Origin of the sequence: Gordonia metallireducens (assembly GCF_021245825.1) — a bacterium.
GTDB classification, from domain to species: domain Bacteria; phylum Actinomycetota; class Actinomycetes; order Mycobacteriales; family Mycobacteriaceae; genus Gordonia; species Gordonia namibiensis.
The window spans coordinates 55455-113125 of record NZ_JAJQJP010000050.1 but is presented as its reverse complement, the minus strand read 5'-3'; the positions used below and the strand labels follow the sequence as shown (position 1 = coordinate 113125).

Genomic DNA, 57671 nt, shown 5'->3' with positions numbered 1-57671 from the left:
ACTGGTCGGGATCGGCAACCGATCGCGAGGCGGGGCTCGGGACAGGAACCATCGCCGATCTGGTGGAGAAGGTCGAGCCGTCGTTCATGCACGCCACCGCGGTGATCGACGGTGACCGCACCATCGACTACCGCGAGCTCACCGACCGCACCAATGCGCTTGCGCGACAGCTGATCAGCCTGGGCGTCGGTCCTGACGTGCCCGTGGCGATCTCGCTGCCGCGCTCGATGGAGATGGTGATCGCCTCGCACGCCGTGATCGCCGCCGGCGGTCATTTCGTCCCCGTGTCCGTCGACGCACCCGCCGAGCGGGTCCGCTACATTCTCGACGCAACCGGTGCCGACGTACTCGTGGTCTCGGCGCATGCGCGTGAGGCCGCCGACCGCGTCGAGCCGGGAAGCGTGACGATCGTCGAGGTGGACGGTTCGGCGCCCCTCACCGGCGACGCGTCGACCATCACCGATGCCGACCGCACCGCCTCGCTCCACGCCGACCACGCGATGTACACCATCTTCACCTCGGGTTCGACGGGTAAGCCGAAGGGCGTCACCGTGTCTCACCGTGCGGCGATGGCGATGTTGCATGCCGATCACCTCGACCACGAATTCACCCCGGCCGACGTGATCCTGGCGGTGCTCGACTTCACCTTCGACCCGTCGGTGCTCGACCTGTTCCGTCCGGTCATCAGTCAGGGCACGCTCGTCATCGTCGGACAAGGTCAGCAACGCGACCCATGGGCGTTGCGGGACTACGTCATCCGGCATCGCGTCACCTCGATCATGATGGTGCCGTCCATGCTCTCGCTGGTGCTCGGCGAGCTGTCCGACGACGACTTCGCGGCGATGCGATCGGTGCGGACCGTGCAGCTCGGCGGCGAGGCGCTGCCTCCCGCCCTCGCCGACGCCATGCACCGGGTGTGGCCACAGGCCACCCTCCACAACCAGTACGGGCCCACCGAGACCGTCATCTACTCGACGATCGCCGAGGTCGGATCGGGACTGTCGACGGTGCCCATCGGCGCCCCGACCCCGCATGCCACCGCCCAGATCCTCGACTCGCGACTGCATCCGGTGCCGGTCGGCGTACCCGGCGAGCTGTACCTCGGCGGTATTCAGATAGCCCGCGGGTACATCGGCCGCCCGGGTCTGACCGCCGAACGATTCGTCGCGGACCCGAGCGGACCAGCCGGATCGCGCATGTACCGGACCGGCGACATAGTGCGTTGGCGCGCCGACGGTCAGATCGAATACCTCGGACGTGTCGACTTCCAGGTCAAACTCCGTGGCCAGCGAATCGAACTCGGCGAGATCGAGTCGGTGATCGCATCCACGCCAGGTGTCCGCGAGGTCGTCGTCACAGTCCTCGAGACCCCAACCGGCGCACAGAGTCTCGTCGCCTATGTCACCGCCGACGCCGACGTCACGGTGACCGCACTGCGTGACCACGCCGCCGAGCGGCTGCTCCCGTTCATGCGCCCGGGCGTGTGGACGCTGCTCGACGATATGCCGGTCAACGCGGCCGGCAAGGTCGATCGGGAGCGCTTGCCCGCACCGGATTTCGGCGGAGTCGACGTCGTCGCACCGGTCGGTGCCGACGAAGAAGCGGTCGCCGCGGTCTTCGCCGACATCCTCGGCATCGAGCAGGTCAGCGTCACCGAGTCCTTCTTCGATCTCGGCGGTACGTCCCTCAACGCGGCCCGATTGGCAGCGCGCGTGTCGGCTGCACTGGATGCCGAAGTCCGTGTCCGGGACGTGTTCGACGCGCCTTCCGTCCGTGAACTGGTCGAGGCCGTCGCGGGACGCAGCCCTGCGCTGCCGCCGATCGTTGCCGTCGAACCGCGGCCCGACCGGGTGCCGTTGTCGTTCGCGCAGCAGCGGATGTGGTTCATCAACCGGTTCGAACCTGGCAATGCCACATACAACCTGCCGAACGTACTGCGACTGTCCGGACCTCTGGACGTGTCCGCACTCCGAGCCGCCTTCATCGACCTCGCGATGCGACACGAGGTGCTTCGGACCACGTTCCCCGCCGTCGACGGTGTGCCATACCAGGAGGTCGCCGACGCTCAGGAGGTGGCCGCCCGCTTCGACTGGGGCACCGCGGAGTCGATGGCAGACATCCAGGCCGCGGTCACCACCGAGTTCGACCTCGCCGTCGACTGGCCGATCCGGGTCCGGCTGTGGCCGGTGGGTACCGACGAGCATGTGCTCGCGATCGTGATCCATCACATCGCTGCCGACGGTGAGTCCCTGCGTCCGCTGATCTCCGATCTGGCGGCCGCGTATAGTGCTCGACACGAGGGCTTCGCGCCTGAATTCGCGCCGCTCGGAGTGCAATTCGCGGATTTCGCGATCTGGCAGCACGAGGTCCTCGGTTCACCCGACGATGCCGGGTCGGTCATCGGCAAGCAACTCGGATACTGGCGCGAGGCACTCGCCGGGATGCCCGACGTGCTCGAACTGCCCTACGACCGGCCGCGGCCCAGAGTCGCCTCCGGCCGGGGCGGGGCCACTGCGTTCACCATCCCGGAGAATCTGGCCCGCCGCATCGGCGACGTCGCCACCCGCACCGGTGCGACGCCGTTCATGGTGCTCGACGCCGCGCTGGCAACGCTGCTCGCGCGGATGTCGGCGACCGATGACGTCGCCATCGCCACCCCGGTTGCCGGCCGCGGCCGGCCCGAACTCGACCCGCTGATCGGCATGTTCGTCAACACGCTGGTCCTGCGGTCGAAGATCGACCTCGGTGAGTCCTTCGTCGATGTCGTCTCCCGGACCCGCACCACCGCGCTGGGGGCCTTCGAGAACGCCGACGTCCCGTTCGAGACCGTGGTGGACGCGGTGAACCCGGTGCGCAGCGAGGCTTTCGCGCCGCTGGCCCAGGTGATGCTCACCCTCGACCCGGGTGGAGCCGCGCGGTCGACCGGTTTTCCGGTGGGTGACCTGGTGTTCTCCGGTGTCGAGATCGACAGCCGGCCGGCGCAGGTGGATCTGACGTTCATGGTCAATTCGGCGCCCACCGGTGACTGGCAGGGCGCGGTCGTATTCGCCGTCGATCTGTTCGACGAGTCGACGGTGCACACCCTGGCCACCCGCTTCGTCACGCTGCTCGATGAGCTCACCGACGACGTGCACGTGCCGGTCGGAGACGTCTCGATCCTCGGGGCCGACGAGGCAGCGGTGATCACCGCAGGGCAGCAGGGCCTCACCAGGCCGTTGCCGACCGAGGACCTGGCGTCCGCGCTCGCCGCCAGTGTCGCCGCGTACCCCGGTCGCGAAGCGCTCGTGTTCCGGGACCGGAGTGTCACCTACAGCGAACTGGGCGCACGGGTGAACACCTTGGCCCGGCAGCTGATCGCTGCCGGTGTCGGCCCGGATGTCGCTGTGGCCGTGTGCATCCCACGGTCGGTGGAGCTGCTGGTCGCGATTCATGCGATCGTCACCGCCGGCGGACAGTACGTTCCCGTCGACACCGCCGCACCGGTCGACCGAGCCGAGTACATGGTCGAGACGTCAGGTGCGACCGTCGCACTGGTACATGCCGGACTGCCCGTCCCCGAGCCGATCTCCGGGCTCGGCGACAAGGTCAGGGTCATCGCGGTCGACGCGTCGGCTCCGATCGAGGGTTCTGTCGCGCCGCTCACCGACACCGAACGGCGTGGTCGACTGCGTCCACAGCATGCCGCGTACACGATCTTCACCTCCGGTTCGACCGGTCGGCCCAAGGGGGTGACCTTGCCGCACGACGCCGTCGTCAACCGGTTGCGTTGGGGTCTGGACGAATTGCCCATCGGTGCCGACGACATGGTGGTCCTCAAGACGCCCTACACCTTCGACTGCTCGGTCGCGGAACTGTTCGGTCCGCTGATGCAGGGTTCGCGGCTGCTGATCGCCGAACCCGACGGCCATCTCAACCCGCCGTACCTGGCCGATCTGATCGCCGACACCGGCGCGACGATGGTTCACTTCGTGCCGTCGATGCTGTCGGTGTTCCTCGAGCTCGCCGGTCCGGAACGGTTGGCGCGGCTCGACTGTCTGCGGATCGTCTCGACGACGGGCGAAGCCCTACCGCCGGCAGTGGCCGCCGAAACCCGTGCCGCGATACCGGATGCGTTGTTGTACAACCTGTACGGTCCGACCGAAGCCGCCGTCGAGATCACCTATCAGCAGCTCGATGAAATCGGTGACACCGTTCCCATCGGTGTGCCGGTGTGGAATTCGACGGCCTACGTACTCGACGGACGCCTGAACCAGGTGCCGGCCGGGGTGCCCGGCGAGCTCTACGTCGGCGGTGTCCAGTTGGCGCGTGGCTACGCCGCACGACCCGATCTCACCGCTGATCGTTTTCTCGCGGATCCGTTCGGCGAGCCCGGCGCGCGGATGTACCGCACCGGTGACCTGGTGCGCCGCAACGCTTCCGGTGAGCTGGAGTACCTGGGCCGAACGGACTTCCAGGTGAAGCTCCGCGGCCAGCGGATCGAGCTCGGTGAGATCGAGGCCGCGATCGCACAGGCGCCCGGCGTCGTGCACACCGCGGTGACCGTCGCTCAGGCCCCGGACGGTGGCGAACACCTCGTTGCCTATGTGTCCGGCGCACCCGGCGAGACGGTTGATGTCGATGCGATCAAGGCCACCATCGCGACACCGCTGCCCGAGTACATGCGCCCGACGGTGTGGATGGTGCTGGACGAGATCCCGCTCAACAACGCGGGCAAGCTCGATCGGAAGTCCTTGCCCGCGCCCGAGTTCACCTCGAGTGAGTATGTGGCGCCGGAAACGGACGACGAGGCACGGGTCGCGGAGGTCTTCGCGGAGGTGCTCGGTGTCGACCGGATCGGCGTCACCGACAGCTTCTTCGACATGGGTGGCAACTCGCTCTCGGCAATGCGACTGGCCTCGCGGGCGGGGGTGGCCCTCGGTGCGGACATCTCGGTCCGCGACGTCTTCGACGCGCCCAGCGTCCGTGAACTGGTTGCCGCAGCCGCTACCGGAGGACGCGGCCTGCCGCCGATCGTCGCGGTCGAGCCGCGGCCCGAAACCGTTCCACTGTCCTTCGCACAGCAGCGGATGTGGTTCATCAACCAGTTCGACTGGAAGTCACCGGCATACAACATCCCGGCAGTCTTGCGACTGACCGGACCGTTGGACATCGGTGCGCTGCGTAAGGCCGTGGAAGACGTCGTCGTGCGGCACGAATCCCTGCGCACCACTTTCCCCTCGATCGAGGGGCGGCCGGTGCAGCGCATTCATCCCGCCGCAGACGTTGCCGACCGACTGGACTGGGCCGAGGCCCCTGACCAGGCCGCTCTCGAGCGGGACGTGGCCACCGGGTTCGAGGTCACCAAGCAGTGGCCGATACGCGCGCGGTGGTTGCGCATCTCTGACCATGAGTACCTGTTCGCGCTGGTTGTGCACCACATCGCCGCCGACGGCGAGTCGGTCACCCCGCTGGTGACCGATCTGGTGGGCGCCTACGTCGCGCGGAGTGCCGATGCGGTGCCCGAGTTCGCGCCTATGCCGGTGCAGTACGCCGATTACGCGCTCTGGCAACACGAGGTCCTCGGTTCGCCCGATGACCCGACCACGGTCCTCGGGTCACAACTGGCGTACTGGCGTGAGCGTCTGGCCGGACTGCCGGATGTTGTCGACCTGCCCGCCGACCGGCCGCGTCCGGCGACCGCGTCGGGTGTCGGCGCCACCGTCGACGTGCAGATCCCGGCCGGCGTCGCCGACCGGATCTCGGTCGTCGCGCAGGACAACAGGGTGACCGACTTCATGGTCGTCCACGCCGCGTTGGCGACGCTTGTCGCGAGGCTCTCCGGGACCGACGACATCGCGATCGGCACGCCGATCGCCGGCCGCGGACAGGAAGAACTCGAGCGGGTCGTCGGCATGTTCGTCAACACGCTCGTGCTGCGGACGCAGGTCTCGCCTGCGAAGTCGTTCGGCGAGGTGCTGTCGCAGGTCAAGGCCGTCGACGTCGAGGCATTCGCGCACGCCGACGTGCCGTTCGAGACCGTCGTCGACGCGCTCAAACCGGCACGGTCAGGCGCGTTCGCGCCCCTCAGTCAGGTCTGGCTCACGTTCGATCAGGCAGCCGGCGGTGTTCCCGGTGCCGGCGATCTGCCCTCCGGATCGGTGGGTGATCTCGTGATCGCTCCGTTGCCGCTCCCGGCCACGCCGGCCAAGGTCGACCTCCTGGTGAGCGTCGCGGCGGCGCCGGAAGCCGGTGAGCCGTGGCGCGCCACGCTCACCTATGCCACCGACTTGTTCGACGAGTCGACGGCAGAGCGGTTCGGTGACTGGCTGGTCGAACTGCTCGACGCCTTGACGACCCGAACCGACGTGCCGGTCGGTGATGCCCTGTTCCTCGACGACGCTGCGATCAGCCGACTGACGTCCGTCTCCGGTGGTCGTGGTGCGCAACCCGAGCTGCTCGCCGAGACCTTCGAGCGTGCTGCTCGTTCCTGGCCTCAGGCGGTGGCCGTCGTCGACGCGACCGGCAAGTCGCTCACCTACGAGGAACTGGACGCGCGGTCGAATCGATTGGCGCGCTGGCTCGTCGGCCGCGGCATCGGTCCGGAATCCCTGGTGGCCCTGGCGATCGCGCGATCGGTGGAGCTGCTCACCGCCATCTGGGCGGTCGCCAAGACCGGCGGCGGCTACGTGCCGATCGACCCCGACTATCCGGCCGAGCGGGTCGCGAACATGGTCGAGGACTCCGGCGCCGTGCTCGGCCTCTCGACCGACGCCGCCGGGCCGCTGCCCGACGAGGGATTCGAGTGGCATCGTCTCGCCGGCCTGGACCTCGCGGCCTTCACCGCGGCGCCGTTGACGGACGCCGAACGTCTCGCCCCGGCTCGCATCGACAACACGGCGTACGTCATCTACACCTCGGGTTCGACCGGCCGGCCGAAGGGCGTGTCCGTCAGCCACTCCGGCCTCGCCAACTTCGCGCGCGAGGAGATGCGGCGCGGGTCGGTGTCCGGCCCGGCTCGGGTGCTGGGTTTCGCGTCGCCGAGCTTCGACGCCTCGGTCCTCGAGTATCTGCTCGCCACCGCGAGTGGAGGACTCATCGCCTACCGCCCCGGCGACGCCGTGGGTGGAGAAGCGCTGCAGCAGTTCATGATCGAGCACGGTGTGACCCACACATTCCTGACGCCGACGGTCCTGTCGACGCTTGATCCCGCAGCACTCGAAACCCTCGAGCTCGTCTACGTCGGTGGTGAGGCGGTTCCGCAGGCGCTCAAGGACGAGTGGTCGACGGTCCGACGGATCCAGAACCTGTACGGACCCACCGAGACCACCATCGGCATCACCATCAGTGAGCCGATGAAGCCGGGTGACCCGGTCCTGCTCGGCGGACCGCTGGCGGGCCTCGGTCTGCAGGTCCTCGACAGTCGCCTGCATCCGGTCCCCGTCGGGGTTCCCGGCGAGTTGTACGTCACCGGCCTGCCGCTCTCGCGCGGTTATCTGAACCGGCCCGGACTGACCGCTGAACGGTTCGTCGTCGATCCGTTCGGGCACAACGGTTCCCGGATGTACCGCACCGGCGACGTGGTGCGCTGGCAGCGGTCCGCCGACGGTGCACTCTCACTCGCCTATTCGGGACGTACCGACGACCAGGTCAAACTGCGCGGTCTCCGGATCGAACTCGGTGAGATCGAATCCGCACTCACCGCGCACCCCGCGGTCGACTCCGCGGTCGTCATCGGCGTGGGCGGCGCGGTCGCGTCGTCCCTGGCCGCCTACGTGGTGACCACCGGGGACGTCGCCGACGAAGAGCTCCGCGAGTTCATCGGCCGGCGACTCCCGTCCTTCATGGTCCCGGCAACCCTGACGCGTCTCGATGCGTTGCCCATGACGCCCGTCGGCAAGCTCGACAAGGCCGCCCTGCCCGAGCCGGTGGTGGTGACCGCAGACCACGTCGAACCCGAAACGAAGAACGAAAGGGTCATCGCGGAGGTCTTCGCCGAAATCCTGGGTATCGAACGCGTGTCGGCAACCGAGTCGTTCTTCGACCTCGGTGGAAACTCGCTGTCGGCGACCCAGGTCGTGGCGCGGGTGCACGACCATGGCCTTCCGCTCGAACTCCGTTGGCTGTTCAGCGATCCCACCGTCCGTGAGTTGGCCCGACGCATCGACGAGGGCGGTGCACGCGGGAACGACGTGCTGATTACCCTGCGCGGCGACGGCGCCCGGCCGCCGCTGTTCTGTGTGCATCCGGCCGGCGGCCTCGCCTGGTTCTACGGTGGTTTCGCGCCGTACATCTCCGATCGGCCGATCTACGGCCTGCAGGATCCTCACGTCGTCAACGGTGAGGACTCTGCGACCGACGCGCACGAACTCGCCGCGCGTTATGTCGAGGAGATCCGCCGGGTGCAGCCCGAAGGCCCGTACCACCTGCTCGGGTGGTCGATCGGCGGGATCATCGCTCATGCGATGGCCACACGCCTGCAGGCGGTCGGTGAACGCGTCGCCTACCTCGGCATCATGGATACCACACCGGCGGTCGACGGGGAGGTCCCCGCAGCGGTCGTCGAGGAGGAGTCCGCGACGAACCCGGACCACGCCGCCGACATCCTGGGCGGCTGGCGCGATCTGTTCGATCTCGACGACGCGGTGAAGGCGGAGAGTGCGGAAGAGGTCGCCGACATCGTGCGGACGCAGATCGCCGGGATGGGTTTGCTCGCCGAGGACGTCGTCGACCGCGTGATGGACAGCTTCGCCGTGTCCGCGGACATGCTGTTGGCCTACCGCCCGCAGCAGTACGTCGGCTCGGTCCAGGTCTTCACCGCGACGAATGACAAGGAGAACCCGGCCGCGATCCCCGAGGGGTGGCGAGAACATGTGTCCGGAACCATCGACAACACCGACGTCCCGACTCATCACCTGGGCATGACCGATGCCGCCTCGCTCGCCATCATCGGGCCGAGGGTGGAGCAGGCGCTGTCCGCCACAGGTGAACAGAGTGGCGATTCGCCCGACAAACCTTTGTGACCTATTGCCGGACAGGACGATCGGACCGAGGACAACAGGAAAGAGGAGACACGCATGACCAACCCCTTCGACGACGAGAACGGCCGCTTCTTCGTGCTGGTCAACGAAGAGAACCAGCACTCGCTGTGGCCGACCTTCGCCGACATCCCGGCGGGCTGGACCAAGGTGTTCGGAGAGGACAGCCGTGAGGCCTGCCTCAAGTACGTCGAGGAGAACTGGACGGACCTGCGTCCGAAAAGTCTGATCGACGCCATGAACGCCGATTCGGCCGGTTCCGACTCGTGACCCCCGTGACCTGAGGCCGTTCCGCCGGGAGATGCGACACAAGGCCGAGGAGTATCTGCTCGACCAGCTGGGGACCTACGAGGACGCCGGTCTCTATGGCGCGGTGGTGAAGGCGGAGGCCAACGTGCGGAATTCCGTCGCGCTGACCAGCACCCGATCGGCCCGGTGATTCGCCGGACCGATCGGGCCGAACATCACCTACTCCCGCGGCGGGCTTCGTACCCGGAATGTCGCTCGTCCGTGTGCACCTTCGGTGTTCGTGGTGGACGCGGCGCCGCAATGCCTACCATTGAGTTTGTCCATGTTCTGAACCGACCTCGGTTGGTTCCCAACGATAGGTACCACGATGACGAATCCATTCGACGACGAGGACGGCCGTTTCTACGTACTCGTCAACGACGAGAACCAGCACTCGCTGTGGCCGACCTTCGCCGACATCCCGGCGGGCTGGACCAAGGTGTTCGGCGAGGACAGCCGCGCCGCGTGCCTGGAGTACGTCGAACAGAATTGGACCGACCTCCGGCCGAAGAGCCTCATCGAGGCGATGGCGGCAGACGAAGCGGGCGAAACCGCCGACTGACTGACGTGAACACCGGGTGGTTCGCTGAGCCCGAGCGAGCGTGACCCGACCTGACGGTCTGTTCCACCGACCTTCCGAGGAGCTTCGCCCATGAAACTCAGCGTCGTCGTGCCGGCCTACAACGAGGAGCACGAACTCGGTGCGTGCCTGGACCATCTCCTGGCTCAGACGCTCCCGATCGACGAGGTCATCGTCGTGGACAACTGCTCGACCGATCGGACCGGGGAAATCGCGCGTGATTATGCGCGACAGCACCCCGGGGTCCGGGCGCTGACCGAGGAACGGCGCGGGGTCGCCTGGGCGCGTGACAAGGGGTTCGACAACGCGACCGGGGACATCATCGGTCGAGTCGACGCGGACGCGCGGGCGCGCCGAGACTGGTCGAGCGTCGTGATGCGCTTCTTCACCGATGAGTCGAATGCCGAGTGGGATGTCATCGGCGGATTTCCCCTTATGGCCGACGCTCCCGGCTGGCGCAAGCAGGAGGAAAAGCTCGAGAAGCTGGCCGCCGACAAGGGTGGCCGGGAGACGAACGGCGTCATCGGGCAATGCTTTGCCATGCGTCGCTCCTGCTGGGAAGCCATTCGGGGATTCCTCCTGTCAGAGCGTCACGACATCCACGAGGATCACGACATGTCCGCAGCCGTCCGTCAGTCGGGTAGGCGGCTGTGGCTGAGTTACGGTCTCATCGTCGAGGGCTCGTCGCGGCGCTTCCGGGTGCCGCCGTGGCGGAATGTCGGATACGCCCTGGGAGGGTCTCGGGCCGCGTGGGCGCGACGTGACTGGAAGGTGTTCGCGCAACAGACCTTCCTCGTGCTGCCGTTCGCCTCTGTCTACCTCTGTGTCCTGTGGGTGAGATTGCGGGGATGGGATCCTGAGACGGAACGATGGAGTGCGAGACGTTTGTGGGACGAGCGACGAGAGGCCGTCCGGGTATCACCCGTTCTCGAGTGAACCCATGGAGGCCGACAAGGCCGCCGGATCCTGATCCGGTTTGTCCGGAATCGACCTACCGGAATATCGGGACGATTCCGCGCGAATAACAACTTAACGAAACAAGAGTGATGAACTGCCGTAACTGGCGTCGCAGCAGTAACATGGAGTCACATTCTCCACGCAGAACCGCTTGTGGAATGTGCCACAGATGCTGAAGCAAGAGTCCCCATATTTCGTGGGGTAGGGCACACTGTGTTGAAGGGCCGCAACGTACCAATGTCTGGGGAGGCAGGGACGCCGCGGTCACGCCATTATGGGCGGGGGGGAAGGTAGTCACTCATGAACGATCTAGTGCACGACATCCAGGATCGTGGCGCGATAACGCCGAAGCTGACCGCAGTTCGGTTGGGCGACAAGGCACTCACCTACGGTGAGCTCGCACATCGAATCGACGAATACGATCATGTGTGTTCCGCGCATGGCATGTCTCAGGCCGCGGCGTTCTACGCCGCCCTGATGAACTGCCTGCCGACGCTGGGCGAAGTCCAGCCGCTGGAGGCGCGAATGCAGGTCATCGGCGAGGTCGAGGCGTGGCTCGGGCGCGGGCGCGGGGCGGTTGCGCCGGCGCGCACACATCTTCGCGCGGTGAGCTAGCCGCCGAACTCAATACTCTGACTCGAGACCTGCCCGGTACATCCGGGCAGGTCTCGACGTCTTTGTGAGGACACTGGATTCGCCGAGAAAGCAATCGTCGGAGGGTCAGAGACCGAAGACCAACGCCAAGAGCAGCAGAATCGGCCCGCCGACGACGACGCTGCCGACACCGCACACGATTCCGGTGACGGCCCGGCCGGTTCCCTTGCGGTTCATCGGTGCCCGGTTGACCTGCTTGATGCCGACGATCCCCGAGACGATGGCGACCATGCCGAGGATCGCGCCGAGTCCGAGGGCGAGGGTCATGGGAACCGCGATCAGACCAGTGGTCAGCGCCAGCGATGCGGCGGGTGCGACCGTACGCCGCGCCGCGGGCGGCGAATACGGCAACGGCCGGACGATCGGGGCCGGCTGTGAACCGACGAGGGGCACCGGCCGGCCGTCCGAGAGCCGAGCGGGTGCGGACGAAGTGGAGCCGAGAACGGGACTCTGCTCGACGGAGTTCTGCAGGCCCCAGAAGTCGCCCACCGGTGGGAGGGCGGCGTGATCTTCCGGCGCCGGGCGGAGACGGGTCTCGACACGCGTGGCGGGTCGTGGGGCGGGACCAGGTGTCGAGTGTCCGGCAGGAGGTGTGGCCTCTACTGCGGCGTCCGGCACGACCGGGAGTGAATTGTCGTCGAGATCGTTGACCGCGGGCCATCGCTCATGACGTTCGGTGATCGCCGGTGAGAACGGCTGGGTGGGAATGTCGACGCGCACGGCACCTCCTCGCTCGCCGGCTCGCGGGACGGGCCGTACCCGGGCGAGTCTAACCGGCGACGAGGAGGTGCCGGCCGGTGTCAGTGGTCGGTCGCCATCCCGGCGAGCTGGGTCACGGCGTCGGCGCTGAGCTTCCAGCCACCGTCGGCGTCGACGTAGGTGAGCTTGATGTCGACCGGCGCCGGGGCATGCGGGCTGGCGACGGCCACCGTGGCGACGGCCTTCTTGTCGCCGTCCTTCGAGACGTCCTTCACGGTGTAGACCTCGGGGGTGTAACCGGCGGCCGACGAACCCTTTGCGAAGGCGATGACCGCGGCCTTGGTGGCAGGGTCCGAGGTGTCGACGACCGTGTCGATCTCATCGGCAGGGGTTGCCGGGTCGACGGCCTTGCGCAGGATGTCCTGGGCCTTCGAGTCGCTGAGGCCGGTGACCTCGTCGATCGCGTCGCCGGCGGCGGTGGAGACCTCGGATGCGGCGGTCTCGACTGCGGTCGACACCTTGCTCGTGGCCTCGTCCACGTCCTCGGAGGAGCAGGCGGTGGCGACGAACAGCGCGGACCCGGCCAGGGCGATGGCGGCGACGGACTTCCGGATCTTCATTGATTCCCCTTCATGCGACGCCTCCGCGGTCGGTACCGCGGAGTAGTAAGCCAACACTAACCCAGCGATTGGGCGGAATTAATCGGACCGCGGTCCGGTTATGGTGTTCGAGGCTGCGAGGGCAGCGCGATCGGCACGCAACGGAAGGCGCGACATGCAGTTCGGAATCTTCAGTGTCAGCGACATCACGACGGACCCCACCACGGGCCGGACGCCCACCGAGAACGAACGGATCAAGGCGATCGTCGAGATCGCCAAGAAGGCCGAGGACATCGGCCTCGACGTGTTCGCCCTCGGTGAGCACCACAACGAGCCGTTCTTCTCGTCCTCGCCGACGACGACCCTCGCCTACATCGCGGCGCAGACGGAACGACTGCAGCTCAGTACCGCGACCACGCTCATCACCACCAACGACCCGGTGAAGATCGCCGAGGACTTCGCCATGCTGCAGCACCTCGCCGACGGGCGCGTCGACCTGATGCTCGGGCGCGGGAACACCGGACCGGTCTATCCGTGGTTCGGCCAGGATATCCGGCAGGGCATCCCGCTCGCGATCGAGAACTACCACCTCCTTCACCGGCTGTGGACCGAGGACGTGGTCGACTGGGAGGGAAAGTTCAGGACGCCCCTCACGTCGTTCACCTCGACCCCGCGCCCGCTCGACGGCGTGGCCCCGTTCGTGTGGCATGGGTCGATCCGTAGTCCGGAGATCGCCGAGCAGGCCGCGTACTACGGCGACGGTTTCTTCGCCAACAACATCTTCTGGCCCAAGGAGCACTTCCAGCGGCTGATCGCCTTCTACCGGGAGCGCTACGAGCACCACGGCCATGGCAAGGCCCACCAGGCCATCGTCGGCCTGGGCGGCCAGTTCTTCATCCGGCCGCGGTCCCAGGATGCGGTGCGGGAGTTCCGGCCGTACTTCGACAACGCGCCCGTCTACGGTCACGGCCCGTCGCTGGAGGACTTCACCTCCCAGACGCCGCTGACGGTGGGCAGCCCGGCCGAATTCGTCGACAAGACACTGTCGTTCCGCGAGAGTTTCGGGGACTACCAGCGACAGTTGTTCCTCGTCGACCATGCGGGACTGCCGTTGAAGGTCGTCCTCGAGCAGCTCGACCTGCTCGGCGAGGTCCTGCCCGAGCTACGCGAGGGGTTCGCTCAGGGCAGGCCCGCCGACGTCCCGGACGCGCCGACCCACGCCTCGCAGGTGGCCGCCCGCCGCGAGGCCGAGAAGATCGAGGTGCGGTCATGAACGGGGGTGCGGTGCGCCTCGTGGCGGTGAACGGCGGGCTCTCCGAACCGTCGTCGACGCGGATGTTGATCGACCGGATGACGGCGGCGGTGACCGACGCCCTCGGCGAGCGGGAGGTCGCCGTCGAGGTCGATGTGATCGACCTGCGCGGTCTGGCCGTCGACCTCGGCCGCGCCATGACCGTCGGGTTCGCCTCCGGACAGGCCCGCGCCGCTCTCGACGCCGTGGAATCCGCGGCCGCGTTGATCGTGGCGTCCCCGGTCTTCAACGCCTCCTACAGCGGACTGTTCAAGATGTTCTTCGACCTGGTCGACGTGGACGCGATGGTCGGCAAACCCGTGCTCGTCGCCGCCGCCGGCGGTAGCCCGCGGCACTCCATGGTCCTCGATCACGCGCTGCGCCCGCTGTTCTCCTACCTGCGAACCGTGGTCGTGCCGACCGGGGTCTACGCCGCATCGGAGGACTGGGCAGGCGCCGAGTCGGCCGGCGGTCTGAGCCGTCGAATCGACCGTGCGGCAAACGAACTCGCGGGACTCGTCGAGCCACGAGCCACGAGTCGCCCCGCGTCGAACACCCGGACCCGGGCCGACGACGTGCGACACGACGCGCGCGGTACGGGGCCCGACGTGCGGCAGCAGGCGATCGAGGCGGCGGGCATCGCCAACTTCGCCCGGTTGCTCGGCCCTTCGTGATGGCCCTCCCCGGGAGCGGGGCTCGGCGTCAGGCGCGGCCCGGAGTGTTCTTCCGGGGACGTAGCCGAGAGTGCGGCAAAGCGGGTGCGGGCAGGTGCTGGATGTCTCCGTCGTATCCCTGTACCTGTCCGAACCGTTCGCTCTGGGCCATCCACTCCTCGCGGAATCCGACGATCTCCTCGTGCGTGCGGCCGATGAAGTTCCACCACATCACGATGTCCTCGCCGAACGGGGTGCCGCCGAGCAGGATCACACGGGCGGAGTCGTCGGAGACGTTGGTCAGCGTCAGTCGCGACGCTCCCACCCCGACGTAACCGAGTTCGGTGCGCTGGAGGGGGGCGGCGCCGGTGTCGGCCACCTCGATCGTCCCGGCGTCGACGAGGATGCCGTGTTCGAAGGTGGGATCGACGTCGAGGTCGGCGGTCGCGCCGGGCGCGAAGTCGAGCTGGGCGCCGAGCAGCGGCGTGAACGTGTGCACCGGCGACCGGGTGCCGAGCAGCTCGCCGAGGAACACCTTGGCCGTGACCCCGTCGAGCACGACGTCGTCCGGGCGGTGGTGGGCGAAGTCCCGCGGGGTGTCGACGGCATCGGCAGGAAGCGCGGTCCACAGTTGCACGCCGTGCAGGACCGTGGTCTCCGGCGTCGACACCTCGGTGTGGGCGATGCCGTGTCCTGCGGTCATCAGGTTGATCTCGCCGGGGCGGACCATCGCGTGGTTGCCCATCGTGTCGCGATGTTCGACCTCGCCGGTGAACAACCAGCTGACCGTCTGCAGGCCGGTGTGCGGATGCGGCGGCACGTCCATCCCGCCGGAACTCGCCACGTCGTCGGGTCCGTAGTGGTCGACGAAGCACCACGCGCCGATGAGCGACCGTGAGCGTTGGGGGAGCGTCCGGTGAACGGTCATCGCGCGCGGGCCGCCGAGGGGTACGTCGCGTGCGGTGAGGACTTCCAGACGAAGGTGCCCGGACCCGGTCGCACTCTCGGCGTCGGTGCGGCATTCGACCTCGGCCGGCTGGGCCTCGAGATTGCTCATGGCGATCATTCTCCCCGGCGTCGGGACCCCGGTGTCCGGAACCGAGACTCAGACGACGGTCGGGTTCTCGAATCGCATGGTGATCTTCTCCACCGAGCTGGTCATCAACGCATGCCGGCCGAGTCGCAGGGAGCGGAGTTCGGCGGCGATGGGGTGGTCGCCGAGTGTGAGGCTCGCTCCGCCGAGGCGGGTCCGGGTCCCGCTCACCGATGTCAGCCGCCAGGGGGTGAGCCGGGTGACGCCGTCGAGCTGGGAATAGGCGTGCAGGACGGTGTCGGCGGTCGTGTCCGGGACCTTGATTCCCGGTTTGATCCGCAGATCCGCGACGAGCGAACCGTCGGCCTCGAGCCGGCCGCGTCGAACCGACGAGGTGTGGTCGACGTCGAACTCGGCCAGCGTCTTCGGGAAGCCCCAGATCCCGCGCCCGGCCGCGAGGGTGAAGTCGCCGTCGACCGGGAGGCGGTGCACGAGGGCACGCGCGTCGCCCTTCCCGAGGGAGCGGAGCGCGCGGAGCGGCGAGGTCGGGGGTTGCGACGGGTCGTCGACGAGGAAACAGACGCCGAACTCGTTGTAGGGCCCGAGGTCGCCGTCCACATAGTCGACGAAGACCAGCATGCACATCGCGCGGCCCGGTCGGATGCGCAGCGGGCGCAGGGTGCCGGGGCGTGCGGACTCGCTGTCGATCGCACGCTGGACCGCGGCCGCGTCGGCGGTGAAACCCGCGACGAAACACTGCGCGTGCCGGATCTCGACGGGCATCGTCACCGTGGTGCCGAGGATGTCGTGGGACGAGGGTGCGGTCACCGGTACTCCTTCTACTGATCTGCGTGGTGTCTTGCGACACGGTTCGACGCAAGACTAGAACGTGTTCTAGTCTTGCATGATCAGGCCGTGGAGACGTCGGAGAAGGCGGATGTCCTCCATACTGTGGACACGGGAAGCGACAAAACGAGACGGATCGTCGCAGGTCCGCCCTGGAAAGCGCCCGGTGTCCGACTTGTCGTATACGGTTCGCCTCGTGTGCGGCCGGGCCACGCTGTGTAATTGCTGAGAGACGTGTGCAGGCCGCCCGGTGAGCCGACGAAAGGGGGCGTCGTCGATGCCCGAGGGTAACGTCGCATCGCCGCACCGAAAGGGTGCCGCACCGAGCCAGGTGCCGACGACGAGGTGCGCACGGTGACGAACGACGTGGCGGCGGTGGACCGTGCCATCCGGGTGGGGATGGTCGACGATCACCGCTCGCCGATCTGGGGGATCGAGCGGGTGCTCGACCCGGTCGACGACATCTCGCTGGCCTGCTCGGCGTCCACGGTCGCCGGCGTGCTCGCCGGGATGCCACTCGATGTCGTGCTGCTTGATCTGCGCCTCGACGACGGCACCACGCCCAGGGAGAACGTCAACACGCTCTCCGCGGCCGGTGTCGCCACGGTCGTGTACACATCCGGCGAGCATCCGGCACTCCTGCGTTCGGCGGCCCGCGCGGGCGCGCTCGGGGTGGTACTGAAGTCGGCGGAGGAGTCCGTCATCATCGACGCCATCCGGGCGGCTGCCGAGGGGCGGGCGGTCCTCACCACCGAGTGGGCCGCTGCCATCGACGGCGACCCGGAACTGGCCGCGGTCGACCTCTCGCCGCAGCTGCAGAAGGTGCTGGCCCTGTACGCGTCGGGGGAGACCTCGGCTCGCGTGGGTGCGGCTCTCGGTGTGTCCGCCGAGACGGTGAACGAGTACCTCAAACGCATTCGTCAGAAGTATGCAGACGCCGGCAGGCCGACCCGGACAAAGGTCGACCTGTTCAAGCGTGCGGTGGAGGACGGCTGGCTCCCGGTGCCCCAGCGGCACCGGAGTCGTGGTGCGTCGGATCGTCGGCAATAGGCCGATCCGGATCGGGCCCAGGGACTGCCCAGTTCGGAATCAGTAGGCAAAAAAGGGGAACGGTGGGGAATCAGTGGTCGATCGGCGCCGGAACGGTAGAAGTCCCCATTTCTGGGTCTACCGGGCGACCGACAGCGGCACTACCTTCAGACCATTGGGAATGACGCGTGGAGCGTGCGGCGGCGGGGGACGTGGGCGATGCGCCAGATAAATAGGGGATGGACCAGTGACGGCCACTTCAGAGTTCTACCGAACCGCACAGTCCCGGGGGGCCGTGGACCAGCGTCGTGTCGGCTCGCCGGAAACGATGCTCCACAACGGCATCACCCGGCTTTCCGACTACCGCCCGGCCGCTGACCGTGCACCGGCGGCGCTGCCGCGGCCGAGCCTGTCCGACCGTGAGGTCGAGGTTCTGCTCGCCTGGCTCGCCGCCGAGTCGAAGGAAGAGGCGGCCGCCCGACTCTTCATCTCGGCGTCGACCGTGAGCACCCACCTTGCACGAATCCGTGCGAAGTACACCGCGGTGGGCCGCCCGGCCCCGACGAAGACGCACCTCTTCGCGCGAGCCCTCCAAGACGGATACACCAGCCTCGATCGCTGGTGAACCACTGACGCGCGACCTGCGGTGATCCCGGGAACGGGGTTCAGCGCAGGTCGCGCGCCAGCTTGGGCCAGGTCGCGTACAGGTCGTCCTGCCAGTAGCCCCACGAGTGGGTGCCGGTCGGCCGGAGGTTCACCTGCACGGGAAGCCCGAGCGAGCGCATCCGCTGCACCATCTGACGGGTACAGATGTCGATGGCGACCTCGATGCCGCCACCGACCACGGCCTGATTGACCAGATCGAAGGCGCTGCCGTCGATACTCGGGTCCCCGAGCTGCTCATGGGAACCGGGCAGCCCGGTTCCGCTGGTCATGTAGACCTTGGTTCCCCGCAGCTTCTCGGCGTTGAGGTAAGGGTCGTTCGCACGCCACCCGGGTCCGTTCAGCGGACCCCACATGTTGACCATGTTCGCGCCACCACGATCCTCGACGACCATCCGGATGTACTGCTGTCCGACCGGATCACTGGTCCGGGCGCATCCGCTGAACGCGGCGACGGACCGGTACAGTCCCGGGGCGGCGATGGCCAGGTTGAGTACCGAGGTCCCCGCCATCGAGATACCCGCGAGGGCGTTGGCGCCGGTGGTCGGGAACTCGGCGTCGATGATCGGCGGGAGTTCCTCGGTCAGGAACGTCTGCCATTTGTTGCGGCCGAGGACCGGGTCGTCACGCTGCCAGTCCGTGTAATACGAGAAGGCGCCGCCGATCGGCGTCACCACGTAGGCGTTCTTGTCGGCGAAGTACTTCTTGTACGTGGTCCGCGCGTCCCACGTCGCCGAGTCCTCGCCGCCGCCTGCGCCGTTCAACAGGTACAGGACCGGTGCCGGTCGCGACCGGTCGCGGGGCGTCAGGACGGTCACCGCGACCGACCGGTCCATCGCCGCGGAGTGCACCAGCAGCGTTGTCTGCTGAGGGTCGTCGGCATAGCGGTCGATGACCCGCGATCCGGGTGCTGCGCCGGCAGGTGGCGCGGATACGAAACCGAGGGCGGCGAGCAGTGCCGCCACCGTCATCAGGACCGTCCAGAACCGTCCGCCGTTCACGCCCACCGCGCCCCACCTGTCTTCTGTGTTTTCCCACCTCTGCCCACGCAGAACGCGTCGGATGGCGAGGTGGCCCCGTCGTCAGTGTAGGCACCGTTCACCGGCGGGCTCGGCGATACCGGTTCGGCTCAGAGCGGGACCTGAGCCAGGATCGGCGTGGTCGGCTGCGGGGAACCGCCCGTGGGCTCGATGGTCACCGCCAGCACCTGGGCGTCGCCGAGATCGTCGACGACGACGGGTTCGGTGTCGCCGCCGGGGATCAGGCCGGCCGGAACCGGATTCTCCGCTCCGCCCACCAGCCAGAGCTGGAAGGTGCTGTCCGGTGAGAGCGGACGGCTCAGATCCCGGATCAGGGTCACCGCGCGGCCGGCGGTCGCGGAGGTGATGACGGTGATCGTGCCGCGGTCGTCCGCGAGAGGTTCGGCGGTCAAGGTCGCATCACCGGCGGCGAGGACCGTGAGGACGTCCCGTTGCGTCTCGCCGACCGCTGTCGTGGCAGGCGAGGGTTCCGGTGCCGTGGTGCGGCCGATCAGGACGCCGGCGCCGAGGGCGACGACGACGGTCGCCGCGGCGGCGGCGAGCACAGCCGTCGTCCGGCGTGGGCTCTGTCGGCGTCCGCCGATGGGCACGGGCTGGGTGGTCGGCGCCTCCGAGGCGCCGTCGGCGGCTGCCTCGTCGAAGACATGGGTCAGCACCCGGTGCCGAAGATCAGAGGGCGCCTCCAGGGCGTACGTGCTCGCGAATCCGGCCATGGCGGTGTGGATCTCGACGATCCGGGACTCATAGGCCGACCGCGCGTCCGGCGAGAGCGCGGCGAGTTCCCGCTCCGCGCGGAGGGTCTCCTCCGGGGTCAGAGCGGAAACGGCGTACAGCTCGATGTGGTCGTCGAGCCAGGCGGACATTCGGTCGTCGGGCTCGGTGTCGGTGGTTGTCATGGTCAGGTCAGGCATCCTCCTGCGTCCTCAGGCACTGTTTCAGGCGGCGAAGGCCGTCTCTGATGCGGGACTTGACGGTGGGCAAGGGGGTTTCGGTCTGCTGCGCGACCTCCGGGTAGGTCAGGCCGCCGAAGTAGGACATCTCGATTGAGCTCCGTTGCAGTTCGGTCAGCTCGCCGAGGCATGTGCGTAGCGTACGCGCCTCGTCGGCGTGGACAGCCACCTCGAGCGGAATGTTGCGTGGGGTCTCCACCGAGGCCGCACCATAGTCCGACATCCGGTCCTGCTGCAGCTGTTCGCTGCGTACGCGATCGACGGCGCGACGATGGGCGATGGTCATCATCCAGGTGAGGACCGACCCGCGGGCGGCGTGGTACTGATCCGCCTTCTGCCAGTACTGCAGGTAGGCCTCCTGCACGATCTCCTCGGCGTATTCGCGGTCGCGGACCACGCGGAACGCGAGTCCGTAGATGCGCGAACTCGTCAGGTCGTACAGCCGCGTGAACGCCGCACGGTCCCCGGTGGAAGCCGATGCGAGAAGATCGCGCAACAAACGAGATTCGTGTCCACGTCCGTGGTCCGCATCGGGGGTCGCGCTGCCGTCATCCGATGTCACTTCATCACGGTAACCGGAATGGTCGGAACTTCTCCGGTGATCGGCGATCACCGGTTCGCTGACCGTCGGTAAAGGACAAGGGACACAGGGACGCACACGGCCAGGATGACCAACGACGAGCCCACTGCATACCCCACGGCATGGTCGGCCACCCACCCCGTCGCGGCCGGGAACATCGGTGGTGCCTCGTTCCCGAACAACTGCCGGCAGGCGGTCGCGACGGCGGTCACCGGGTTCCACTCCGCGATGGTGCGCAGGGGGCCGGGGAGGCTCTGGGCAGAGATGAACGCGCTCGACAGGAACGTCACCGGGAACATCCAGAGAAAGCCGATACTCTGTGCCGCTTCGACATTCGGTGCCGCCAGACCGGTCACGGCACCGACCCAGGCCATCGCGATGGCGAAGAGCCCGATGATGCCGAAGGCGATGGCGGCGTCGGCGGCGCTGCCGTAGACCCGCCAACCGATGGCCAGTCCGCAGGCGACCATGACCGCCAGTCCGACGGCGCCCAGGAGCATGTCCGAGGTGACCCGGCCGCTGATGACGCCCAGTCGGGACATCGGTAGCGAGCGGAGGCGGTCGATGATCCCGTCCGAGGTGTCGTTCGCCAGGCCGACGGTGGTGAAGGCGGCATTGAACACGACGGTCTGCGTGAAGATCCCCGCCATCAGGAACTCGCGGTAAGAACCGCCGCCGAAGGTCGCGCCGAAGACATAGGCGAAGAGGAAGACGAACATCAGCGGCTGGATCGTCGCGCTGATGAGGAGCGTCGGTATGCGTTTGACGGTCAGCAGGTTTCGCTCGACCAGTACTGCGGTGTCAGTGAACACGGGCTCGCTCCGATCGGCTGGGCGGAATGTCGGTTACGTCGGTGAAGCTGTCGTCTGTTCCGGCGACAAACTCGGCGAAACCGTTGACCGTCTTGCCGTCGATGTCCGGTTCGGGCGCCGTGACATCCGACTCGCTTGGCGTGTCGGCGATCTCGTCGACCGGAGGAGCTTCCGAGCCGGAACGGTCGGTCAGTGTCAGGAAGACGTCGTCGAGGGTGGGTGTCGACACGGATGCGTCGACGACCTCGATGCCGGCGCTCGACAGCGCCCGGACCGCCGCGACGGCACTGCGGGTGCCCGCGTCGACGGGGACCGACCAGCGCGCCGAGTCGGTGGCGGCATCACCGTCCGGTCCGAGGCGTTCTGCCGGTCCGACTCCGATGTCGGCGAGGGATGCCGACACCTGTGCCTCGGCGCCGTCCGTATGGGGGACAACGACTTCGACGGTGAGTATCGATCCACCGGTGGCTGACTTCAGCTCCGCCGCGCTGCCCTGGGCCCGGATCGTGCCGTGGTCGATGACGGTGATCTCGTCGGCGAGGGCGTCGGCCTCCTCGAGGTACTGCGTCGTGAGCAGAACTGTCGCGCCGGAGCTGACCTGCTCGGCGATGACCTCCCACATCTGGCGTCGTCCACGCGGGTCGAGTCCGGTCGTCGGCTCGTCGAGGATCACCAGTGAGGGGCGGTTGATGAGGGCGCCGGCGAGGTCCAGACGACGACGCATGCCGCCCGAGTAGGTCCGCATCGGTCGGTCGGCGGCGTCCTCGAGGTTCAGCTCCGCGATCAGTTCGCGGGCACGCTCGGATGCCACCGAACGTGGTTGCCCGTACAACTGGCCGACCATGCGCAGGTTCTCGAAACCGGTCAGGTTCCCGTCCACGGCGGCGTACTGGCCGGACACCCCGACGATCTTCCGGACCGCGCCGGGATCGGCGATGGCATCGACGCCGTCGACGATGACCGAGCCCTCGTCCGGGGTCATCAGGGTCGCCACCGCGCGGACGGTGGTCGTCTTGCCCGCGCCGTTGGGGCCGAGCAGGGCATGCACCGTTCCGGTGGGGACCGAGAGATCCAGTCCGTTCAGGGCATGGACCCGCGGACCGCGGCCGAACAATCCGGTGCGGAAGGTCTTCTGCAGCCCGCGGAGCTCCAGCGCGTACGGTGACGCCCCACGGCCCGGTGATTCGTCAGCGATACTGTGTCGCCCCACGGGTGGCCTCGCTTCCTTCGTCCTGTGCACTCTCCATCGTCCGGATCAGGCTGGCGGGCCGCATGTCTCGCCAGTTCTGTTCGACGTACTCGAGGCATTCGTCGTGGCCGGACGGGCCGAAGACGGTCCGCCAGCCGTCGGGGACGGGTGCGAACTCCGGCCACAGCGAGTGTTGGTTCTCGTGATTGACGAGCACGCGGAAGACTCCGTCGGTGTCGTCGAAGGGATTGGTCATCACTTCTCCTGTCGTGTGGCGGCCGCCGGTGACCCCGGCGATACACCGATGGCATGTACCCAGTCGGACACGTGCTCGGGCAACATCATTCGTGCATGGGTGCTGTGCGCCTCGATCTCGACGACCCGTCCGGTCACCTTCGAGTGCCAGGCGTCGACGGCGGGTGCGCCGGGCTGGGGATCGACGGTGGCGGTGACGAAGGTCAGGTCGCCGTCGTAGACACGCGGCCGCCACCTCTCCGCCAGCGGGGAGGCGTGGCGGAACACCTCGTGGACCTTGCCCAGGGCCTCCCGGGTCAGGCCACCGAGCGCTCCGCCCACCGAGGAGATGATGCGGTGCGCGTCGGCGACGGTGAGTTCTTCTGTCCCGGAGAGCTCTTCGCTGCCGAGTTCGAGGCCGAACTCGCGCATCAGGTCGGTGATCGACGCCTCGGCATCGAGGTCCGGTCGCTCGGAGACGACGTAGCTGTCGAGTACGACGAGCCGGGCGACGTCGTCGCCGGCCTCCCGCAGCTGAACCGCCATCTCGTGCGCGATGAGTCCGCCGAGCGACCACCCCACGAGGTGATACGGGCCCTCCGGGGCGACGGCCCGGATCTGCGCCACGTACTCGGCGGCGAGGTCGCCGATCGTGCGGGGACAGGGCTTCCCGGACAGCGCCGGATGCTGCAGTCCGTACAGCGCCCGGCCGGCGGGCAGGTGGGGCAGGAGCGAGGTGAAGCTCCACGACAGTCCGATCGCCGGATGGACGACGAACAGAGGTGGCCCGCCGGGATTCTCCGCGGTGTCGCCGCGTTGCCGACGCAGGGGCAGGAGCACGTTTAGCCCAGTTGTGCCGGACTGTTCCGACGGGTCGGTCGGCGCCGCCCCGTCGATGCCCAGTGCCGCGGCGAGTTCCGCCGGGCTCGGCGCGCCGAAGAGTGACTGCGCGGACACTTGGCGGCCGGTCCGTTCGGTCAGGCGCGAGGTGACGGCGGTGGCCAGCAGGGAATTGCCCCCGAGGTCGAAGAAGCCGTCGTCGGCCCCGATCGTGTCCATCTCGACCTCCAGGACCTCGGCGAAGACCTGCGCGATCGTCGTCTCGCCACCCGGGGCCGGTGCGCGACGGGTGGCGTCATCGGCGGGTGCGGGCAACGCCTTGCGGTCGAGCTTGCCGGTGGGGGTCAGCGGGATGGAATCGAGCAGGGTGACCGAGGTCGGCACCATGTGCCGGGGGAGCCGGCGACTCACGCGGCGTCGTAGATCGGCGGGGTCAGGTGCTGCTCCGCCGGTCGCGGTGACGTAACTGCGGAGCTTCGCCGCAGCTCCGCTGCCCTCGACGAGGGTCACCGCGAAGTCGACATCCGGCTCGGTCGTCAGGGCGTCGTCGATCTCGCCGAGCTCGATCCGGAAGCCGCGGACCTGCACCTGGGTGTCGCCGCGTCCCACGTAGACCAGCCGGCCGTCCTCGGTCCATCGGACCAGGTCGCCGGTGCGGTACATCCGGCGACCGGCGAAGCGCGGTCCGGTGACCATCGGTGCCGGCACGAAACGGGTCGAGGTGAGACCCGGCCGGCGATGGTAGCCGCGGGTGATCTGCGGGCCCATGAGATAGAGCTCGCCCACCACCCCGGCCGGGACCGGATGCAGACGCTCGTCGAGGACGAGCGCGCCCACTCCGTTGTTCGGCGTGCCGATCGTCAATTGCCGGTCGGGCGTGAGTGATTCGCTGCCGGTGATGATGATCGTGGTCTCGGTCGGTCCGTACACGTTGATCAGGGTCCGTCCGGGAGCCCAGCGCCGGACCAGGTCGGCGCCGTAGTCCTCACCGCCGACGGCGAGCGCCCGCAGCGAGGGCACCGCGGCCGGTGACATGCTCGCGACGGCCGCCGGCGTGATGAACGCATGCGTGACCTGCGCGGAGTCGATGACGTCGCTGAGTGCCTCACCGCCGTAGACCTGGGGTCCGACGATGACCAGCGGAGCCGAACCGGCAAGGGCGAGCAGCATTTCCAGAACCGACGCGTCGAAGCTGGGCGACGCGAAGTGCAGCACCCTCGACATCGGACCCGGGGCCATCCGGTGGGCGAGTTCGTCGTGCACCGGACGCAGCCCGGAATGCGGCACGAGTACACCCTTGGGCCGTCCGGTCGAACCGGAGGTGTAGATGATGTAGGCGAGCTGATCGGGCCGGATCGTCGAACCGCGTTCGGCATCGGTGATCGGTGACGGCGACGAGTGCTGCAGTCGCGTCTTCGTCGACGCGTCGTCGAGCACCAGCAGCGGCGTCGGATCCCCGGCCATCCCGGCGGCGATGGATTCGCTCGCCGACGCGGTCGTCACGACGAGCCGTGCGCCGCTGTCGCCGAGCATGTGGGCGATCCGGTCGGCGGGATAGGTGGGGTCGATCGGCACATAGGCCGCGCCGGTCTTCACGATGGCCCAGATCGCCACGAGTGACTCGATCGACCGCTGTATGGCCATCGCGACCACGTGTTCGGCGTCCGAGGCGCCGACGCCCCGACCCAGCAGTACGCGGGCCAACCGGTTCGAACGCGCGTCGAGCTCTGCGTACGTGATGGTCTCGGGAGAATCCGGCGAGCCCGTGATGGCGGCCAGGCCGTCGGGATTACGCTGCACAGCTTGCGCGAACAACCGGTCGAGCGTGGTCGGCATCTGCGCCGGACGGCCGAGTGACGGTGTGCGCTCGGCGATCTCGAGCGGGTCGGTGATCCGGATGTCGCCGATTGGCCGCCCCGGGTCGCCCAGCATGCCGCGTACTACCCGCATCAGGCGCGTCGCCAGGAGTTCGGCATCCTGCCGGCGGTATCGAGCGGTGTCGTAGGTGACCTGGAGGGCGGCATCTCCGTCGCGCATGCCGGTCAGCGTGAACTGCAGGTCGAATTTCGCTTCCGGGGAATCGAATTCGGCGATCGACGCGCGGAGTCCCGCATCCATCTCGATGGTCGTCGCCGGCAGTCCGTCGGCGGGTCCGCCGGTGTTCCCGGCCGTGTAGTCATGGACCGACAGCGCCACCTGGAACAGCGGATGCCGTCCGGGGGTGCGCGGCGGGTTCAGCGACGCGACGAGGTCGTCGAACGGGAGGCCGCGGTGGTCGAGCGCGTCGACGTCGGCGTCGCGTACCCGGCGGACGAGTCCGGCGACCGTGTCGGCCGCCTCCAGACGTGTCCGCAGCGGCACGACGTTGACGAACATACCCACCACACCGCTGTAGTCGTGGTCTGCGTCGTGGCCGATGCGATTGGCGACCGGGCTGCCGACGACGAGATCGTCGCCGAGGCCGAGCCGGTTCAGCAGGATCGCCAGTGCCGTGTGCAGGACCGAGAACGGAGTGGTCGACTGCTCACGGGCGAAGGCGATCAGGCCTCGGGTGTGTGCCGGAAGGCCCAGACTCATGGAGCCCGCTCCGGATTCGGACGGCCGCGCATCCTCCGCCGGCGGCGCCACGGTGGTCTCCGCCGGGGCGTCGGCGAGAGTCTCCTCCCAGAAGCGGAGGTCGTCGGCGAGGCTTTCGTCGTCCGCACTCTCGAGCGCGTGATCGCGGTAGTCGACGTCGGCCGGCGTCCAGTTCTCGATACGGCCGCGTCGACGTTCGCCGTAGGCGCGGGTGAGGTCGGCCACGAGGATCGGCAGCGACGCACCGTCGGCGGCGATGTGATGCAGGACGAGCACGAGTACGTGTTCGGCCTCCGTGCCGGCGGTCGAGCTGCCGGCGGTCGAGCTGTCGGCGACGAGTGTCGCGGTGATCGGCGCACACCTGGCGAGATCCATGGGCCGGGTTGCCGACCGGGTGATTTCGGTCGCGACATCGGTCGTCCACTGCACCGTGAGGTCCCCGATCACGGCCTCCGGGTCGTCGAGCACTCGCCCCATGGGGCCGTGTTCGCCGGGTTCGAAGACGGTGCGCAAACTGGTGTGCCGGGCCACGATGTCGACGAGTGCGCCGCGCAGCGCGGGCACGTCGAGGTCTCCGTGCAGGTGCAGCACGAAGGGCATCAGGTACTCGGTGGACTCGGGGTTCGCGGTGGCCATCGAGTGGAGCCGACGCTGGGCGGGAGCCAGCGGGAACCGCTCGGGCCGGTCCGAAAGCCGTTCGGGCGCAGTCTGTTCGATTGACCCCGAGATGAGGTCGGCCGCGGCCGGTGCACTCACGTCCCAACCCTCCGGGAGCATGAGCAGCGGCGCGAGCGCTTCGGGTGTCGGGTGATCGAAGACGTCCCGTACCCGGAGCCGTTCACCGATGTGGACGCGGTTGATCCGGCTGACCAGCGTGGTCGCCTGCAGTGAGGTGCCGCCGAGGAGGAAGAAGTCGTCGGTGGCCCCCACCTCGTCGGGACGGAGATCGAGAACGCCGGCGAGGATGTGCGTCAGCGCGGTCTCGGCGAGAGTGCGCGGAGCGCGACCCGACGTCGACACCGCTGTCGTGGCGGGATCGGGGAGCGCTCGGTGATCGAGCTTCCCGTTGCCTGTCAGGGGGATCGCATCGAGGACGACCACCGCGGACGGGACCATGTGTCGCGGGAGGCGCTGCCGGACGGTGTCCAGAACGGCTGCGGTGTCCGGTGCGTCGGTCGGATCGGTGGAGGTGACGTACCCGACCAGCACCGCGTCCGCACCCTGCCCACGGACGACGGTCGTCGCGAAGTCGACGCCTTCGGCGGCGCTCAACGCGGCGGTGACCTCGTCGAGTTCGATGCGGAAGCCGCGCAACTTGACCTGGTTGTCGCTGCGGCCGTGGTAGACCAGCGATCCGTCGGCGTCGCGCCGGACGATGTCGCCGGTGCGGTACATGACGTCACCGGAACCGCCCGGGCGGGCGACGAACCGGGCGGCGGTCGGTCCACTCCGGTCGAGATAGCCACGGGCCACGCCCGGGCCGCTGATGTACAGCTCGCCGGGGACGTGATCGGGCACCGGGCGCAGGCGATGGTCGAGGACCAGCGCGGTGCAATCGGTGACCGGGGTGCCGATGGTGATCGGCGCGCCCGGACGGAGCGGCTGCGACATGACGGCGACGATGGTGGTCTCGGTCGGGCCGTAGGAGTTGACGTAGCTGCGGTCGGTTCCCCACCGTGCCACCAACTCCGGCGTCGAGGCCTCGCCTCCGACTCCGAGCGTGCGCAGCAGAGGCAGTGGATGCGGGGCGGCGGTGGCCAACGCGGCCGGGGTGATGAACGCATGGGTGACCGCGTGCTCGTCGACGAAGTCGACGAGTTCGTCACCGCCGTAGATCGTCGACGGGACGATCACCATCGTCGCGCCGACCTCGAAGGCCAGGAGGAACTCGAGCGTCGCGGCGTCGAAGGCCGGGGAGGCGAAATGCAGGGTGCGATCCCCGGGGGCCACCCGGTAGCGATCGCGCTGCGCTGCACCGAACGCGGCGAGTCCACGATGGGTCACGCTGACGCCCTTGGGCTTTCCGGTGGACCCGGAGGTGTAGACGACGTACGCGAGCGAGTCGGTGTGGCGCGGACCCGCGAGCGAATCGGCATCCGGGGTCGGGCTCTCCCACGGGACACCCAGGATGCCGGGAGAGGCCCACCAGATCTCCTGGGGCACATCCGCGAAGCGATCAGCGGAGGTGATGCCCAGGCGGGCCCCGGAATCGCTGATCATGTGGGCGACCCGGTCGGCGGGGTAGCGGGTGTCGACGGGAAGGATCGCGGCACCGCTCTTGGCCACCGCCCAGGTGGCGATCACCGAGTCGATGCTGCGCTCGAGTGCCACGGCGACGACGTCGTCGGTGCCCACCTCGAAGGCCTGCAGGTTGTGCGCCCAGATCGTCGAGATCTCGTCGATCTCGGCGTAGGTCAGACTGCGACCGGAGTCCTCGACGGCCACCCGGTCGGGATACCGGCGTGCCGTGGCGGTGATGATGTCGGCGAGGTGGCGCGGTGTGATCGTGGGTTCGCCGACCGGTTGGAGGTCTCCGGCCGTCGTCAGGTGGAGATCGTCGAGGGGGACGTCGGGGTGTGCCGTCGCGGCGTCGGCGAGATCGGTGAACATCCGGGCCAGGGTCTCGACGCGAGCGCGGGTGTGGACGTCGGTGGCATAGGTGAACCGTGCGCGCCCGTCCCGGATGCGGAGCTCGAGATCGAAACGCGCCGTGCCGGTGTCGATCTCGTCGGCATCGATGCGCAGATCGGAGATTCCGGAGCCGGCGTCGAGCGGACCTGATGCCGCTCTGTCGGTGGAGGCGTCGGTCGTCTGTGCATCGAAGGCGAGCGCGATCTGGAAGATCGGATGCCGGCCGTCACGAGGAGGATTGACCATCGAGACGATCCGCTCGAACGGCATGTCGGATTGCGAGAGCGCCTCGAGGTCGCGGTGACGAACGGAGTCGAGCAGAGTCGTGAAGCTCTCACGACCGTCCACCGGGGTCCTCAAGACCACCGAGTTCACGAACATCCCGACGACGTCGGCGAGACGGGGGTCGTTGCGCCCGGCGACCGGGGTGCCGATGACGATGTCGGAGGGCGCGCCGCCCACATGGGTGGCGGGATCGGCGTGCAGACGGTGGAGCAGGGCCGCGAACAGTGCGTGCACACTCATGAACTCGGTGGCGTGGTCGGGGGAGACGGCCATCAGCCGACGGCGGATCTCGGCGCCGAACTCCACCTCGACGACCTCGGCACGACGAGGCCGTCCGGCCGGGGCGTCGGGGATCAGGATGGGACCGGCGTCGATCCCGTCGAGTTCGCGTCGCCACCAGTCCGTGAGCTCACCGTGATCGGCGAGGTTCTCGGCCTGCCACCGCAGGTAGTCGAGGTAGTCGATCGCGGTGCCGGTGATGGGCTTCGCGCCGGTCGTGGCACCGTCACGGAGTTCGGCGTAGGTGCGGGTGATGTCCCGATGGAGCGGGATCATCGACCACCCGTCGGCGGCGATGTGGTGGATGACGATCGACAGCCGGTGGTGCATGGCGTCGCCGTCGATCCGGTGCAGTGCGGTCCGCAGCGGGAGGTCGGTGGTCAGATCGAACGGGCGGGCGGCGAGAACCCGGGCCAGATCCGGCCAGTGCGCTTCCGTGGTGTCGGTGACCGCGAGGTCGAGAGTGACGGCGTCGGCGGGGTGTACGTCGAGGACAGGCTTGCCGTCGTGATCGGGATAGACGGTTCGCAGCATCACGTGGCGGTCGACGGTGTGCCTGATCGCGGCGGCGAGTGCATCGACGTCGAGACGACCGCGGAGGTCGAGCGCGAACGCGATCGCGTAACCGGCTGTCGCGGAACCGTCCCCATCAGCGGTCTCGCCGACGGCGAGCTGGTTGAGGAACCAGAGCTGCTGCTGGGCGGGACCGGGCTCGACGGGTGCGTCGGCATCGTGCACGAGACGGGGGATGCGCGTCTCGTTCATGTCCGCTCGCTCGAGATCCCGCGCGGGCACGAGGCGTGCGATCGCGGCGACGGTCGAATTGTCGAAGACCTCGCGCACCGGTATCCGGTGGCCGGTCAGGTGCTCGAGCGCGCCGACGATCTGGGTCGCCAGCAGCGAGTTCCCGCCGAGGTCGAAGAAGTCGTGGTGACGGCCGACGGTGCCGGGTTCGAGGCCGAGTCGTTCGGCGATGAGGTCGGCCACCGTCTGCTCGGTGGGCGTGAGCGGCGCGACGTAGGCGACGCCGGTCTCGGCCGGCAGGGCCTCCGGTGCGGGCAGCGCGCGCAGGTCGACCTTGCCGATCGGTGTCGTCGGGATCTCGTCGAGTTCGACGATCGTCGACGGGATCATGTGTCGCGGAAGACGATCCGACAAACGCTCACGAACGTCCGACGCGGTGTCCGCGGTACCGTCCGCCATCGTCACGTAGGAGACGAGATGAGCGCGGTCGCCCTCGCCGTGGGTGGTCGTGACCGCCGCGCGCACCGCGGGGTCGGCGACGAGCACGGCGTCGATCTCCCCGAGTTCGATGCGGTGACCGCGAACCTTGGTCTGATGGTCGGCGCGGCCCCGGAACTCGAGTTCGTGATCGGTCGTCCAACGCACCAGGTCGCCGGTGCGGTACATCCGCTCGCCCGGATCGCCGAACGGGTTGGCGATGAACCTCTTCGAGGTCAGTGGGCGCACCCCGTGATACCCGCGGGCGAGATGCTCACCGGCGACGTACAGCTCGCCGACCGCGCCGGGGGCGACCGGCTGCAGACGTTCGTCGAGCACGAGCACGGAGACGCCACGAATGGGCCGTCCGATGGTCAGTGTGCGGTAGTCGGGTTGGATCGGCGACGACACGGCGGCGACGACCGTGGTCTCCGTCGGGCCGTAGGCGTTGAACAGCCGCGGCCCGCTCGACCACGTACGCACCACCTCCGGGTTGGGATGCTCGCCACCGATGACGAGGGCCTCGAGTTCGGGGACGTCGGCGGGCGACATGGTGGTGAGCACGGACGGGGTCAGGAAGGCATGGGTGACATGGCCTTCCCGCATCAGCTCGGCCAGTTCGGCGCCGCCGACGATGCCCGGCGGGATGATGTGCATCGTCGAACCGGCCGCGATGGCCATCAGGATCTCGAGCACCGACGCGTCGAAACTGGGTGAGGCCATGTGCATGGTCTGGCTGTCGGGGGTGATCCCGTACTGCGTGACCTGCTGCGCCGCGAAGTCCGCGAGACCGCGATGACTGACCACCACGCCCTTGGGGGTGCCGGTGGTGCCGGATGTGTAGATCAGGTAGGCGGGCTGATCGACATCGAGCGGGCCCGGGCGTTCGGCGGACGACACCGGCGCTGCGGACATCCGGAGTACCGATTCGACGACCTCGTCGTCGTCGAGGACGAGAGTCTTCGGGAGATGCTCGGTGCTGCTTGCGGATTCGCCGGCCAGTGCGGTCCGCGGGTCGGAGGACCGGTCGGTCAGGAGGAGGCGGGAACCGGAGTCGCCGAGCATGTGCGCGATACGCGCCGGCGGGTAGGCCGGGTCGACGGGCACCCACGCGGCCCCGGACCGGGCCACGGCCCACATGGCGATCATCCAGTCCACGCCACGCGGAAGCGCCACCGCGACATGACGTTCGGGACCGGCGCCCCGTTCGATCAGCAACCGCGCGAGCCGGTTCGACGCGGCGTCGAGGTCTCGATACGTCAGCGACCGCGTGCCGTCGGTGATGGCGATCCGATAGGGGGAGGACGCGGCGGCCGTGGACAGCAGCGTCGTCAGATGCTCGACGGGTCGGCGTCCCTCGCCGACTGCGGGAACGAGGTCGAGTCGTTCGTGGAGGTCGAGGACCGGGAGGTCGCCGACCGCGGAGCTCGGCTGGGCGGTGGCCGCCTGCAGCAGGCGGTCGAGGCGCGAGGAGAGTGCGGCCACCGTGGACCGATCGAACAGGGCGGTGGCGTAACCGATCTCGAGAGACAAGCCGGCAGGCTCGCCGTCGGTGTCCTGCGTCTCGGTGAAAGTCAGCTGGAGGTCGAAGGTGGAGTACCCGGTGTCGACGCGTGACGCGGTGGCCGAGAGGCCGGCGAAGTCGAGACGGATGGCCGAACGGTCCTCCAGCGCGAGGGACACCTGGAAGAACGGATGGACGTGCGACGACCGGTCCGGGTTGAGTTCGGTGACGAGACGGTCGAAGGGCAGGTCGGCGTTGTCGAAGGCGTTGAGGTCGACGTCGCGTACGTGCGCCAGCAGATCGACGAAGGCGGTGTCCTTGTCGACCGCCGTGCGCAGTGCCAGCGTGTTGACGAACATGCCGACGAGACCGTCGAGGTCGGCGTCCCCGCGTCCGGCGACAGGTGTTCCGACGACGACGTCCGACGACTGGGACAGCGACCGCAGCAGGGTGGCCACGGCGGCGTGCAACACCATGAACACGGTGGAACCGGTGGCGACGGACAGATCCCGGATGGCGCGGTGCGTGTCGGGTGAGAGGGTGTGGATCACCGACGCGCCCGATGCGTCACCGCGGCCGGTACGCGGGCGGTCCAGCGGCAGATCGGTCTCGCCGGGGGCGTCCGCGAGGGTGGCCCGCCAGAACTCGAGTTCGGCGGTGGCACCGACGCTCTCGGACACCCAGGCATGACGGTCCGCGCTGACCTGCGAGTAGGTGACGGGCAGTGCGGCCCAGTCGGGTTCGTTGCCTTCGCGGCGAGCGCGGTACGCCGTCGCCAGGTCGCCGGCGAGGGGTGCCAATGACCATCCGTCCGCGGCGATGTGGTTGACCACCATCGTGAGGCGGTGGTCATCGTCGGAGGTGCGGACGAGACGCGCCCGGATCGGCAGGTCGACGGCGAGATCGAAGGTCTGGGAGGCGAACTCACGGTCCGGGAGATCGCGCACGTCCTGCGCCCGCAGGACCGGCAGGTCGACGGTCACCGTATCCGGCGGTTGCGGCGACATGAAGGCGGTGCCGTTGCGCTCGACGACGACGCTGCGCAGCGGTTCGTGGCGGACGATGACGTCGGTGAGGGCCTGCCGCAGGGCGTCGGAGTCGAGCGTGCCGACAAGGCGGACGGTGAAGGGCATGTTGTAGGTGGCCGCGCCGGCCGGATCGAGGCGGGTGGCGAGCCAGAGCCGGTGCTGTGCCGGTGACAGGGGCACCGGGGAGCCGTCGAGGACGCGCGTACCGGCGCGGGGCGAGGTGCTCTCCGGGGAATCGTCGACTCCGACACCCAGATCGGTGAGCGCGTCGACGATCCCGCCGATGTCCGCGGCATCGAAGATCGTGCGGATCGAGATGCGCCGGCCGGTCGCCTTCGAGAGACGGGAGGCCACTCGGGTCGCCGACAGCGACGTGCCGCCGATGGCGAAGAAGTCGTCGCGCAACGAGATCGGTGCGCTCTCCGTCGACTCGGGGTCCAGTCCCAGGACGTCGGCGACGGTGCGCACGACGAACCGGTGGAGCGCGGTTTCGGGTGCGACGAACTCGCGGTCGGTGCGTAGTTCCGGCCGGGGGAGCGCCCGGCGGTCGAGCTTGCCGTTCGAGGTGGTCGGGAGCTCGTCGAGCACCATGACGACCGTCGGGATCATGTGCGCGGGCAGCGCCGACTCCAGTTCGCTCCGCAACTCGCGGGTGTGCAGGTCGGCGGTGCCGCTGACGTAGCCGACGAGGACGGGTCCGTCGACGACGAGGTCGTCGCGGACGAGGACACCCGCGGAGGCGACTCCGCGCAGAGAGCCCAGCGTGGACTCGATCTCGCCGAGTTCCACTCGCTGACCGCGGATCTTGACCTGGGAGTCGGTGCGTCCCAGGTACTCCAGTTCACCGTCGGCGTTCATGCGGACCAGATCGCCGGTGCGGTAGAGACGTTCGCCGCTTCCGTCGGGGGAGGCGATGAATCGCGCTGCGGTGAGGTCGGGCCGTGCCCGGTAACCGCGGGCGAGCTGGACGCCGCCGAGGTAAAGCTCGCCGACGGCGCCGGGCGGCTGCGGACGCAAGCGGTGGTCGAGGACGTGCACGCTGGTGTTCCACACGGGTCGGCCGATGGGCACGACCGGGACGTCCGCACGGCAGGCGTCGTGGTGGGTGACGTCGATGGCCGCCTCGGTGGGGCCGTACAGATTGTGGATCGGTGCGGAGGTGAGTGCTGCGGTCGCACCGACCGTGCCCGGCGTCAGTGCCTCGCCGCTGGTGAAGATCTGGCGCAGCGACCCCAGCGTCGTCGTGGCCCGCCGGTGTGCACCGCCAGGGGTGTCGGCGTCGGCGGAGAGGGCCGCCGAGAACGCGGTGAGCATCGACGGGACGAAATGCACCGTGGTGATTCGGTGTTCGTCGATCACGTCGCGCAGGTACCAGGGGTCGCGGTGTCCGTCGGCAGAGGGGACCACGAGCGCGGCACCGGTGACGAACGGCCAGAAGAACTCCCAGACCGACACGTCGAAGGTGGCCGGGGTCTTCTGCAGGACGCGATCGGACTCGGTGAGGGAGTACCACTCCTGCATCCATCCGAGCCGGTTGACGATCGCGCGGTGGGTGATCGCCACGCCCTTGGGCTTGCCGGTCGAACCGGAGGTGAACAGCAGGTACGCGGTGTTGTCCGGGCCGGCGACCGGCGCGGGATCCCGTCGGTCGGGGTTCGCGCGCAGCTCGGCCAGATTCTCCTCGGTGATGACGAGGTCCGGGGCTGCGACCGCCAGGATGTGCTCGAGACGGTCAGCCGGCTCGTCCGGGTCGACCGGGACGAAGGCCGCGCCCGACCGGACGACGGCGTGCAGAGCCAGCACCTGATCGACGCTGCGGCGGAGCTGGACGGCGACGATGCTCTCCGCTCCGATGCCGCGATCCTGGAGGGTCGCTGCCATGGACCGTGTCTGCCGGGCGAACTCGGCATGGGAGAGAGGCCGGGATTCGTCTGAGTTCCGTGGGTGCGCAGCGATGAGGGCGGGCGCGTCGGGATGGGCTGCGGCAGCCTGGTCCAACAGGTCGACCAGGGTGCGCTCGCCGAGTTCGACCTGTGCGCCGGTGGAGTGGTGAGACAACTCGGCGTACTCGCACTCGCGCAGCACGCTGACGTGGGACACCGGGGCGTCGGGGGCGGCGGTGACCAGGGCTTCGAGGAACTCGACGAGCCGCCGGTGGTGGGTGGCGATCTCGTCATCGGCGTAGATGTTCGGATTCGCCTCCAGGTCGACGCTCATGCCGCCGTCGAGGCTGTCGTAGACGTTGACCGAGACGTCCTCGATCGGCCCGGTGGACAGCACGTTGAGCTCACCGTGCACAGGTCCGAAGTCGATGTGCTGGAAGAACAGCATCACGTTGACGAGCGGTCCGAAGAACCCGCGACGGGCCCCGGCGGCCCCCAGGATGTCGGCGACGATGTCCTCGTGGCGGTACTTCTGGTGGCGCACGGCGCTCTTGATCTCCGCGTTGACCGCCGCGAGCAGATCGGCCACGGTGGCGTCGTCGTCGAGTGTGACGCGCAGTGGGACGACGTTGGAGATGAGGCCCGCGGACGTTCGCAGGATGTCGCGGTCGCGCGCCGCGACCGGAAGGCTGAGGACCGCCTCGTCACGATCGGTGAACCGGGCGACGTAGGCGGCGACAGCGGCGGTGATGACCGACGCCGGCCGCACCCGGTGGGCCCGTGCCAGGGAGCGGATGCGGGTGACCAGGTCATCGTCGAGGGTCGCCGAGTTGACCTTCGACAACGGCGCGGCCGGACCGGAACGCCTGGTCAGAGTGGCCGATTCGGGCAGGTCGTCCAGATGATGCGACCAGTACTCCCGATCGGCGAGGAACTTCTCCGACGTCCGGTACTCGACGTCCATTGCGGCGATCTCGGCCATCGTCGCGGTGTCGGCCAGGGGAGGCGGGGTGTCGTTGACGATCGCCGTGTAGTGCGACGAGACACGGAGCATCAGGTACATGGCGGCATAGCCGTCGTACCCGATGTGATGACCGCGGCAGTACCAGATCGAATGTCCCGGACCGATTTTGAGCAGGTGTGTGTCGAGGAGGGGATCGGAGAACATGTCCGGACTCTTCGACCGGTGATCGTCGATCCAGGCCAGCGCGGCTGCGCGCGGGTCCGCGGCGTCGCTGAAATCCTGTGTGCCGACGACCAGTCTGCGCGACCGGTCGATGGTCAGGGTCGGTTCGGCGTCATCCGTCGGGGTGAGCCGCAGCATGGAGGCTTCCGTCTCCAGCTCGGTCAGTTTCGTCGCGCGCTGCAGGATCTCGGGATCGATGTCCACCGGAGCGCCGTCGGAACCCGTTGTGTCACCGCGAAACTCGATGTACGCGTCGATCGTCAGCGGTACATCGGGTTCGAGCTGCTGGGCATAGAAGATGCCACGTTGGGCGGCGGTCATCGAGATCGTGGGATCGGGGTCGGATGTGCTCTCGATGTGGCTGCTCTGCCGGATGGTGTCTTCAGTGGTCACGCATGCCTCCCCTGTGTACGCGCGCCCGGCGGTCGAGGACCGAAGTCCTGAGAGGTCAGGTCGCGCGTGTCGTGCTGGACGTCGGACACCGATGACGTGAGATGTGTGGTCACGCTCGGGTCGAAGCAGATCCCCCGGCACTCGACGCTCGTCGGGTGCCCCGTCGGCCGCAGGTTTGCTTACTGCGTTCCGGACGGAAAGCCGTACTGATCGCTCGCGGTTTGAATCGCCAGTGCCGGCCGGTCTCGTCCCATGGGTGCTTCGTGCGGGGTACCGGGCCAGATGGGTCCGGCTCGAAAAAAGTTTTGCCCGATTCGGGTGATTGCCAAACGCTTCACCGTCGTCTGCGGTAGGGATTTGGCTCCCACCTGCACGTTCCCCTACACTTGTGGGGTTGCCTGCGGCACTGCTGTGTCGCGAATCGGCTCACGAACCCACTGGGCGAAGCGTCCAGGTGTCACAGCCTGGAGGAAAACCCCAGGCAGGCGTGTGTTCGGTGGCAACGGACCGTGTGCGTCGGGTCGGAAATCCGGCGTACATAAGAAGCCAGGTCAAGGAGACTAACGAGTGATTCAGCAGGAATCTCGCCTGCGGGTCGCCGACAACACCGGTGCCAAGGAAATCTTGTGCATCCGCGTGCTCGGCGGTTCCTCGCGGCGCTACGCCGGCATTGGTGACGTGATCGTCGCCACTGTCAAGGACGCCATCCCCGGCGGCAACATCAAGAAGGGTGAGGTCGTCAAGGCCGTCATCGTGCGCACCACCAAGGAGCGCCGGCGTGCGGATGGCAGCTACATCCGCTTCGACGAGAATGCCGCCGTCATCCTCAAGGGTGAGAGCGATCCCCGCGGTACCCGCATCTTCGGCCCGGTCGGCCGCGAGCTGCGTGAGAAGAAGTTCATGAAGATCGTGTCGCTGGCACCGGAGGTGATCTGAGCATGAAGGTTCACAAGGGTGACACCGTGATCGTCATCTCGGGCAAGGACAAGGGCGCGAAGGGCAAGGTCATCCAGGCCTTCCCGAAGACCCAGCGTGTCCTCGTCGAGGGCGTCAACCGAATCAAGAAGCACACCGCCGCGTCGGCCAACGAGCGCGGTGCCTCCTCCGGCGGCATCGTGACCCAGGAAGCCTCGATCCACGTCTCGAACGTGATGGTCGTCGATTCCGATGGCAACCCGACTCGCGTCGGCTACCGCGTCGACGAAGAGACCGGCAAGAAGGTCCGGATCTCGCGCAAGAGCGGGAAGGACATCTGACATGACCTCTACCGAGACCAAGATCCAGCCGCGCCTGAAGACTCGCTACCGCGAGGAGATCAAGGGCCAGCTGAACGAGCAGTTCGAATACTCCAACGTGATGCTGATCCCCGGCGTCGTGAAGGTCGTCGTGAACATGGGCGTCGGCGACGCCGCCCGTGACGCGAAGCTGATCAACGGCGCTGTCGAGGACCTGGCCAAGATCACCGGTCAGCGTCCGGAGATCCGTCGCGCCCGTAAGTCCATCGCGCAGTTCAAGCTGCGTGAGGGCATGCCGATCGGCGCCCGCGCGACCCTGCGCGGCGACCGCATGTGGGAGTTCCTGGACCGCCTCGTGTCCATCGCCCTCCCGCGTATCCGCGACTTCCGCGGTCTGTCGGACCAGCAGTTCGACGGGAATGGCAACTACACGTTCGGTCTGAACGAGCAGTCGATGTTCCACGAGATCAACATCGACAACATCGACCGCCCGCGGGGTATGGACATCACCGTCGTGACGTCTGCCCGCACGGACGAGGAAGGCCGCGCGCTGCTGCGTGCCCTGGGCTTCCCGTTCAAGGACAACAACGTTAAGGACAACTGACATGGCAAAGAAGGCTCTGGTCAACAAGGCCAACAAGAAGCCCAAGTTCGCCGTGCGGGCCTACACCCGGTGCAACAAGTGCGGTCGCCCGCACTCGGTGTTCCGCAAGTTCGGCCTGTGCCGAATCTGCCTGCGCGAGATGGCGCACGCGGGCGAGCTCCCGGGCGTGCAGAAGTCCAGCTGGTGACTTCCAGCCAAGGCTGACGCTTTGACGAACGGCCCCACCTCTTCACCGAGGTGGGGCCGTTTCGCGTCGGTGGGGTTCGTGTCGGTGAGGTTGGGCGTCGGTGGGGTTGGTGCGGCGCAGTCTTATTCGCGCGTCTCGAGTGGACTCGCCGGCACGATCGGGACGCTCACCGAGATCACCGTGGACGCGCCGGATTCGTCGGAGACGAGAACGGCGAAATCGTGGGCGACCGGCCCGGCCATCGCTCGTCGCTGATCCGCGGTCGGGGTGAAAACGAATGTGCCACTGTCGGAATCGAGTGCCACCTGGGTGTCGGTGGTCAGAAAGCTCAGTGCGCGGGATGAGCAGGCTGCGTCGGCCACCGATCCTGACACGGTGCCGGTTTCGGTGTCGATGTCGGTGATGGCGGGGGTGACGTCGAAGACCATGGCCGCGGTGGGATCGGCGGCGTGGCGCCCGCCGCCGGCCGCCATCCGGATCGGGCGGATCGTCGTGGTGCCGGCGTCGTCGGTGAGGAGGATGACGTCGTCGTCGAGCGTGAGGACGGGCCCGTGTGTCGCGTGGCCGTAGAAATCACCGGCTTCGATGGCCGAGCCGTCGGCGTGGAAGACCACGAGAGTTGTCTTCGGCCAACGGGTTTCGGGGCAGAAACGGGTCAGCGGCAGGTATGTGCGACCGTCGTTCGCGATCGCCGGGGGACCGGCCGGTTCTCCGACGACCGTCGCGGACACCACGGTCGCGGAGTTGGGGCGTACCACGGCGAGGGAGACGAGTGGGTCGCCATTCGCCGGGTCGGTGGTGAGCATCGGGAGGTGGGCGGCGCCGTGTCGGTCGAAGTGAACCGAGACCGGGGTCCCGTCCACGCGCGCCTCGCGCTTCGTGCCGTCACCGCAGATGACGGTCACCGTGGTGATGTCCTCGCCTTCCGGCGTGAGGGTCGTCGTCGTGAGGAAGACGCTGCCACTCTCGTCGGCCCGGGCCCAGGCCTGCCCGATGCCCGAGGCCATGACGCGGGACACAGCGTCCGGAGAGATCCCGACGACGGTGTTCTCCCCGGTGAGGGGGTTCGCCAGCGGGAGGTAGAGATGGTCGTCGGGACCGGCGACGGCGTCGCAGTCGCCGACGCCGGACAGAGTCACGGACGATCTGCGTCCATCGGGGTGTACCGCGGTGACAACGACCGAATCGGGTGATCGCGACACCACGTAGACGGCGGTCTCGGTGGGGACCACAGAGGCCAACCGGCCGGGTATCCCGTCGACGGTGTCCAGTGAACCGTCGGGGTGACGGATCACGAGCGTGGCGACCATTGCGTCGAGGTCGACACGATGACGTACAAAGTACAGCGAGTCGCCGTGCCGGGCCCAGATGTCGCCGCCCGCACCGTCGAACACCTGCCCGACGAGTGACAGCTCGCCGGCACCGGCTTCGTGAAGACGGGTTCCATCGGCGTCCGACGTCGAGACCAACACCTTCCCGGACGGTGGCAGGATCAGTCGGCTGTCGGCGCCCGGGATGCGCGGGAGGGTCGATGCGATGCCGTCGAGGCCCAGAGCGGTGAGATAGGTGTAGGTCCGGCCGTCGTCGTCGGGCCAGGTGGTCAGCAGATATCCGACGCCCGCGTCGTCGAATCGAAGGTGATCCGCTGGTAGTCCGAGGATCGGTCCTGTGGTCGACGCCGCCCCGGATGGGTCGATCCGGGTGATCCGCACCGATGTCCGGATGGTGTCCCCGGCGATCTCGGTGAGTTCGGTGAGCTGATGTGCCCGACCGTCGGGGCCGAGGACGACGCCGCGGTCGGGCTCGGTGGGAGAACCCGCGATGGGGATTGACGCCACCGTCATGGACTTCGGCCTGACCACGGAGACCTGGGTGCACCCGTCCCCGCGCTGGGTGGTCACAAAGGCGACGTCCTCGAGTCCGATGACGACCTCGTCGATCTGACAGCCCGGCACGATCACCTGCCCGAGCGAGTACGGGCTCGTGATGGGCAGTGCAACCGTGATCGGCGTCGTGCCGCCGCGGCCGTCGTCGGCGGTGATCATGACCGAGTCGAACCGTGCCGATTCCGGTGCTCCCGGTGCGGTCGCGGCGATACGCGCCTGCAGTGCGGGCGTATAGGTGTACGTGCCCGCAGGTGCGTCATAGGTGAGCACACTGCCGCTCGCCATGCGGAAGGTCCGGTCGCCGGTGGGTGTGACCCCGTGCAGCGTCGTCGGGATCGGGTTCCCGTCCGGATCGGTGAATCGCAACGAGCCGTGCAGGATGCCGGCCGGAGCCGGGCCCGGGGCAGGAGCGGGGGTCGGTTCGGCGGGTTCGCTGTCCGGTATCGGGATGGTCGGTGTCGGGCCGTTCGCGGTGACCGTCACCGCCGCCGACATGCGCTTGCGGCCGAGGAGCGCGGATCCGAGGACGAGACCGCCGACGAGAGCGAATTGAGGGACGGCGCCGGTCGTGTCCGGGCCGTCGGCCGCGGTGAGGAACTGGTCCGGGTCGGTCGACAGGCCGAACGTGTCACGGGCGGCGGGGGTTTCGACGGAGGCGACCGGGCTCTGGGTGCCGAAACGCCGTATCCACCACAGGAGCGTCCACGGCGCCGGGCTGGCCGCACCGGTGCTCCCACCCCCGAGGATGTTGATCCCCAGGAACGTCAGGAGGCCAAGGGCGCCGGTTTCGTGTGGCTGCAGGGGCACGGCGACCGGCGGCGTGGAGGTCTTGAGAAGGGGCGCCCAGGGCGGCGGATTGCGGGACGGTGACACCTCACCGGCGACCTTCGATCGGGTGACGTCGGCGGCTCGAGCGGCGAGGGCTGTGTCCCCCGGCCGCAGGGCGTCGGCTGCAGGCGGTGGCGTGGTCCCGTCACCTGTGTGGTTGGGCGTGTCGGGCTCGGTCGGGCCCGGCTCCTTCTTGACGTCGACATCGAGGGAAGTGTGTCGGGGGGTGGAGTCGGACGAGGATTCCGGGTCGGGCTCGGCATCCTCGGCGGCCGGCGGCACGGCCGGCTCGCCCGCGGATGATCCGTCGCTCTCGGCGGGTGGATCGGGGAACTGCGGGAAGATGTCGTTCTCTGCGACCGGGCCCGAGGGTTCGCCCGTGGTGTCGCCGGAATCGGGGGTCGTCCCGGGGTCGCTACCGGATTCGGGCCCGCTCTCGGCAGCGCCCCCGTCTCCGGAGCCACCCCCATCGGAGTCGCCATCGCCCGACCTGGTGCTGCCCGACCCGGAGTCACCGCCCCCGGACCCGCTACCGCCGGAACCGCTGCCACCGGACCCGCTACCGGAACCGCTGCCGCTGCCGCCGCCCGTATCGCTTCCGCTGGAATCGCTGCCGCCGGAGTTGCCGGAGCCACTGCCGCCGGAGTCGCCGCTACTGGAGTCGCCACCGCCGGAGTCACCGCCGGAGCTCGGGGCGTCGACGCTGTGTGACGCGTCGCCGAACGGGTTCGGCACAGCTGTCGCGGGGGCTTGGCCTCCCGAGTAGAGGGCCAACCCCACGGCAGCTGCGACCGCGAGCGCCCGGACTCGGCGGGGTCGCGCAGTGGACATGGTCATCTTCGGAAGACCTTCGATACGAAGCAGCACATTCGCCGTGAACGACGACGGGTGAGGACCTCACCACCGCGGACACAGTCGATGCTTCTGACGGTAGCCGCTGGTCGTCGCGATCACTAACACTTCGTGGAAGGGTTCATCCGGTCGGATTCCAGCGGATGATCGACGTCCGCACCGACCCTCCGGGCCCCTGAACGGGTGACGTCCAGGTTGTGCTGTTGTGCAGCACTTTCGGTGCCGATCCGGACCGAGGTTCGGATCGTCGGCGGCGCGATGATCCGTTGTCCGGCTTCACCTCGCTCTACGGAGCGTGGTGAAAACCGTCCGACCGGACGACAGTCGTGTCGTGCCGCCGGGCGGGGGTGCTCAGCGTCGTGCCGCCCATTCGTCGACGAGGCGCGGCAGTTTTCGGGCGCCGGCCGCCAGCGACCGCTGGAAGGTGCGGATGGCCAGGGCGTCGGCGACCTTGCCGATCGCCCCGCCCCCGACGCCGTCGTTGTGGACGCGGTAGGTGAGTCGTACCCCGTCGCGGGCATCGTCGAAGGTCGCGGAGATGGTGAACCCGAACGGCGACTCGGTGGAGGTGAACTCGGTCGCCTTCACGGGGTCGACGCGGGTGAACTCGCCGACCCAGTCGACGGTGCGTCCCAGAGCCTTCATCTGGCCCTTCCACGTGGTGCCGACGCGAGTGGGGCCCTCCGACACCGGCACGATGCCGACGACACCCGGCGTGAGCGCCGCGACGTGCTCCGGGACCAGGCAGTACTCCCAGACCACATCGGGCGGCTGCTTGATCACGACTGAGATGGAGGCTTCGGGCATCGTCGAACTCCTGCGGTGGTGGCGGGTGGCCCCCGACGTTACCCACGCGGAGGGAATCCGCAGCGAAAGTGCGGATATGGTGCGCATTTTCGCTACGCACCGTGGTGTTAAGCTCTCACGCCGGGGCGGCTGATCAGTGCGATGGGACGACCCGGTTCCCTGCCTTAAGCCGACGCACGACCGCAGGGAAGGCGGAGATTCTTCGATGGCCAAAGTGATCGCGACGATCAGTTTGAAGGGCGGGGTCGGCAAGACCACGGTGACCGCCGGGCTGGCCGAGTACATGTCGGCCGAGTTCGGTCAGCGGGTGCTGCTCATCGACCTCGACTCACAGATCAACCTGACCACCATGATGATCAGCGAGGAACGCTGGCTCGAGCTGAACACGAATGGTCGGACGCTGGCCACGTTGTTCTCCGATGCGGTCAAGGGCACCCGGTACTTCCGACTCGACGAGGCCATCGAGCGGGGTGTCTCACCGGTGAAGAAGGTGAACTCCGTGGATCTGCTCGCATCGTCGCTCGATCTCATCGAGGTCCAGGAGGATCTGAGTGCGCTGCGTGTCGAGGGGCGGGTGCCCGACGGTGGCACCGGTTTCCTCCGGGAGGCGATCGAGTCGGTGCTCGACTTCTACGACTATGTGCTGATCGACTGCCCGCCCAACATCGGGCCCATCACCCTGAACGGGCTGGCCGCCGCGGACGCCTACATCATCCCCACCATCCCGGATGTGTTGTCCACGTATGGAATCCCGCAGATCCAGACCCGGGTGCGCAAGATCGGCCATGAGATCGGCCGGACGATCGTCGAGCTCGGGGTGGTGATCACGAAGTACAAGGCGAACTCGGCCGTGCACCGGTCGACGGCGATGCGCCTACGCCGTGACCCGACCATCCAGCACGTGTTGCCCAGCTACATCAACGAGGCGAATTCCGTTGCCGCAGCGGCGGAGTTCGCGTCGTACGGGACGCTTCGGGTGAAGTACGGCAACTCCGGACAGTTCGACCAGTTCCGTGGCCTGACCATGGACGTGATGACCGAGGCGCAGGAGAAGATCCGATGAGTTCCGACGACACCCGCCGCCGCATGGAATATCAGGCCGTCGGCGGTGCGCTCGCGCAACTGGACGCGAAGAACCCGCAGGCCGCTCAGCTGATCGCGGGACTGGCCACCGTGATCATCGCCGAGGCGGAGAAGTCCTCCCGGTTCGCGTCGGCCCTCACCGGGGTGGTCGACGCGCTGCGGCCGGTCGACGGCGCGATCGACGGCGCTCCCGTGGCGGCGCGGAAGCGAACGGCGGCGCCGAAGAAGCGGGTGACACGTCAACCGGGTGCGTTCGATCCGTTCGTCGTCTACCGCGAGGGCGGTGGCCAGGAGCTGTCGGCGCGACTCGGCGAACTGACCGTCGACCAGCTCCGCGACATCATCGCCGAGCAGGAACTCGACACCCGCAAGGAGACGAGCCGGAAGCGCAAGCCCGAGGTGCTCGTCGCCTGGATCGTCGAACGCGTCGAGGCGTCCGAGAACAAGGGGAGCGTCTTCCGGTAGGTGTCATCCGGTCGTCGGGCTCAGCGGCCGAGGATGCCGCCCAGCATCCCGCCGGCGCCGGAGCCCGCGGCCCCACCGCCGCCCGTGCCGCCGATGAACCCGCCCGGCGGCAACTCCGACGGCTGCACGACGACGAAGCCCTGGCCGGAGAACGCGAGGGTGAACCGTTCGCCGGTGCTGCGGCCCATCAGGGTGCCGAGGTTGAACGAGTCGTTGGACTTGACCGAGGTCCGCAGACTGGACGACCAGGCGACCGCGGCCTGCGGGTCGGCGTACGTCGCGGCGTCGACGTCGAGGACCACCGGTGTGCCGTCGGTGGTGATCGCGATGCGCCCGCGGCCGGTGAACACGCAGTTGAAAAGGCCCGCGTTGCTCATGGCGCCGGCGCCCTGGACGCGCTGGATGTCGTAGCGGAGCGTCGAATCGAAAGCGAGGACGTTCGCGCCGTTGATCGTGAGGCCGTCGGTGCCGTCGAGGTCGATGAGATGCACGTCCGACGCGGCGTTGGCGAGGAAGAGGTCGCCCCGGCCGGTGACCTTCATCAGTGGGACACCCTCACCGGTCATCGCCTGACGCATCATCCGGCCGAGGCCGCCGGAGCCGAGGGCCTCGAAGTGGAGGTCGCCCTGGTAGGCGACCATCGAACCGGTGCGGGCCATGACCTCGCCAGAGAGGCCGACGCGACACATCTTGCTGCCTTGCTTCTGGATGCCCTGGCCGTTGACCTCGGCGTGGGACGGGGCGAACAGATCGCTGTGCATGGGGACTCCCGTTGATTGGGTCGTGGTCGGAGGCTGGGGCGGAGTGGCCGGCGCCGGCGCGGCCGGTGGTGGTGACTGTGGGTGTGGGACAGGCGTATTCGTGGGCGGCCACGGCTGCGGATCGGTCACGCGCGGTGGCTGGCCCGGAGGTGATGGCGGTGCCGGGTCGTCCTCGACGTCGATACCGAATGCGGACACGAGACCGGCGAGGCCGGAGTCGTAACCCTGGCCGACGGCGCGGACCTTCCAGGTGTCGTTGCGGCGGTAGATCTCGAGACAGACCACGGCGGCCTCGCTGGTCAGACCCGACGGCGTGAAGCCGAGTTCCTCACCGCCGCCGCTCAGGGTCGCGGTCAGGGCGCCGGCGGTCGCGAAGGTGGACGGGCCGGTGCCGTCCAGGCTCGCGGCGACGACGACCGTCGTGATGTCGCGGGGGAGCGCGGCGGTGTCGACGGTGACGATGTCGACCGCTCCCGACGAGCGATAACCGACACCCGGGCCGGTGGGCTGGTTGTAGAAGATCAGGTCGGCGTCGGAGCGGACGCGACCGGCATCGGTGAGCAGGATCGCCGAGGTGTTGACCGGCGACGCGGAACGTACCGACACCGTCACGGCCGACGACGGCAACGGGCGGTTCTCTCCGGCGGACAGCGTGAGCACGCGTCCATTGTGCCAACTCGGCTGAGCGAGTAAATCGCTCCACTGACCGACCGGCGCGCCCCCGATGGGAGGCGCCCCCCCCCGGGGGAAGTGCTCTCCAGAGCGATGCGGCGGACGATGTCTCGCCGGTGCCCGCTGGGGGCTGCGCGGGGGCGGTTCTCAGCGCAGCGGCCTCATCTGCCGCCGAAAAATCAGTGGCGCCCACCAACGGTTCCGCGTAACCATGTTCGGCAACAGTTCGTCACCGGGGCATCCGGGGCGATTGAACGGTGCCGCAACGTGGTTCGCGTCTGTGGAGCGAGGTGAGGGGGCGTCATGGCCGCAGCACTCCTGGCGATCGGGTGCGGTCTCGTCCTGTTCGCGATCATCGTCCTCACGGTTCTCGTCGTCGTGGGAGACGGGCGCCGCCGGGTGAGGTATCGGGAGGGATACGACACCCGACGGCCGACCCTCTGATGTCAGGAGCCTCCGTCAGTCTTCAAGACGGGCAACGGATATCCGGGCGTCAGTGCCCCGAGATGCGGCGGCCCCGGCGGGGTCGGGTGCGGTCGGGTCCGGTCTCGATGGTGATCACATGGGCGGCCCGCCGCGCGTGCGCCGAGAGATCCGGGATGCCCTTCACCGGCTGATGCATCGGCAGCAGGACGTATCCATCCTCCCAAGGGAACCGGCCGTATTCGTCCGGCCAGACCACCTGCAGCGTCGGGGAATCGGGGAACAGCAGGTTGGCGAGGATGAGTTCGTCCTTGTCGACCTGTTCGATCAGCCGCACCGAGACCGCGACCGTCTGCAGACGGATGTCGGTCTGTGTCGCGACCAGGTCGCGCCAGTCCTCGCGGTGCAGCAGGTCGCCGAGTTCGTTCAGGACGTGATGTGCGGTGAGCGGGTCGACGCCGTAGACGGCGAGCTCGGGGATCGAATGCAACGAGAGCCCGGCGGTGTAGGAGAACCCGCAGTCGGCCTCGCGGCTGCCGGCCTCGGGGAACCCTTCGCCGACGGAGGTCACCTGCCAGCCGCAGCGGCGGATGGTCTCGAGGGTCGAGCGGATGACGGGATTGGGATGCCACCGGGGCAGACCTCGGATTGCGGCAGCGTGGTCTGACATGGATCGCTCCTTTGTTCGAAGGGTGCGACCATGACACCACGGGGGTCCGACAACTTTGATCGTCGAAGCCCGAGTGCCGGTCGGGCGCGGGCTCAGTCGGCCGGCCTTCCGCGGATGCCGAAGATCGTGAACACCATCGCACCTGCGGCGAACACCGCGAGCAGCGCGAGGCCGGTGGTGTAGCTGTGGGCGGCGGCGTCGTAGGTGGCACCCATGACCAGCGGCGGGAAGAAGCCGCCCACCCCGCCGGCGGCCCCGACGATGCCGGTCACCGAACCCACCCTCTCGGCCGGTGCGGCCTGGGCGACCCAGCTGAACACCGACCCCGATCCGAGGCCCATGCAGATCGCCATCAGCACGAAGTCGATGCCCGCCGGGATCTCCAACGGGGGTGTGGTCATCATCCAGACGGCGAGGACCACCGCCCCGGCGCACGAGATCACCGTGATGATCCGCGGCCCGAACCGGTCGGACAGGATTCCGCCGAGCGGTCTGGCGAGCACGGCGGCGATGGCGAAACCCGCGGTCCGGGTGCCGGCCGCCTGCAGATCGAAGTCGTAGACGTCCTTGAGATAGGTCGGCAGGTAGGTGCTGAACGCGACGAAGCCGCCGAACGTGGCGGCATAGAGGAAGCCGAGTTGCCAGGTGACGGGCAGCTTCGCAGCGCCGATGAGCTTCGGCACCACGGAGTCGTGCGACGGGACCCAGCGCGGTGAGTCGCGCAGGAACATCCAGCAGACCACCGCGGTCGCCGCCAGCGCCACCGCGATGATGACGTGGGTGGCGACGTAGCCGAACCACGACACGAATCGGGGGGTGAAGAACGCCGACAGCGCGGTGCCGCCCATGCCGGCTCCGAACACCCCGGTGGCGAAGCCGCGACGCGACTTGTCGTACCAGGCGTTCACGAAGGGGATACCCACCGCGAACGTCGTACCGGCGACGCCGAGGAGGAACCCGGCGACGAGAAGCAAGGGGTAACTCGCGAGGCGACCGGCCAAGGCCACCAGCAACACGAACGGGATCGTGACGACCAGGAGCACCGTGAACATGAGACGCCCGCCGAAGCGGTCGGTCAGGGCGCCGGTGAGGATGCGGCCCAGCGATCCCACCAGAACGGGGATCGCGACGAGGACCGACTTCTGGCTCGCCGACAGGTCGAGCTGATCGGTGTAGACCACTCCGAGAGGACCGATGAGATTCCAGGCCCAGAAGCTGATCGTGAAGGCCCACGTCGCGAGCGCGAGATTGATCGCCTGCGACCCGGTCGTGGTCCGGGTGGCCGCGATGTCGGCCGTCATCGGTCACGGTCCTTCACCCCGACCGGGGCCCAGCCGGGACGCGCCGGCTGGTTGCCCGGCGCCGGGCGGCGGTCTCGGCTCCGGTAGACGATGTACGGCCGGAACAGGTAGTGCACGGGAGCGGTGAAGATGTGTACGAGCCGGGTGAAGGGCACCATCGCGAACAGGAGCATCCCGATCAGGACGTGCACGTGAAAACGCAACGGCGCCTGCACCATCGCCGAGACATCCGGTTGGAGAACGAAGATCGACCGGAACCATGGGGACACGGTCTCCCGGTAGTTCACGCCGTGTGCGTGCGGGTCCGCAGTACCGATGATCGTGATGTAGGTCCCGGCGATCAGTGCGGTGGTGAGCACGAGATACATCGCTTTGTCGTTCCTGGTGGTGGCCATGAACACCGGACCGGTGGTACGGCGCCGGTAGATGAGCATGCCCACACCGACGAGCGTCGCGACCGCCGCCAGCAACCCGAAGATCGCCGCGCCCCAGTGATAGGTCGTCTCGCTGACACCGATCGCCTCGGTCCACGACTCCGGGATCAGCAGGCCCATCGCGTGGCCGACGATGACGACGAGGATCCCGTAGTGGAACAGCGGCGAGGCGACTCGTAACAAACGGGACTCGTAGAGTTCCGACGACCTCGTGGTCCAGCCGAACTTGTCATATCGGTACCGCCAGACGGTGCCGCCGATCAGCAGCCCGAGCGTCACGTACGGCAGTACGCCCCAGAGGAAGATGTCCACGCGTCACCTCACGGTCGGTTCGGGATCGGGGGTCGTGATGAGGTCGGATCGATGGGGAGCAACCGCGGATCGAACGGTTCCAGGCCCACGGTTTCGACGGGGACCGGCCGGCATCGGGCCAGTGCCGTCTCGCGGTCGGGCGGCGACGGACTCGGCAGCGTCATGCACACCGCAGCCACCGCACCGGCATAGGGTGAGTCCGACTCCAGCAACGAGAACTTGATGAGTTCGAGTGCCGCTCGGTGCTTTTCGAGTAGTTCGATGCCGCGTCGCGGATCGGCCCGCGCGCTGAACTCGAGGACGATCGGGAGGTGGTCGGGAAGCTCACCGTGGAGGTCGACGAGGAACCCGCTGTCCCGGTAGACCTGCTTGAATTCGCCGAGTGAGGTTCCGCGCCGACGGGTGTCGCCGTCCGACCAGTAGGACAGGTACAGGGTGGATCGCTTCGACAGGTCGAACAGGGTGATGTAGTCGCGACGCAGGGTCATCGCGTCCCCGTCGGCGAGATGGTCGACCGTGCGCCGCAGCGACCGCACCGCGGCCTCGTCGCCCTGTTCGTCGAGAGCGGCGCGCATGAGGTCGATCCGGGAGAGCAGGTCGTCGTCGGGATAGCCCAGGCACCAGGAGCTGATCTGGTGGATCACCCGGACACCCGTCGATGTTCGTGCGGCTCGGTCGAAGAGGGAGAGCGTTCTCATCCGCGCTCACCCCGTTCGTTCTCGGCGCGGTCCGGGAACATCCCGTCGGGAACGCCGTTGCCGTCCCAGTTCAACAGGTTGGTACGACCGGCCATCGTGTGGGACCCGGCCGCGGTGTCGGTGGTCTGACGTTGCCGTAGCGCGTGGAAGGTCTCCACCGAGACCGGCGCCGGACGACCGCTGGCCTCGCCGAACGCGGACGAGTCGAACATCCCCGGTCCCTCGTCGTAGTCGAGCGCGCAGGCCATTTCGTCGAGTTTCTCGGCCTGCTCGAGATGGGCAGTCGGGATCACGTACCGCTCATCGTATTTCGCGATCGCCATCAGCCGGTACATCTCGTAGATCTGTTCCTCGGTCATCCCCACGGCGGCGGGGATGTCGCCGTCGGGATCGCGTCCGAGAGTGACATCACGCATGTACGACCGCATCGCCGCGAGGCGGCGCAACACCGAGTCGATGACGGTGGTGTCACCGGCGGTGAACAGTTCGGCGAGGTACTCGACCGGGATACGCAGCGCCTCGATGGCGCCGAAGAGGGTTCCCGGGCTCTCCGCGTCGTGTCCTTGCTCGGCCAGCAGGTCGACGATCGGGGACAGCGGCGGGACGTACCAGACCATCGGCATGGTGCGGTATTCCGGATGCAGCGGAAGTGCGACCCGATACTTCTTGGCCAGCGCGTACACCGGTGAGCGGCGCGCCGCCGCCAGCCAGTCGTCGGGGATCCCGTCGGCCCGAGCCGCCGCGAGGACCTCGGGGTCGTCGGGGTCCAGCATCAGATCGAGTTGGGCCCCGTAAAGATCCTGCTCATCCGGGGTGGACGCGGCCGCGGTGACGGCGTCGGCGTCGTACAGGAAGATCCCGAGGTAGCGCAGGCGTCCGACGCAGGTCTCCGAACACACGGTGGGTTGACCCACCTCGATGCGCGGATAGCACAGGGTGCACTTCTCGGCCTTACCGGACTTGTGGTTGAAATAGATCTTCTTGTACGGACATCCGGTGATGCACTGACGCCAGCCGCGGCACCGGTCCTGGTCCACGAGCACGATCCCGTCCTCGCTGCGCTTGTAGATCGCCCCGGACGGGCACGACGCCATGCACGAAGGATTGAGGCAGTGCTCGCAGATCCGCGGCAGATAGAACATGAAGGTCTGCTCGAACCCGAGTTTGACCGCGTCCTCGCTGTCGCGCCGGAGCTTCTCGACGATGGGGTCGTGCGGCACGTGTTCTGTTGCGCCACCGAGGTTGTCGTCCCAGTTCGCCGACCAGGTCACCTTGGTGTCCTCGCCGGTGAGCAGGGATTTGGGACGCGCGACGGGGAAGTCGTCACCGAGCGGGGCATCGATCAGCGTCTGGTAGTCGTAGGTCCACGGCTCGTAGTAGTCGTTGATCGTGGGCTGCACGGGACTGGCGAACAGGGTCAACAGCTTCTGGAGCCGTCCCCCGGTGCGCAACCGCAACTTCCCGTTGCGGTTGAGTCGCCATCCACCGCGCCAGGTGTCCTGATCCTCATAACGCCGTGGATAACCCTGCCCGGGACGGGTTTCGACGTTGTTGAACCACACGTACTCGGTGCCCGACCGGTTGGTCCAGGCCTGCTTGCAGGTCACCGAGCAGGTGTGGCATCCGATGCACTTGTCGAGATTCATCACCATCCCGACCTGGGCCATGACTCGCATCAGTACGTCACCTCCTGGCTGCGCTTGCGGATCGTCGACACCATGTCGCGTTGATTGCCGGTGGGGCCGAGATAGTTGAAGGCGTAGGACAACTGGGCGTATCCACCGATGAGGTGAGTGGGTTTGACGAGAAGTCGGGTGGGGGAGTTGTGGATTCCGCCGCGGCGCCCGGTCGCCTCCGACTTGGGTACGTCGATGGTGCGCTCCTGCGCGTGATGTACGTAGCAGACGCCCTCGGGCATCCGGTGACTCACGATCGCGCGGCAGACGAACACCCCGTTGGCGTTGACGCATTCGATCCAGTCGTTGTCGGACACCTCGATCGACGCGGCGTCCTGCGGACTCAGCCAGGCGACCGGACCACCACGCGACAGCGACAGCATGAACAGGTTGTCCTGGTACTCGGAGTGGATCGACCACTTGCTGTGCGGCGTCAGGTAACGCACCGTGATCTCGCGCGCGCCGTCGGGACCGAGTCGCGGTTCGCCGAACAGTCGGTGCATGTCCAGTGGGGGTCGGTAGATCGGCAGCGACTCGCCCATGTCGATCATCCAGTCGTGATCGAGGTAGAAGTGCATGCGTCCGGTGAGTGTGTGAAAAGGCTTGAGCCGCTCGATGTTCACGGTGAACGGGGCGTACCGCCGACCGCCGGTCTCGGAGCCGGACCATTCCGGCGAGGTGATCACCGGAACGGGTGCCTTCTGGGTGTCGGCGAACCTGATCCGCTTCTCCTCCGAACCCCGTGCGAGGTCGTCGAGTTGCACACCCACGCGGGTCTGGAGCTGTTCGAAACCGGCCACCGCGAGTGCGCCGTTGGTGGTGCCGGACAGCGTGAGGATCGCCTCGGCGAGCTTCTCGTCGGTGTCGATCGCCGGGCGGCCTTCGCCGGCACCGCTCGGCATGACGCCGTTGGCCTCGGCGAGCGTCCGCGTGTGTTCCTCGAGAGGGTAGGTCACGCTCTTGACGGTGAAGCCCAGAGTGTCGGCCAGCGGTCCGATCGTCGCGAGCTTGTCGGCGATCGCCGTGTAATCACGTTCGACGACACTGAAGTTCGGCATGTTCCGACCAGGTGTGCCACGCACGCCGGTGTCGCGCCAGTCGACGACCCGCCCGTGCGGTTGGGCGGTTTCCCCGGGGGTGTCGTGCTGCATCGGCGCACTCACGAGGTCGTGACGTGTCCCGAGGTGCGTCCGCGCGAGCTCCGACAACTTGCGGGCGAGCCGGTGGAACAGCTCGAAGTCCGACTTCGCCTCCCAGGGGGGAGCGATGGCCGGGGTGAACGCATGGACGAAGGGGTGCATGTCGGTGGACGAGAGATCGTACTTCTCGTACCAGGTCGCCGCAGGCAGCACGATGTCGGACAACAGCGTCGTGGAGGTCATGCGGAAGTCGGCGGACAGCAGCAGGTCGAGTTTCCCCTCGGGAGGCCGGTCATGCCACCGGATCTCGCTCGGACGCGGTGCCTCGGGATCTTCGGTCCCCAGCACGTTGTGATGTGTGCCGAGCAGAGTCCGCAGGAAGTACTCGTTGCCCTTGGCCGACGAACCGAGCAGGTTCGACCGCCACAGGACGAGAGTTCGCGGCCAGTTCTCCGGCGCGTCGACATCGGAGATGGCGGGTGTCAGGTCGCCGGTGTGCAGACGGTCGGCGACGTAACCGGCCACGTCGTCGGCGTCTCCACGGTCGACCGCTGCGGTGGCCTCGTCGGCGACGTCGAGGGGATTCGCCGAGAACTGCGGGTAGAAGGGCATCCACCCGAGCCGCGCGGACTGTGCGATCGCGTCGGCGGTGTGCTCGTGGTCCATCGAGCCGCGCGCCAGCGGGGAGGCGAGTGACGCGGTGGAATATCCGTCGTTGCGCCACTGCCCGGTGTGCATGTACCAGTACGACGTCCCGGTCATCGTCCGAGGCGGACGCGACCAGTCGAGCGCGTTCGCCAGCGACACCCAACCGGTGATCGGACGACACTTCTCCTGCCCGACGTAGTGTGCCCAGCCGCCCCCGTTCCGGCCCATACAGCCGGTGAGGATGAGCAGCGAGAGGATCGCGCGGTAGGTCGCGTCGCCGTGGAACCATTGGCAGATTCCGGCGCCCATGATGATCATCGAGCGGCCCTGCGACTCTTCGGCATTGGCAGCGAATTCGCGGGCGACGCGGATCGCGGCCTCGGCCGGGACGCCGGTGATCTCGGCCTGCCACGCCGGGGTGTAGGGCGTGGTCGCGTCGTCGTAGCCGGTGGGCCACTCGCCGGGAAGCCCGTCCCGGGCGACGCCGTACTGCGCGAGCATCAGGTCGAAGACGGTCGTGACGAGGCGGCCGTTGATCCGCCGGGCCGGGACACCGCGGCGGACCACCGAGCCGCTGCCGTCCGGTGCGTCGAAGACCGGGAAGGACACCGAGACGAGCTCCGCGTCGGGACCCAGGAGAGTCAGGGCGGGCCGCACGCCCTCGAGGTCGAGATTCCACCGTCCCACGCCGGACTCGGCGTACCGGAACCCCACCGAACCGTTCGGCACCGCGGGACCGTCGCGGTCCTCGTCCCAGAACACGGTCTTCCAGACGTCCTCGGCGGTGTAACCGGAGCCGACTTCGTCGGCGGTGGGGCCGGAGCCGACTTCGTCGGCGGTGGGGCTGGAGCCGACTTCGTCGGCGGTGACGAACTTGCCCGCCACCAGCGTGTCCTGGTCGTCGTGCTCGTCGAGGCGGATGAGGAACGGGAGGTCGGTGTAGGTGCGGACGTAGGAGTCGAAGAAGTCGGTCGTGCGGTCGCGGAAGAACTCGGTCAGGATGACGTGGCCCATGGCCATCGCGAGAGCGGCGTCGGTGCCGGCCTGCGCTGGTAGCCACTCGTCGGCGAACTTGGTGTTGTCGGCGTAATCGGGACTGACGGCGACCACCTTGGTGCCGCGATAGCGAACCTCGGCCATCCAGTGTGCGTCCGGGGTACGGGTGACGGGCACGTTCGATCCCCACATCATCAGGTAGGTCGCGTCCCACCAGTCCCCGGATTCCGGGACGTCGGTCTGGTCGCCGAACACCTGCGGACTCGCCACGGGCAGGTCGGCGTACCAGTCGTAGAACGACGTCATGACGCCGCCGATGAGCTGGATGAAGCGCGTGCCGACGCAGTGGCTCACGATCGACATCGCGGGGATCGGCGAGAATCCCGCACACCGGTCGGGCCCGTAGGTCTTGATGGTGTGGACATGTGCCGCGGCCGCCATCTCGGTGGCTTCGTCCCAGCTCACCCGCACCAGGCCGCCTTTGCCCCGGGCCTGCTGGTAGGAGCGGCGCCGGAGCGGATCGGACACAACATCGGCCCAGGCGAGGACGGGGTCACCGAGCCGGGCTCTCGCCTCGCGGTACATCTCGACGAGAACGCCTCGCGCGTACGGGTGCCGAACACGCGTGGGGGAGTAGGTATACCAGGAGAATGCGGCGCCGCGCGGACATCCGCGTGGCTCGTACTCGGGTCGGTCGGGTCCCACCGACGGGTAGTCGGTTTCCTGGGTCTCCCAGGTGATGATCCCGTCCTTGACGTAGACCTTCCACGAGCACGAACCGGTGCAGTTCACCCCGTGCGTGGAACGGACGATCTTGTCGTGGCTCCACCGGTCTCGATAGAAGACGTCGCCGGCGCGCCCACCGTCACGGAATACTGCGCGACGGTCGTCGGTCTCGTCCCAACGCGTGAAGAACTTGCCGATGTTCAGAAGGGCAGTGGCTGCAGTGCCCTGAGTGTCGCCGGACCGGGCCATGCGCGCCACGATACACATCTGTGTCAGGCGATATCTGCTATTTCCTCGATTCGACGCGAATGCGACAAACAATCTCAAGAATGGTGTGTCGGGAAATCAAATCCGCACTCGAACAATTGCGGACCCCAGGGCAGGTTGCGCTCATCGATTGCGTAGGTCCGACGTGCTTCGGCGTCGTGGGTCAGTGCGTGGCGACTGTCAGCAGCACCGCGGAATCCTCGCGGGCGGTGAGTCCGTGACGCTCGGGAGGGATCGTGACGAGGTCGCCCTGCCGGCCATCCCAGTTGTGCTCGCCCGTCTTGAGGGAGACGTGGCCCCGGAGGACGTGAAGGGTTGCCTCGGTGGGGCTTTCGTGATCGGACAACGTGGCTCCGGCGACCAGCGCGATAACCGTCTGTCGCAGGTGCCGTGAGGAGTCGCCGTACAGCGTGTGCGCAGCGCGACGGCTCCTGGCCCCATGTGCGGTGGTCAGGAGCTCGTCGACGAGTTCGGGCAGCCGGGTCGAGTGCATGGCTCGACGATGGCATACGGCGCGCACGATGGTTGTGGTTCTGCCGATCGACGCCGATCTGTTGCCGACCGGAACACTGCCGGAGCTTTCGCCGGCATACACATGTGCGGCCTGGTGAATAGTGCGCTGCCCTGGGCGGAACTCGCGCTGAATACGCGATGTCGTCATGGTGCCTGCGGAAACCGGTGACCGCCGGGGATGCCCGCGCCGGCCACGGAGTGGTCGGACGACGATCGTGGGCCGCGTCGGCGTGGCGGGTCAGAAACGCAGAGAGCCCCAATCGAGAGAGCCCCAGTCGAGAGAGCCGGATCCCGACTGGCAGCCGGTGACAACCAGTTCCTGCGGGGTCGGCCGCCGGTCAGCGGTCTGGGGGCCCGACTTGATGCGGTAGTAGATGGTTTGGGTGCCCTCCGGCGAGGGTGCCGGTGGCGCGGGATTGGTGACGGTCTTGAGATTGACCGTCGCCGTGCTGACGAAACCGTCCGGTTGGGCACTGCTGTTGTACGGCACACCGCCACCAGCCGGGGGCACGCCGGGCGCGAGTTGGGAAAACAGTTTGGTGCCGTCTTCTCGTTGGACCCAGCGGGCCATGGGCCACGGGATCCCGTTGACGTACCGCCACGGAGCCGTCAGGTCTCCGACGTTCCCGGTGGCATTGATCCAGTCCTGGTTCGCTTCCTGCTTGAACCACCAATCTGGTTGGTAGAAAGTTGAATTCGTGTAGTTGGTGAGTGTGAAGGTGGCGGTGCAGTTCTTGTTGTCGACGGCGGTGATCTCGACTCCCTTGCCTTGTGCGGCGGCGTTGCCCGCGCCGGCGAGTGTTGATACGGCGACTGTCAGGCTTGCTGCACCGGCTATGAGAGTGGTGGTGATCCTTCGGTTCATCGCGACCTCTCTGGGTCCGACGTCCCGCGCGGTTGGCGAGATCCCGTCCGACGGCCCCTCATCCGAGACCCACCGTAAACACATCGCACCAACGCGCGGTGGGCGAATGGACATTTCGGCGAGACTGCTGTCGACGGCGTCGTGTCAGCCGGCAATCACGCGCAGTATGCGATCGTCGTCATCGGTGGGCTGTCCGCGGCCGTCGGTGTTGCTCGTGCTCACCCAGAGCGAACCGTCGGGTGCCGCGGCCACCGCGCGGATCCGTCCGTAGTCGTCGGTGAGGTGACTCGCCGGTTGACCGGCCGACTCCCCGTCGAGGGGCACCTCCCACAGCCTCCGGCCGCGCAACGCGGCGACGTACGCGCGATCACCGACGATCGCGAGGCCGGCCGGCGAGGCCTCCTGCGGGGTCCAGGTGACCTTCGGGGCGATGAACCGAGGATCGTCGGATTCGCCTTCGAACTCGGGCCAGCCATAGTTGCCGCCGCGCCGGATGAGGTTGAGTTCGTCGCGCCGGTTCTGGCCGAACTCGGTTGCCCACAGGCGGCCCGCGCCGTCGAATGCCAACCCTTCCACGTTGCGATGGCCGTAGGAGTAGACCTCGTTGCCGAACGGGTTGCCGGGCCATGGGCGACCCTCGGTGTCCACACGTAGGATCTTGCCGTTGAGGGACCGTATGTCTTGT

General features: G+C 68.0%; 40 protein-coding genes (2 of these 40 cut by a window edge). 17 read left to right on the top strand and 23 right to left on the bottom strand.

What is annotated here, in order from left to right:
• The 6 genes from LQD00_RS19505 to LQD00_RS19480 all read left to right on the top strand — a co-directional run.
• Positions 1 to 8999, top strand: partial view of a non-ribosomal peptide synthetase gene (locus LQD00_RS19505; protein WP_232718934.1) — the 3' portion only. It extends 3052 nt beyond the left edge of the window; only the last 8999 of its 12051 coding nucleotides appear in the window; the start codon falls outside the window, past its left edge; it ends in the stop codon at positions 8997 to 8999.
• A 54-nt stretch (positions 9000 to 9053) separates the two neighbouring features.
• A complete protein-coding gene (locus LQD00_RS19500) occupies positions 9054 to 9284 on the top strand; it encodes an MbtH family protein (RefSeq protein ID WP_232718932.1) in 231 nt (76 codons plus the stop codon).
• A gap of 31 nt (positions 9285 to 9315) precedes the next feature.
• Positions 9316 to 9453, top strand: a complete 138-nt coding sequence (locus LQD00_RS19495) for a hypothetical protein (RefSeq protein ID WP_232718931.1) — start codon at positions 9316 to 9318, stop codon at positions 9451 to 9453.
• Positions 9454 to 9630: 177 nt separating this feature from the next.
• The gene (locus LQD00_RS19490; RefSeq protein ID WP_232718930.1) at positions 9631 to 9864 is read left to right on the top strand and encodes an MbtH family protein; all 234 of its coding nucleotides are present in this window, start codon (positions 9631 to 9633) and stop codon (positions 9862 to 9864) included.
• A 90-nt stretch (positions 9865 to 9954) separates the two neighbouring features.
• The gene (locus tag LQD00_RS19485; RefSeq protein WP_232718929.1) at positions 9955 to 10818 is read left to right on the top strand and encodes a glycosyltransferase; all 864 of its coding nucleotides are present in this window, start codon (positions 9955 to 9957) and stop codon (positions 10816 to 10818) included.
• A gap of 321 nt (positions 10819 to 11139) precedes the next feature.
• Positions 11140 to 11454 carry a hypothetical protein gene (locus tag LQD00_RS19480; RefSeq protein ID WP_232718927.1) on the top strand — a complete coding sequence of 105 codons (315 nt, stop codon included), beginning with the start codon at positions 11140 to 11142 and terminating at the stop codon, positions 11452 to 11454.
• Between the two features lie 105 nt (positions 11455 to 11559).
• On the opposite strand, the gene LQD00_RS19475 is transcribed toward LQD00_RS19480, so the two are convergent.
• Positions 11560 to 12213 (bottom strand): DUF4190 domain-containing protein, encoded by a 654-nt coding sequence (locus tag LQD00_RS19475; RefSeq protein WP_232718925.1) that lies wholly within the window; start codon positions 12211 to 12213, stop codon positions 11560 to 11562.
• Positions 12214 to 12293: 80 nt separating this feature from the next.
• Positions 12294 to 12812, bottom strand: coding sequence for a DUF4878 domain-containing protein (locus LQD00_RS19470; RefSeq protein ID WP_232718924.1), 519 nt, complete (start codon positions 12810 to 12812; stop codon positions 12294 to 12296).
• A 154-nt stretch (positions 12813 to 12966) separates the two neighbouring features.
• Between LQD00_RS19470 and LQD00_RS19465 the strand changes: the two genes are divergently transcribed.
• Both LQD00_RS19465 and LQD00_RS19460 read left to right on the top strand, forming a co-directional pair.
• On the top strand, positions 12967 to 14064 hold the full coding sequence (locus LQD00_RS19465; RefSeq protein ID WP_232718922.1) for an LLM class flavin-dependent oxidoreductase: 1098 nt from the start codon (positions 12967 to 12969) through the stop codon (positions 14062 to 14064).
• Positions 14061 to 14756: an FMN reductase gene (locus tag LQD00_RS19460; RefSeq protein ID WP_232718920.1), complete on the top strand. Its 696-nt coding sequence runs from the start codon at positions 14061 to 14063 to the stop codon at positions 14754 to 14756. The genes LQD00_RS19465 and LQD00_RS19460 overlap by 4 nt, the downstream gene beginning before the upstream one ends.
• A gap of 28 nt (positions 14757 to 14784) precedes the next feature.
• Here the strand turns inward: LQD00_RS19460 and LQD00_RS19455 are convergent, their stop codons facing one another.
• Both LQD00_RS19455 and LQD00_RS19450 read right to left on the bottom strand, forming a co-directional pair.
• Positions 14785 to 15792, bottom strand: coding sequence for a pirin family protein (locus tag LQD00_RS19455; RefSeq protein ID WP_232718918.1), 1008 nt, complete (start codon positions 15790 to 15792; stop codon positions 14785 to 14787).
• Positions 15793 to 15840: 48 nt separating this feature from the next.
• Positions 15841 to 16596, bottom strand: a complete 756-nt coding sequence (locus LQD00_RS19450; RefSeq protein ID WP_232718916.1) for an acetoacetate decarboxylase family protein — start codon at positions 16594 to 16596, stop codon at positions 15841 to 15843.
• A gap of 417 nt (positions 16597 to 17013) precedes the next feature.
• Here LQD00_RS19450 and LQD00_RS19445 point away from each other — a divergent pair, with 417 nt between their 5' ends.
• On the top strand, positions 17014 to 17664 hold the full coding sequence (locus LQD00_RS19445) for a helix-turn-helix transcriptional regulator (RefSeq protein WP_232718949.1): 651 nt from the start codon (positions 17014 to 17016) through the stop codon (positions 17662 to 17664).
• A gap of 226 nt (positions 17665 to 17890) precedes the next feature.
• Positions 17891 to 18268: a LuxR C-terminal-related transcriptional regulator gene (locus tag LQD00_RS19440; RefSeq protein ID WP_232718914.1), complete on the top strand. Its 378-nt coding sequence runs from the start codon at positions 17891 to 17893 to the stop codon at positions 18266 to 18268.
• Between the two features lie 40 nt (positions 18269 to 18308).
• Here the strand turns inward: LQD00_RS19440 and LQD00_RS19435 are convergent, their stop codons facing one another.
• The 7 genes from LQD00_RS19435 to LQD00_RS19405 all read right to left on the bottom strand — a co-directional run bounded on the left by LQD00_RS19435 (position 18309) and on the right by LQD00_RS19405 (position 36938).
• The gene (locus tag LQD00_RS19435; RefSeq protein ID WP_269785222.1) at positions 18309 to 19277 is read right to left on the bottom strand and encodes an alpha/beta hydrolase; all 969 of its coding nucleotides are present in this window, start codon (positions 19275 to 19277) and stop codon (positions 18309 to 18311) included.
• 158 nt (positions 19278 to 19435) lie between these two features.
• Positions 19436 to 20257, bottom strand: coding sequence for an anti-sigma factor (locus LQD00_RS19430; RefSeq protein ID WP_232718910.1), 822 nt, complete (start codon positions 20255 to 20257; stop codon positions 19436 to 19438).
• Complete coding sequence (gene sigK, locus LQD00_RS19425) at positions 20250 to 20858, bottom strand: ECF RNA polymerase sigma factor SigK (protein ID WP_232718909.1); 609 nt, start codon at positions 20856 to 20858, stop codon at positions 20250 to 20252. The genes LQD00_RS19430 and sigK overlap by 8 nt, the downstream gene beginning before the upstream one ends.
• Positions 20859 to 20905: 47 nt before the next feature.
• Positions 20906 to 21688 (bottom strand): ABC transporter permease, encoded by a 783-nt coding sequence (locus LQD00_RS19420; RefSeq protein ID WP_232718908.1) that lies wholly within the window; start codon positions 21686 to 21688, stop codon positions 20906 to 20908.
• Positions 21678 to 22898 carry an ATP-binding cassette domain-containing protein gene (locus LQD00_RS19415; protein ID WP_232718900.1) on the bottom strand — a complete coding sequence of 407 codons (1221 nt, stop codon included), beginning with the start codon at positions 22896 to 22898 and terminating at the stop codon, positions 21678 to 21680. Before LQD00_RS19415 ends, LQD00_RS19420 begins: the two co-directional genes overlap by 11 nt.
• Positions 22876 to 23133, bottom strand: coding sequence for an MbtH family protein (locus tag LQD00_RS19410; RefSeq protein WP_269785210.1), 258 nt, complete (start codon positions 23131 to 23133; stop codon positions 22876 to 22878). The genes LQD00_RS19415 and LQD00_RS19410 overlap by 23 nt, the downstream gene beginning before the upstream one ends.
• Entirely contained in the window at positions 23133 to 36938 is a 13806-nt protein-coding gene (locus LQD00_RS19405) for a non-ribosomal peptide synthetase (protein ID WP_232718893.1), read from the bottom strand. Before LQD00_RS19405 ends, LQD00_RS19410 begins: the two co-directional genes overlap by 1 nt.
• Positions 36939 to 37505: 567 nt before the next feature.
• On the opposite strand from LQD00_RS19405, the gene rplN reads away from it, so the two are divergent.
• From rplN to LQD00_RS19385, 4 genes are read left to right on the top strand one after another with little or no spacing between them, the layout of a single operon-like run.
• Positions 37506 to 37874: a 50S ribosomal protein L14 gene (rplN, locus tag LQD00_RS19400; protein WP_006434640.1), complete on the top strand. Its 369-nt coding sequence runs from the start codon at positions 37506 to 37508 to the stop codon at positions 37872 to 37874.
• Between the two features lie 2 nt (positions 37875 to 37876).
• On the top strand, positions 37877 to 38194 hold the full coding sequence (gene rplX, locus LQD00_RS19395) for a 50S ribosomal protein L24 (RefSeq protein WP_005197643.1): 318 nt from the start codon (positions 37877 to 37879) through the stop codon (positions 38192 to 38194).
• A gap of 1 nt (position 38195) precedes the next feature.
• Positions 38196 to 38777 carry a 50S ribosomal protein L5 gene (gene rplE / locus LQD00_RS19390; protein WP_006867018.1) on the top strand — a complete coding sequence of 194 codons (582 nt, stop codon included), beginning with the start codon at positions 38196 to 38198 and terminating at the stop codon, positions 38775 to 38777.
• Position 38778: 1 nt separating this feature from the next.
• Positions 38779 to 38964 carry a type Z 30S ribosomal protein S14 gene (locus tag LQD00_RS19385; RefSeq protein ID WP_232718887.1) on the top strand — a complete coding sequence of 62 codons (186 nt, stop codon included), beginning with the start codon at positions 38779 to 38781 and terminating at the stop codon, positions 38962 to 38964.
• Positions 38965 to 39086: 122 nt separating this feature from the next.
• Here LQD00_RS19385 and LQD00_RS19380 read toward each other — a convergent pair whose 3' ends face one another.
• Positions 39087 to 42515, bottom strand: a complete 3429-nt coding sequence (locus tag LQD00_RS19380; protein ID WP_232718879.1) for a hypothetical protein — start codon at positions 42513 to 42515, stop codon at positions 39087 to 39089.
• Between the two features lie 366 nt (positions 42516 to 42881).
• Complete coding sequence (locus LQD00_RS19375; RefSeq protein ID WP_127962567.1) at positions 42882 to 43337, bottom strand: SRPBCC family protein; 456 nt, start codon at positions 43335 to 43337, stop codon at positions 42882 to 42884.
• A gap of 205 nt (positions 43338 to 43542) precedes the next feature.
• Here LQD00_RS19375 and LQD00_RS19370 point away from each other — a divergent pair, with 205 nt between their 5' ends.
• Together LQD00_RS19370 and LQD00_RS19365 are read left to right on the top strand one after the other, a co-directional pair.
• Positions 43543 to 44400 carry a ParA family protein gene (locus LQD00_RS19370; RefSeq protein ID WP_232718877.1) on the top strand — a complete coding sequence of 286 codons (858 nt, stop codon included), beginning with the start codon at positions 43543 to 43545 and terminating at the stop codon, positions 44398 to 44400.
• A complete protein-coding gene (locus LQD00_RS19365) occupies positions 44397 to 44885 on the top strand; it encodes a hypothetical protein (protein ID WP_232718876.1) in 489 nt (162 codons plus the stop codon). Before LQD00_RS19370 ends, LQD00_RS19365 begins: the two co-directional genes overlap by 4 nt.
• A gap of 20 nt (positions 44886 to 44905) precedes the next feature.
• Here LQD00_RS19365 and LQD00_RS19360 read toward each other — a convergent pair whose 3' ends face one another.
• Positions 44906 to 46306 (bottom strand): AIM24 family protein, encoded by a 1401-nt coding sequence (locus tag LQD00_RS19360; protein ID WP_232718874.1) that lies wholly within the window; start codon positions 46304 to 46306, stop codon positions 44906 to 44908.
• Positions 46307 to 46621: 315 nt separating this feature from the next.
• Here LQD00_RS19360 and LQD00_RS19355 point away from each other — a divergent pair, with 315 nt between their 5' ends.
• A complete protein-coding gene (locus tag LQD00_RS19355; protein WP_232718871.1) occupies positions 46622 to 46762 on the top strand; it encodes a hypothetical protein in 141 nt (46 codons plus the stop codon).
• 49 nt (positions 46763 to 46811) lie between these two features.
• On the opposite strand, the gene LQD00_RS19350 is transcribed toward LQD00_RS19355, so the two are convergent.
• The 9 genes from LQD00_RS19350 to LQD00_RS19310 form a co-directional block, all read right to left on the bottom strand.
• Positions 46812 to 47411: a DUF4262 domain-containing protein gene (locus LQD00_RS19350; RefSeq protein WP_232718869.1), complete on the bottom strand. Its 600-nt coding sequence runs from the start codon at positions 47409 to 47411 to the stop codon at positions 46812 to 46814.
• A gap of 92 nt (positions 47412 to 47503) precedes the next feature.
• Positions 47504 to 48712 (bottom strand): MFS transporter, encoded by a 1209-nt coding sequence (locus tag LQD00_RS19345; RefSeq protein ID WP_232718862.1) that lies wholly within the window; start codon positions 48710 to 48712, stop codon positions 47504 to 47506.
• Positions 48709 to 49458, bottom strand: a complete 750-nt coding sequence (narI, locus tag LQD00_RS19340; protein WP_232718860.1) for a respiratory nitrate reductase subunit gamma — start codon at positions 49456 to 49458, stop codon at positions 48709 to 48711. Before narI ends, LQD00_RS19345 begins: the two co-directional genes overlap by 4 nt.
• An 8-nt stretch (positions 49459 to 49466) precedes the next feature.
• Positions 49467 to 50156: a nitrate reductase molybdenum cofactor assembly chaperone gene (narJ, locus tag LQD00_RS19335; RefSeq protein WP_232718859.1), complete on the bottom strand. Its 690-nt coding sequence runs from the start codon at positions 50154 to 50156 to the stop codon at positions 49467 to 49469.
• Entirely contained in the window at positions 50153 to 51832 is a 1680-nt protein-coding gene (gene narH, locus LQD00_RS19330; protein ID WP_232718856.1) for a nitrate reductase subunit beta, read from the bottom strand. Before narH ends, narJ begins: the two co-directional genes overlap by 4 nt.
• The gene (locus LQD00_RS19325; RefSeq protein ID WP_232718854.1) at positions 51832 to 55590 is read right to left on the bottom strand and encodes a nitrate reductase subunit alpha; all 3759 of its coding nucleotides are present in this window, start codon (positions 55588 to 55590) and stop codon (positions 51832 to 51834) included. Before LQD00_RS19325 ends, narH begins: the two co-directional genes overlap by 1 nt.
• Positions 55591 to 55771: 181 nt before the next feature.
• Complete coding sequence (locus LQD00_RS19320) at positions 55772 to 56101, bottom strand: cupin domain-containing protein (RefSeq protein ID WP_006360202.1); 330 nt, start codon at positions 56099 to 56101, stop codon at positions 55772 to 55774.
• A 258-nt stretch (positions 56102 to 56359) separates the two neighbouring features.
• Entirely contained in the window at positions 56360 to 56986 is a 627-nt protein-coding gene (locus LQD00_RS19315) for a hypothetical protein (protein ID WP_232718852.1), read from the bottom strand.
• Positions 56987 to 57130: 144 nt separating this feature from the next.
• Positions 57131 to 57671: the end of a PQQ-dependent sugar dehydrogenase gene (locus LQD00_RS19310; protein WP_232718851.1), read on the bottom strand. Its footprint extends 548 nt past the window's final position; 541 of the gene's 1089 nt are visible here — the last part of the coding sequence; the start codon falls outside the window, past its right edge; it ends in the stop codon at positions 57131 to 57133.

Excerpts from the sequence above, each read along its gene's own strand:
- LQD00_RS19345 (WP_232718862.1), bottom strand. The coding sequence starts at position 48,712 with ATGACGGCCGACATCGCGGCCACCCGGACCACGACCGGGTCGCAGGCG.
- LQD00_RS19410 (WP_269785210.1), bottom strand. The coding sequence starts at position 23,133 with ATGACCAATCCCTTCGACGACACCGACGGAGTCTTCCGCGTGCTCGTC.
- LQD00_RS19485 (WP_232718929.1), top strand. The coding sequence starts at position 9,955 with ATGAAACTCAGCGTCGTCGTGCCGGCCTACAACGAGGAGCACGAACTC.
- LQD00_RS19320 (WP_006360202.1), bottom strand. The coding sequence starts at position 56,101 with ATGCACTCGACCCGGCTGCCCGAACTCGTCGACGAGCTCCTGACCACC.
- LQD00_RS19350 (WP_232718869.1), bottom strand. The coding sequence starts at position 47,411 with ATGTCAGACCACGCTGCCGCAATCCGAGGTCTGCCCCGGTGGCATCCC.
- LQD00_RS19365 (WP_232718876.1), top strand. The coding sequence starts at position 44,397 with ATGAGTTCCGACGACACCCGCCGCCGCATGGAATATCAGGCCGTCGGC.
- LQD00_RS19315 (WP_232718852.1), bottom strand. The coding sequence starts at position 56,986 with ATGAACCGAAGGATCACCACCACTCTCATAGCCGGTGCAGCAAGCCTG.
- narJ (WP_232718859.1), bottom strand. The coding sequence starts at position 50,156 with ATGAGAACGCTCTCCCTCTTCGACCGAGCCGCACGAACATCGACGGGT.
- LQD00_RS19370 (WP_232718877.1), top strand. The coding sequence starts at position 43,543 with ATGGCCAAAGTGATCGCGACGATCAGTTTGAAGGGCGGGGTCGGCAAG.
- LQD00_RS19480 (WP_232718927.1), top strand. The coding sequence starts at position 11,140 with ATGAACGATCTAGTGCACGACATCCAGGATCGTGGCGCGATAACGCCG.
- rplE (WP_006867018.1), top strand. The coding sequence starts at position 38,196 with ATGACCTCTACCGAGACCAAGATCCAGCCGCGCCTGAAGACTCGCTAC.
- LQD00_RS19445 (WP_232718949.1), top strand. The coding sequence starts at position 17,014 with ATGGTCGACGATCACCGCTCGCCGATCTGGGGGATCGAGCGGGTGCTC.
- LQD00_RS19455 (WP_232718918.1), bottom strand. The coding sequence starts at position 15,792 with ATGAGCAATCTCGAGGCCCAGCCGGCCGAGGTCGAATGCCGCACCGAC.
- LQD00_RS19490 (WP_232718930.1), top strand. The coding sequence starts at position 9,631 with ATGACGAATCCATTCGACGACGAGGACGGCCGTTTCTACGTACTCGTC.
- LQD00_RS19460 (WP_232718920.1), top strand. The coding sequence starts at position 14,061 with ATGAACGGGGGTGCGGTGCGCCTCGTGGCGGTGAACGGCGGGCTCTCC.
- LQD00_RS19355 (WP_232718871.1), top strand. The coding sequence starts at position 46,622 with ATGGCCGCAGCACTCCTGGCGATCGGGTGCGGTCTCGTCCTGTTCGCG.
- LQD00_RS19500 (WP_232718932.1), top strand. The coding sequence starts at position 9,054 with ATGACCAACCCCTTCGACGACGAGAACGGCCGCTTCTTCGTGCTGGTC.
- rplX (WP_005197643.1), top strand. The coding sequence starts at position 37,877 with ATGAAGGTTCACAAGGGTGACACCGTGATCGTCATCTCGGGCAAGGAC.
- LQD00_RS19325 (WP_232718854.1), bottom strand. The coding sequence starts at position 55,590 with ATGGCCCGGTCCGGCGACACTCAGGGCACTGCAGCCACTGCCCTTCTG.
- LQD00_RS19380 (WP_232718879.1), bottom strand. The coding sequence starts at position 42,515 with ATGACCATGTCCACTGCGCGACCCCGCCGAGTCCGGGCGCTCGCGGTC.
- LQD00_RS19430 (WP_232718910.1), bottom strand. The coding sequence starts at position 20,257 with ATGCCTGACCTGACCATGACAACCACCGACACCGAGCCCGACGACCGA.
- LQD00_RS19495 (WP_232718931.1), top strand. The coding sequence starts at position 9,316 with ATGCGACACAAGGCCGAGGAGTATCTGCTCGACCAGCTGGGGACCTAC.
- narH (WP_232718856.1), bottom strand. The coding sequence starts at position 51,832 with ATGCGAGTCATGGCCCAGGTCGGGATGGTGATGAATCTCGACAAGTGC.
- LQD00_RS19470 (WP_232718924.1), bottom strand. The coding sequence starts at position 12,812 with ATGAAGATCCGGAAGTCCGTCGCCGCCATCGCCCTGGCCGGGTCCGCG.
- LQD00_RS19465 (WP_232718922.1), top strand. The coding sequence starts at position 12,967 with ATGCAGTTCGGAATCTTCAGTGTCAGCGACATCACGACGGACCCCACC.
- LQD00_RS19375 (WP_127962567.1), bottom strand. The coding sequence starts at position 43,337 with ATGCCCGAAGCCTCCATCTCAGTCGTGATCAAGCAGCCGCCCGATGTG.
- LQD00_RS19435 (WP_269785222.1), bottom strand. The coding sequence starts at position 19,277 with ATGACGGTGGCGGCACTGCTCGCCGCCCTCGGTTTCGTATCCGCGCCA.
- LQD00_RS19385 (WP_232718887.1), top strand. The coding sequence starts at position 38,779 with ATGGCAAAGAAGGCTCTGGTCAACAAGGCCAACAAGAAGCCCAAGTTC.